Here is a 45360-nt window from a genome sequence, read left to right on the forward strand (position 1 = left end):
ACAGAAAGCGCATCTCAACACGCTGATGGAAGAAATGGTCGAGCTGAAAAGAAACTTCAGACGCGAGCGTTGGATTGAGGTTGATATAGCCTGGCATGAACACATCTATGAAATGAGTGCGAACCCGTTCCTTATCTCCTTCGCATCACTCTTCCATTCCGTTTACCAGACCTACTTTACCTCTATTACCTATAACGACGTGGTCAAGCTGGATTTACACCAGGCCATTGTCGACGCAATAGATGAGAGCGATGGCGATCGCGCCTTCGCTGCCTGTCAGGCATTGCTGATAGCACCGAACGTGCTACCGGATAAATAATATGTCAGAAAAGAAATCACGCAGTATGGCCGGGCTACCGTGGATAGCAGCCATGGCCTTTTTTATGCAGGCACTAGACGCCACGATCCTCAATACCGCCTTACCCGCAATAGCACACAGCCTTAACCGCTCTCCGCTCGCCATGCAGTCAGCCATTATCAGTTACACCCTGACGGTCGCGATGCTGATCCCGGTGAGTGGATGGCTGGCAGACAGGTTTGGTACCCGGCGCGTCTTTATGATAGCTGTTAGCCTGTTTACGCTGGGTTCGCTGGCCTGTGCGCTGTCCAGCTCCCTAAGCGAACTGGTGATTTTCCGCATCATTCAGGGCATTGGCGGCGCTATGATGATGCCCGTTGCCCGTCTGGCATTATTGCGTGCTTACCCCCGCAGCGAACTGCTTCCCGTGCTTAACTTCGTAACCATGCCTGGACTTGTGGGGCCGATTTTAGGTCCGGTATTGGGCGGTGTACTGGTCACGTGGGCCAGTTGGCACTGGATCTTCCTGATTAATATTCCAATTGGGGTTGCCGGTATCTTCTATGCCCGCAAATATATGCCGAACTTCACCACGCCGCGCCGCGGTTTTGATATGACCGGTTTCTTTCTGTTTGGTTTGAGCCTGGTGTTGTTTTCCAGCGGGGTAGAGCTGTTCGGTGAGAAGCTTGTCGAGACCTGGATAGCGCTCAGCATTATTCTTGCCAGCATTCTGTTACTGCTCGCCTACATTCGCCACGCGCGTCGTCACCCAACGCCGCTAATATCGCTTCCTATATTTAAGACCCGAACTTTTTCCGTCGGGATCGCCGGAAACCTTGCCACTCGTCTGGGTACAGGGTGCGTGCCCTTCTTAATGCCGCTGATGTTGCAGGTAGGCTTTGGATACCCGGCGCTGATAGCCGGTTGCATGATGGCGCCAACGGCGCTGGGATCAATACTGGCGAAATCAATGGTGACGCAGGTGCTGCGCCGGCTCGGCTACAGAACCACACTGGTGGGTGTTACGGTATTTATCGGCCTGATGATTGCGCAGTTCGCATTGCAATCTCCCGCCATGCCGGTCTGGATGTTGATCCTGCCGTTGTTCATTTTGGGTATGGCGATGTCCACCCAGTTTACCTCCATGAATACCATCACTCTGGCGGACCTGACCGATGAAAATGCCAGCAGCGGCAACAGTGTGCTGGCCGTTACTCAGCAGTTATCAATCAGTTTAGGGGTCGCCATCAGCGCTGCCGTTCTGCGTATCTATGAAGGTATGGAAGGAACCAATACGGTCGAGCAGTTCCACTACACCTTTATGACGATGGGCGCTATCACGGTAGTGTCTGCGCTGATGTTCATGCTGCTAAAAGCAAAAGATGGACGTAATCTGATTAAAGAGCGACATAATCCTAAACCGACCCCCGCTCCATCAAAACAGGAGTAAGTTGCAGGCGCTGTTGCTGTAATGCGGGCTGCGCCATCCGGTGGATTAATACATCGATGGCCAGTTCGCCCAGTTCATCTTTTGGTTGATGGATGGTCGTCAGCGGCGGCGTCATATAGCGCGCCAGCTCGATATCATCATAACCCACCACCGCCATATCCTGCGGAATGCGCAATCCCGATTGGTACAGTGCCTGATACGCGCCAACCGCCATGGCATCATTGCCGGTAAAAACGGCCTGCGGTCGCTGTTTATGCGACAGCAACGTTTGCATAGCTTCAAAGCCGCCGCCGAACTCAAAGTCACCGGTAATCTCGTAACCTTCCGGGACCGGCAGCCCCGCCCGCTTCATTGCCGCCCGATATCCTTCCAGACGTAAACGCGCCGGGGTTTTATCCAGCGGCCCGGTGATGCAGGCAATGCGCGTAAAACCTTTTTCGATAAGATGTTGAGTGGCTAAATCCCCGCCCAACAGGGAGTTATCCTGGATCAGATCGCTTTCACCATCAAAAGGCGACCAGTCCATCATGACGGTCGGTATAGAAGGATAGCGTTGCATGATCTCCCTGGAAGGTTGATGTGTTTCCGTACAGAGCAGCAGCAAGCCGTCCACCCGTTTTTGCATTAACGTTTCCAGATTACGGTTCATGCGCTGTTCATCACCTTCAGTGTTGCACAGCACCAGGCTGTAGCCGCGTTCAAAACAACTACGTTCAACGCCGCGCACCAGCTCGGAATAAAAGGGGTTGGTACTGGCAGTGATTAACATGCCAATAGTGTGGGTCTGGTTTAACTTGAGACTACGCGCCAGCGCTGAGGGCGCGTAGTTAAGCTCTTTAATCGCCGCTTCAACTTTGTCAGTGACAGACTCACTGACAAAGCGATCTTTATTAATGACGTGAGAAACCGTCGACGTGGAAACCCCCGCCAGGCGGGCGACGTCCTTCATTGTAGCCAAGCGTTACCTCTGTTGACTTAAAAACGCTTCTATTTCTTCGCGCCATGGAACGGAAGGCTGTGCGCCCTTACGGGTGACCGCAATCGCCGCAGCGGCATGTGCAAATCGGATCGCTTCAGGCAGCGGAGTCTCTTCCAGTAACGCTGTAATTAACGCGCCGTTAAAGGTATCCCCAGCAGCGATGGTATCAACGGCGTCCACTTTAAACCCTGGCACACGCTGACCTTCACCATTTACGCTGGCCCACACCCCGCGACTGCCTAAGGTAATCAGTACAGTATGGATCCCCTTCGCGTGCAATGCCTGCGCAGCTTTGGCCGCGTCTTCATCGTTTTCAACCCGGATCCCCGTGAGCTTTTCAGCCTCGGTTTCATTCGGGGTAATAATATCCACCAGCGCCAGCAGTTCGTCAGAAAGTTCACGTGCCGGGGCCGGGTTAAGGGCTACCGTGGTCTTATTTTGATGTGCAATCTTTGCCGCAGCCAGTACGCTTTCGATCGGCGACTCTAACTGCATCAGTAAGGCAGACGCCTGGGCAATACGCTCATGCTGAGCTTCCACCAGCGCAGGCGAAAGTGCCGCGTTCGCACCAGCATGAATGCCGATGACGTTCTCACCTTCACCATTCACAAAAATCAACGCCACACCGGTCGACTCCCCCGAAATTACGCTAATCGGCCCAATATCGATATTATCTTTAGCTAACTGTTTACGAACACTTTCGCCAATATCATCATCACCCGTACAGGCAATAAATGCGATATTCGCGCCACTACGCCCCGCTGCAACAGCCTGATTCGCGCCTTTACCACCAAATGCGACCTGATAATGGTTACCGGTTACGGTTTCACCAGGTGTCGGGAAAGAGTTAAGGTTGAGGATGTGATCGGCATTGATACTGCCAAGAACAACGAGGTTGCCTGCGGTTTTCATATTTGGTGTTCCAAGTCAAAGTGCGCCACCGGATTAGGGTGGCGCGTGCCCTGCTTTTCTTTTTACGCCTTCATCCCCAAAACCCGATACGGGGATGGCGTCTTTATGTCTCCATCAGGCCGCGAGCGACCTGAATCGGTATTACTGCTTGATGACCAGCTTCAGGTCAACCGGATATTTAGCCTGAACCTTCTCGCCTTTCAGTACTTTATCCGCAGTCTCAACGCCTTTCGCGCCGATCTGATCCGGCAGCTGAGCAATGGTCGCAGCCAGTTTGCCATCATTTACTGCTTTTTCGCCATCTGGAGTACCGTCAAATCCAACCACCATCACATCAGATTTACCCGCAGTTTGCAGTGCGCGCAGCGCACCCAACGCCATTTCATCGTTCTGGGCAAATACGGCCTGCACGTCAGGATGCGCGGTAAGCAGGTTCTGCATGACGTTCAGACCTTTGGTGCGGTCGAAGTCGGCCGGCTGGCTGGCCAGTACGTTAAATTTGTGTGCCGCAACAGCCTGCTGGAAACCTTCGCCACGCTCACGCGCCGCTGAAGTACCGGCAATACCCTGCAGTTCGATAACTTTCGCGCCTTCACCCGCTTTCTTCGCGATGTAATCGCCCGCAATCTTGCCGCCCAGCACGTTATCAGATGCAATATGGCTTACCACTTCGCCTTTGGACGCAACGCGGTCCAGGGTGATAACCGGAATTTTCGCCTGGTTAGCCATCTTCACAGCGTTACCAACAGCATCGGAGTCTGTCGGGTTAATCAGCAGAATTTTAGTTCCACGAACCGTTAAATCCTGAACGTTAGCCAGCTCTTTCGCCGGGTTGTTCTGTGAGTCCAGAATCACCAGGTTGTAGCCCAGCTTATCGGCCTCTTTTTGCGCCCCGTCCTTCAAAGAAACAAAGAACGGATTGTTAAGGGTGGAGACCACCAGCGCAATGGTATCTTTCGCCATCGCATTCGCGCTCACGGTGGCGCTCAGCGCAACAGCAGAAACCAGGGTAGCCAGTTTTTTCATGTTCATATTTAAGATGTCCTGTAATCGTTGTTACTGCTTTTTGTTGTCTACCAGTACCGCCAGCAAAATCACCACCGCTTTGACGATCATCTGGTAATAGGAGGATACACCTAACAAATTCAAACCATTATTGAGGAAACCAAGAATCAATGCGCCGATCAGCGTCCCAACAATACGTCCTTTACCACCCGCCAGGCTGGTACCACCTAACACCACCGCGGCGATAGCATCCAGCTCATAGCCAGTACCTGCCGTCGGTTGCGCCGAGGAGAGGCGCGCTACTTCAATGATGCCCGCCAGCGATGCCAGCAGACCACACAGGGAATAAACGATAATTTTGATTTTACTTACGCTGATACCGGACAGGCGCGTTGCCGCTTCGTTACCGCCCAGCGCATAGATATAACGACCCAGACGAGTGTGGTGCAGCATGTACCACGCCGCGAGGAAGACAATCCCCATAATCCACACAGGCGTAGGGACGCCTAACGGACGACCAATACCAAACCAGCCAAACAGATCGGCATTGTCAGTAAACCCGGTATTAACCGGACTGCCGTTGGTGTATACCATGGTTACACCACGCAGCAGCAGCATCATCACCAGGGTCGCGATAAACGCCTGTACCCGGCCTTTCGCGACAATCACCCCGGTTACCGCGCCAATAGCAGCACCGAGCGCCAGGGCCGCAGCGACAGCCACCAGCGCATTGACTTCAATCCCTACAATGGAAGCCGCAACCGCACCGGTAAGCGCCAGCAAAGAACCGACAGACAGATCGATCCCCGACGTCAGGATAACCAGCGTCATGCCAACGGCCATGATGGCGTTCACCGACGTTTGCTGGAGAATGTTGAACAGGTTATTAACGGTAAAAAAGTTAGGGCTCATGGTGGAAACAATCGCGATCAGCACTAACAGAGCGATGAGCGACTTTTGCTCCAGAAGCCATGCTTTAGTGAAATAACGGCGACCAGAAACAGCCTGGGTAGTCATCTTTTTTACTCCTGATTCACGCGATTAAGCTTGCCCACAGCGGCAGCCATTAATACTTCCTGAGTGGCCTGCTCGCGAGTGAACTCACCGCCGAGATGCCCTTCATGCATAACGATAATTCGATCGCTCATGCCTAATACTTCTGGCATCTCAGAGGAGACCAGAATGATGCTCAGCCCATCGGCCTTAAACTGGTTGATAAGCTGATAGATTTCTTTCTTAGCCCCAACGTCAACGCCGCGCGTTGGTTCATCGAGGATCAGGACTTTTGGTCGGGTCATCAGACCGCGCGCAATCGCCACTTTCTGCTGATTACCACCAGAAAGCAGTCCGATAGCCTGTTCCATCGATGGCGTTTTAACATTGAACAGACGAATAAAATCACCTACCGCCTGCTGCTCGTCTTTATGTTTAAGGCTTCCACCAGCGCGACTGAAATAACGCAGCGCGGTGAGTGACATGTTCTCTTTTACCGACATGCCCAGCACTAAACCATCGCGTTTACGGTCTTCAGAAATATAGACGATGCCGTTAGCCAACCCATCCTGCGGCGAACGGGTGACCACTTCATGACCATCAAGCGTGACGTAACCGCTGGTGCGCGGCAATGCGCCGTACAACACTTTCATCAGCTCGGTACGTCCGGCCCCCATCAGCCCCGATACGCCAAGGATCTCGCCTTTACGCAGCGTGAATGAAACATCGTTTACGCCAGGGCCGCACAGGTTATCGACCTTAAGGCGAATATCACCCGGCGCTTTTTCCAGGCGCGGGTATTGATCTTCCAGCTTACGTCCCACCATCATTTCAATCAGCGAGTCTTCGGTAAGCGTTGCGACTTCACGCTCGGCAATAAACTGCCCATCGCGAAAAACTGTCACGTCGTCACAAATCTCGAAGATCTCTTTCATGCGGTGAGAAATATAGACAATGCCGCGTCCCTGGGATTTCAGTTCGCGAATGACGCGGAACAGGGATTCGGTTTCGGTATCGGTGAGCGCATCCGTCGGTTCATCCATAATGATGACCTTCGATTCAAAGCTCAGCACTTTGGCAATTTCAACCATCTGCTGATCGCCAATCGACAGTTCACCGACCAGTCTGTCGCTTTTAAAGCGCAGATTCAGTTTGGCAAGCAGCAGATCGGCTTCGGCGTACATCTTCTTCCAGTCAATTTTGCCAAAGCGATTAACGAACTCACGGCCAAGAAAAATGTTCTCGGCGATAGTGAGTTGCGGGATCAAATTCAGCTCCTGGTGGATGATACCGATTCCGGCTTCCTGGGAGGATTTAGGGCCGTTAAAGGTGGTCTCTTTTCCCAACCACAATAAAGAACCGGCATCACGGGTATAGATCCCGGTCAGCACTTTCATCATGGTGGATTTGCCCGCGCCGTTTTCGCCCACCAGCGCCATTACGCGGCCTGGGTAGACATTCAGCGCGGCGCCGGATAGCGCTTTTACGCCCGGGAACGCTTTATCGATCCCTTTGAGTTGCAGTAATGCGTTCATGATGGCCTCAGAACGTGACGCCAGCACAGAGAATGATATTCGCATACGGAGAACACTCTCCGCTGCGAATTACCGCCTGACTGTCTGCGGTTTGTTTTTTGAATTGTTCATGCGTGGTGTAACGAATTTCTATGGTGTTTCCCTGGTGTTGTTGCAGTTGCTCAATGTGGCTGAGCAACGTTTCGTGGAGTTGCGGATTATGTTGTTTAATTTCCGTCGCGAGAATGGCCGCCTCGACCTGCATTTCACGTGTCACCACATCCAGTACCTGCATAAAAGAAGGTACGCCCTGGGTTAATGCTATATCGATACGCGTTGTGCTATTCGGGATGGGTAAACCTGCATCACACACCACCAGCGTATCGGTATGCCCCAGACGGGAGATCACCGATGAAATTTCAGAGTTGAGTACCGTGCCTTTCTTCATTTTCTTTCCCCACTAGCGAAACGTTTCGCTGAAGATAAGTGTAGAGCGAAGAGTGGAGATAAAACCACCGCGAAGTTACGAAAATGTGATCGCCATCGAAACGTTTCGCAAGGATTATCATTCGATGAAATGAAAACTGGGAGGGACAAAACAAAACGCCCCCTTTCGCAATGAAAGAGGGCGTCGATGAGATTAAATCTCGACCTGAGTACCGAGCTCAATAACCCGGTTCGGTGGGATTTCAAACTGGTCCGGGGCGCGCAGCGCATTGCGTTGTAGTAGCAGATACAGCTTGCCACGCAGACGCAGATACCATGGTCGTTTTCCAACAATCAACGACTCGTGCGACATGAAGAACGAGGTTTCCATCATCCGACAGCTTAAGCCTTCCAGACCGCAGCGATGGAACACTTCTTCAACGTTCGGCGTTTCGCGCCAACCGTAGCTGGCCACCACGCGCCAGAAGGTGGGCGATAACTGCTCAATCTGCACCCTACGCACGTTGTGAACATATGGTGCATCTTCCGTGCGCAGCGTCAGCAGAATAACGCGTTCATGCAGCACCTTGTTATGTTTGAGGTTATGCAGTAGCGCAAACGGGATGACGTTCAATGCACGAGACATGTACACCGCCGTTCCCGGCACGCGTACCGGTGGTGATTTCTCCAGAGAGGCAATCATCGCCTCCAGAGAGTTGCCGTGCTCATGCATGCGACGCAGCAGACGGAAACGCTCGCTTTTCCAGGTGGTCATGATGGTGAACATCACCAGACCCAGCGTCAGAGGCAGCCAACCGCCGGAAATCAGTTTATCGAGGTTCGCGGAGAACAGCGGAACATCGACGCACAAGAACGCCACCAGGATCAGGAAGACGAAGTATTTATTCCAGTGCCAGTTTTTGCGCGCCACGGTGGTCGACAGAATTGAGGTCAGCACCATCGTCCCCGTCACCGCAATCCCGTACGCCGCAGCCAGATTACTGGAGTGTTCAAAGCTCACAATCACAATAACCACTGCAAAATAGAGCATCCAGTTAACGAAAGGAATGTAGATCTGGCCCGATTCCATTTCCGAGGTATGGATGATACGCATCGGCGATAAATACCCCAGACGCACGGCCTGACGCGTCAGTGAGAAGACGCCGGAGATAACCGCCTGTGAAGCGATAACCGTTGCCAGCGCGGCGAGGATCAGGAGCGGTATCAACGCCCAGTCCGGTGCCAGCAGGAAGAACGGGTTTTTAATCGCTTCAGGATGCTTTAACAGCAACGCCCCCTGACCAAAATAGTTCAGTACCAGCGAAGGCAATACCACGGAGAACCATGCCAGGCGAATCGGCAACTTACCGAAGTGGCCCATATCCGCATACAGCGCTTCAACACCGGTAATCGACAACACCACCGCACCCAGCGCAATAAAGGACAACGTTTTGAATTCGAGGAAGAAATGCACCGCCCAATACGGATTGAGCGCCTGCAGCACTTCCGGATTGCCAATAATACTGCGCACGCCTAACACTGCCAGCGTCAGGAACCACAACAGCATAATCGGCGCAAACAGCTTACCGACCATGCCGGTACCGTGTTTTTGAATCAAAAACAGCAGGGTCAGTACGATTATCGAGAGCGGAACAATCCAGGTATCCAGTTGCGGGGCAATGATCTCCAGACCTTCAATCGCCGACATCACCGAGATAGCAGGCGTTATCACCACTTCTCCATAGAAGAAGCTGCCGCCAATCAACCCCATAATCACCAGCATGGAGGTTGTTCGTGCTGAAGTATTACGCCCGGCCAATGACATCAGCGTCAGGATCCCGCCTTCTCCGGCGTTATCCGCGCGCATGACAAACGTCAGGTATTTAATGGAGACAACAAAGATCAGCAGCCAGAAAATCAGCGAGAGAAAGCCAAATACGGCATCACGTTCAACGCCAAAACCAAACTGGCCGGACAAACATTCACGAAGCGTATAAAGTGGGCTGGTACCAATATCACCGTAGACAACCCCAATGGCCGCAAGGGTAATCGCAGACAATGATTGTTTATTATCAGTGCTCATAGACTCGTCTTTCGTTTATACACATCATCTTTCAAGCTACCTCCGCGTGAGCTGCATTCGTTATTCCCCCCATCCCAGAAGAAAACTCCATTGCCGCCTTGGTGCAGCTTGATTGATTTGGTGTATATATAAGAAATGTGTGCGTCGTCCCTTGGCCCACAAAAAGGCGCACAGTATGCACGATTAATCGCAAAATCGTACCCCTAAATGAGACCAGATTAATCTGGCTCAAAGAAAAATAAGCGCACCTTCAGTCTATTACTGCACTGGTGTGAAGCATCTATACTCGCTGTTTATGCAGTACATTTGGCGAAAGGACGCCACTTCATTATGGCTCACCCACATTTATTAGCGGAAAGAATTTCCCGTCTGAGCAATGCGCTGGAAAAGGGACTTTATGAACGTAGCCACGCCATTCGTCTGTGTCTGCTGGCTGCACTTAGCGGCGAGAGCGTTTTCTTATTAGGTCCTCCCGGGATCGCTAAAAGCTTAATTGCCCGCAGACTGAAATTTGCCTTTCAAAATGCTCGCGCCTTCGAATATCTGATGACGCGCTTCTCTACGCCGGAAGAGGTTTTCGGCCCGCTGTCCATTCAGGCGTTAAAAGACGAAGGTCGCTATGAACGCTTAACGGCAGGCTATCTCCCTGAAGCTGAAATCGTCTTTCTCGATGAAATCTGGAAGGCGGGACCGGCGATTCTTAACACCCTGCTGACCGCCATCAACGAACGCCACTTCCGCAACGGCGCGCATGAAGAGAAAATCCCGATGCGCCTGCTGGTGGCAGCCTCCAACGAACTGCCTGAAGCAGACAGCAGCCTGGAAGCGCTGTATGACCGTATGCTGATTCGTCTTTGGCTGGATAAAGTCCAGGACAAGGCCAACTTCCGCTCGATGCTGTTAAGTCAGCAGGATGAAAGCGACAATCCGGTCCCGGCATCGTTACAGGTAACGGATGAAGAGTATTACCAGTGGCAAAAGGACATTGGCGCCATCACGCTTCCCGATCGCGTGTTTGAGCTTATTTTCATGCTGCGCCAGCAACTGGACACGCTACCGAATGCCCCCTACGTGTCCGATCGTCGCTGGAAAAAAGCCATTCGCTTGCTCCAGGCCAGCGCCTTCTTTAGCGGACGTGATGCGGTAGTTCCCATCGACCTGATCCTGCTGAAAGATTGCCTGTGGTACGACGCACAAAGCCTGAATCTGATGCAGCAGCAGCTGGAAATATTGATGACCGGACACGCATGGCAACAGCAAGCCATGCTGACCCGTCTGGGCAGTATTGTGCAGCGCCGCATTCAGCTCCAGCAGCAGCAAAGCGATAAAACAGCATTCACCGTGATCCGTCAGGGCGGCATGTTCAGCCGTCGTCCTCATTATGATTTACCGCCGGAGGCCACGTCTTCCGTCGTGACATTACTACTGCAAAAACCCTTAAAGCTGCATGATATGGAAGTAATCCATATTGCTTTCGAACGTAGTGCGCTGGAACTGTGGTTAACCAAAGGCGGTGAGATCCGCGGAAAATTAAACGGCATCGGTTTTGCCCAGACGCTGAACATGGAAGTGGATAGCGCGCAGCACCTGGTTGTACGCGACATCAGCTTACAAGGCTCTCGCCTGGCATTGCCCGGTACATCACAAGAGAGTATGCCCGCTGAAATAAAACAGGAGCTTGAAGCGCTCGATAACGAGTGGCATCAGCAGCACAGCGCATTTAGCGAGCAGCAAAAATGTCTGTTTATTCATAGCGACTGGTTAGGCCGCATTGAGGCCAGTCTGCAGGATGTCGGGGCACAAATCCGCCAGGCGCAACAATGCTGACCCTTGATACGCTCAACATCATGCTGGCAGTCAGTGAAGAAGCGATGATCGAAGATATGATCGTCGCCCTGCTGGCTTCTCCAAAGATGGTGGTATTTTTTAACAAATTCCCTCGCCTTAAAAAAGCGATCACTGACGATATTCCCCGCTGGCGTGAATCTTTGCGTAGCCGCCTCAAAGATACCCATGTACCGCCGGAGTTAGCGGAAGAGGTTATATGCTATCAACAAAGCCAGCTCCTCTCTCATGCGCAGTTTATCGTCCAGCTACCGCAAATATTGTCGCTATTGCACCACCTCCATTCGCCATGGGCCGGACAAGCGCAGCAGTTGGTCAATGACAACAGCGCGTTTACGCCTGCCCTACATACGCTTTTTCTCCAGCGCTGGCGCCTGAGCCTGGTGGTGCAAACCACAACGCTGAATCAGCAACTGCTGGAAGAAGAGCGCGAGCATTTGCTCAGTGAAGTACAGGAACGGATGACCCTTAGCGGGCAACTGGAACCCGTACTGGCAGAAAATGACAACGCCGCAGGCCGGTTGTGGGATATGAGCGCAGGTCAAATCAAGCGCGGTGATTATCAGTTGATGGTGAAATATGGCGAATTCCTGACGCAACAACCTGAACTCCAGCGTCTGGCTGAGCAGTTAGGCCGTTCCAGAGAAGCGAAATCCGTACCGCGTAAAGATGCGCCAATGGAAACCTTCCGCACCCTGGTGCGCGAACCGGCAACCGTCCCGGAGCAAGTAGATGGCATCCAGCAAAGCGACGATATCCTGCGCCTGCTGCCGCCGGAACTGGCCACGCTGGGCATTACCGAACTGGAATACGAGTTCTACCGACGACTGGTGGAAAAGCAGTTGTTGACCTATCGCCTGCACGGCGAAGCATGGCGTGAGAAAGTCACGGAACGCCCCGTGGTGCATCAGGGTTTTGACGAGCAACCGCGCGGACCTTTTATCGTCTGCGTTGATACTTCGGGATCGATGGGCGGCTTTAATGAGCAGTGTGCGAAAGCCTTTTGCCTGGCGCTAATGCGCGTCGCCCTTGCCGATAACCGACGCTGTTTCATCATGCTGTTTTCAACAGAAGTAGTGCGCTATGAGCTATCCGGCCCGGAGGGCATCGAACAGGCGATCCGTTTTTTAAGTCAGCGCTTTCGCGGCGGTACCGATATTGCCAGCTGTTTTCGCGCCATTACTGAGCGCATGCAGGGTCGGGAATGGTTTGATGCTGATGCGGTGGTGATCTCAGATTTTATCGCTCAGCGATTGCCCGATGAGGTTGTCAGCAAAGTGGGGGAATTACAGCGGGTGCACCAACACCGTTTTCACGCGGTGGCGATGTCAGCACATGGTAAACCCGGTATCATGCGCATTTTCGATCATATCTGGCGCTTTGATACCGGGATGCGAAGCCGCCTGCTCAGACGCTGGCGGCGTTAATTCTTACAACAGAGAGGCGACGCTTTCACGTACCTGTGCCGGCCATACGCCACACTGAACCTGACCAATGTGTGGTAATTGCAGCAACAGCATGGTCAGACGCGACTGCCCAATTCCTCCACCAATCGTCTGTGGCATTTCACCGCGCAGCAGCGCCTGGTGCCATTCCAGACTCAGACGATCTTCATCTCCGGTCAGAGACAGCTGATGTTTCAGAGCGTCAGCATCCACACGGATCCCCATAGAAGACAGCTCAAACGCATCCTCCAGTACCGGGTTCCAGACCAGAATATCACCGTTCAGACCGGCGTGACCCAGCTCGGACGCTGAACTCCAGTCATCATAATCCGGCGCACGTACATCATGGCGGTGACCGTCGCTGAGCTTGCCGCCGATCCCCACCAGGAATACCGCGCCCAGCTCTTTAGCGATCGCACGTTCACGACCTTTTGCGTCAAGACCAGGATAACGAGATAACAGTTCCTGGCTATGAACAAAGTGGATCTGCTCTGGCAGGAACGGTGCCAGACCAAACTCTTTGCTCACCGCAGCTTCGGTAGCCTTAATTCCCGCCCAGATAGCCTCTACCGTGCTTTTCAGAGTGGAGAATTGACGCTCGCCGTCGCCCATCACGCGCTCCCAGTCCCACTGGTCAACATACACTGAGTGCAGCGGGGAAAGGCGGTCTTCATCAGGACGCAGGGCCTTCATATGCGTGTACAGCCCTTCGCCTGCGCTAAAGTCATGTTGTCCTAATGTTTGACGCTTCCACTTCGCCAGTGAATGAACCACTTCGAATTGAGCGTCTGGCAATGCTTTAACCTTCACCTGCACCGCTTTTTCACAGCCCGACAAGTTATCTTGCGTGCCATCTCCTACGCGGCTGAGGATCGGAGCCTGAACTTCGATCAGACCTAAACGCTCTTCCAGCTGACGAGAAAAATGAGATTTTACGAAGCTAATTTGACGTTGTTTGGCAATGTAAGCGGTTTTCATTATGTGTACTCCTGTGTCCTGTTGCCTATGATTAAGCAACAGAATGTAGGTAATATTCAATAATCAACAAACAAAAAGCCGTCTTCGATTTTGATTCGTTAAAATTAACGTCTAAAATAGAGGGAATCATTAATCTACATAAGAAAAACCTATGGAAAATTATCAGATCGACAATCTGGACCGCGGCATTCTTGACGCCCTGATGGAAAATGCCCGAACGGCCTATGCCGAATTAGCCAAACAGTTCGGCGTTAGCCCGGGGACAATTCACGTTCGCGTAGAGAAGATGAAGCAGGCCGGGATTATTACCGGCGCGCGGATTGATGTTAGTCCCAAACAGTTAGGCTATGACGTCGGTTGCTTTATCGGCATCATCCTGAAAAGTGCGAAAGACTATCCGTCAGCGTTGGCCAGACTGGAAAGCCTCGATGAGGTGACCGAAGCGTATTACACCACCGGGCACTACAGCATCTTTATAAAGGTGATGTGCAAGTCGATCGACGCGTTACAGCAGGTACTTATCAACAAGATCCAAACAATTGATGAAATTCAGTCCACGGAGACCCTGATCGTCCTGCAAAACCCGATCATGCGTACCATCAAGCCATGATCGCTTTTTTTAATCCCCTATTTTTCCACAGGTAGATCCCAGCTCGCTCACAGCGTACAATACGCCCTCTTTATAAAGGTGGGCGATCATGGCAGAAATCACTCTTATCAGCGGCAGCACGCTTGGCAGTGCGGAATATGTAGCAGAGCATCTGGCTGAAAAACTGGACGACGCGGGTTTTTCCAGCGAAATACTGCATGGGCCAATGCTTGAAGAGGTCCCGACTGATGGGATCTGGCTGATTATTAGCTCCACGCACGGTGCGGGAGACATTCCTGACAACCTGCAGCCTTTATATGATGCCTTATGCGAGCAAAAACCGGACCTTTCACAAGTGCACTTTGGTGCAATCGGGATCGGCAGTCGTGAATATGACACCTTTTGCGGCGCAATCGACAAGCTGGAAGCCGAACTGAAAGCCTGCGGCGCAAAACAGATCGGCGAAACGCTCAGGATCAACGTACTGGAACATGAAATTCCGGAAGATCCGGCTGAAATTTGGCTGGGATCCTGGCATCCATTGCTCAGAGATTTGTAAAGATCGTACTTTTTTATGTGGATAACTCTGGTTAAAAGCTTGGATTAACCGGTAGTTATCCCAAGAACAACCGTTGTTCAGTTTTTGAGTTGTGTATAACCCTTCATTCTGCTCCCAGCTTATACGGGCCAGGATCACCGATCATTCACAGCTAATGATCCTCAACAACCTGTTGATCTTATTCGAAGGATCGCCCTTATCCACAGAAAGTTGCGATCCTAATAAGAGATCACAATAAAACAGATCTCTAAATAAAAAGATCTTCTTTTTAATACCCAGGATCCCAGGGCTTTCTCGATCGACTAAAGTTGAGTAGAATCCACGGCCCGGGCTTCAATCCACTTTCACACCGCGTTATGCGAGGCAATTACCATGTTTTATCAGGATCCTTTTGACGTCATCATCATTGGCGGGGGTCATGCAGGCACCGAGGCCGCAATGGCCGCGGCGCGAATGGGTCAACAGACTCTGCTTTTGACACACAATATCGACACACTGGGACAGATGAGCTGCAACCCGGCGATCGGCGGTATTGGAAAGGGACACCTGGTAAAAGAAGTGGATGCGCTTGGTGGGTTGATGGCAAAAGCGATCGACCATGCAGGTATCCAGTTTAGGATACTAAACGCCAGCAAAGGGCCAGCCGTTCGTGCTACCCGAGCTCAGGCCGACCGTGTGCTCTATCGCCAGGCTGTACGCACCGCACTCGAGAATCAACCCAATCTGATGATCTTCCAACAGGCGGTTGAAGATCTGATTGTTGAAAATGATCGTGTTGTGGGTGCAGTGACCCAAATGGGACTGAAGTTCCGTGCCAAAGCGGTTGTATTAACCGTAGGGACTTTTCTTGACGGCAAAATTCATATTGGTCTGGACAACTACAGCGGCGGCCGTGCTGGCGATCCGCCGTCTATCCCGCTGTCACGCCGTCTGCGTGAACTGCCTTTGCGCGTCAGCCGCCTGAAAACCGGTACGCCGCCGCGTATCGATGCACGCACTATTGATTTCAGCGTGCTCGGCCAGCAAAACAGCGATAACCCGATGCCGGTCTTCTCATTCCTGGGCGATGCTTCTCAACATCCGCGTCAGATGCCGTGTTACATCACGCATACCAATGAGAGAACCCATGACGTGATCCGCAATAACCTCGATCGTAGCCCGATGTACGCAGGCGTGATCGAAGGTATCGGTCCGCGCTACTGCCCGTCGATCGAAGACAAAGTGATGCGCTTTGCCGATCGTAATCAGCATCAGATCTTCCTCGAACCGGAAGGACTGACGTCTAACGAAATTTATCCGAATGGTATCTCCACCAGCTTGCCGTTCGATGTGCAGATGCAAATTGTCCGCTCCATGCAGGGTATGGAAAATGCCAGAATCGTCCGTCCTGGCTACGCGATTGAGTATGATTTCTTCGATCCGCGCGACCTGAAACCCACTCTGGAAAGTAAATTCATCCAGGGTCTGTTCTTTGCGGGCCAGATTAACGGTACTACCGGTTACGAAGAAGCTGCTGCGCAAGGGATGTTGGCGGGTCTGAACGCCGCACGCTTGTCTGCTGAGAAAGACGGTTGGGCACCGCGTCGCGATCAGGCTTATCTTGGTGTACTGGTGGACGATCTGTGTACGCTTGGCACCAAAGAACCGTACCGTATGTTCACCTCACGCGCAGAATACCGTTTGATGCTGCGCGAAGATAACGCCGACCTGCGTCTGACCGAAATTGGTCGTGAACTGGGTCTGGTGGACGACGAGCGCTGGGCTCGTTTCAACGAGAAGCTGGAGCGTATCGAACAGGAACGTCAGCGTCTCAAATCAACCTGGGTAAATCCGTTAGCGGAATCTGCAGCAGAAGTGAATGCTCACCTGGCTACGCCTTTGTCACGTGAAGCCAGCGGTGAAGATCTCCTGCGCCGCCCGGATATGACCTATGCTCAGTTGACCTCTTTATCTGCGTTTGCACCAGCGCTCGACGATGCTCAGGCCGCGGAACAGGTTGAGATTCAGGTGAAATACGAAGGGTATATCGCCCGTCAGCAGGAAGAAATCGAAAGACAACAGCGTAATGAGAACACCCTGTTGCCTGCAACGCTGGATTATCGTCAGGTCTCAGGCTTGTCGAATGAAGTTATCGCCAAGCTGAACGATCACAAACCGGTATCGATCGGCCAGGCATCGCGTATTTCTGGCGTAACGCCTGCCGCCATTTCCATTCTGCTGGTATGGTTGAAGAAACAAGGTATGCTGCGCCGCAGCGCTTGATAACACTATTTTGGCGGCGGGCGCTTCGCCTGCCCGCCCTACAAATTTGTAGTCCCGATAAGCTATAGCGCATCGGGAAATTGATTATGAACAGGTAACGACCGTGCTCAACAAACTCTCTCGTCTGCTGGCTGATGCTGGTATTTCTCTTACCGATCACCAGAAAAATCAGCTGATTGCGTATGTCGATATGCTGCACAAATGGAACAAAGCGTACAACTTGACGTCGGTACGGGATCCCAACGAAATGCTGGTGCGCCATATTCTGGACAGTATTGTCGTCGCGCCGTATCTGAAGGGGGAGCGTTTTATTGACGTGGGTACGGGACCGGGCCTGCCGGGTATTCCTCTCTCTATCGTGCGCCCAGAAGCGCATTTCACACTGCTGGATAGTCTGGGAAAACGCGTCCGTTTCTTGCGTCAGGTGCAGCATGAGCTTGCGCTTACTAACATCACTCCTGTGCAAAGTCGCGTTGAAGAATTCCCTTCAGAGCCGCCGTTCGATGGGGTCATTAGCCGTGCGTTCGCGTCGCTTACTGATATGGTGAGTTGGTGCCATCATTTGCCTGGACTGGATGGGCGTTTTTATGCGCTAAAAGGGCAGTTGCCTGAAGATGAAATTGCTTCGTTGCCTGCAGAATTCAGTGTCGAGTCGGTCGAAAAATTACGCGTTCCGCAACTGGATGGTGAACGTCATCTGGTGGTTATTAAGCCAAACAAAATTTAATTTTTATCAAAAAAAATAGAAAAAAAACGGCTATTCAGGTGTTAAAAGTCATAGGGAATAGTGTGGTTAAATGTCGTTACAATTCACTAGCGCCTTACGGTTTTGCATCATAACTATAACGTACCGTTTTTTGTTAAAAGCGAAACAAGTCAGCTGTGAAAATATCAGTCTGCTAAAAATAGAACGTAAGAACCACCCGTTGTGTTAATTTTTTATTATAAATGTCAATGCGTGGTTTTTTTGTTGTTAGCTGTTGTTTTTGAAATAGTGGCTATTTTTACGCTTAAATATCAAAAAGATGAAAAGGCATCATTTGCCACGTAAATAAATTATGCGAAGGTGAATATGTTCAATATGTGATCTGGTGCACGCTTTGCCGCCAGTATTTACGCGGCATTTGCAGTTTTGCATGATCGTTCACAGTTTGCTTAAAAGTGATAAATGTGGGGTAGCGAAAAATATTTAAACATTTATTCACTTTTTAGCTACTTATTGTTTGAAATCACGAAGGCGCACCGTATAATTTGACCGCTTTTTGATGCTTGACTCTAAGCCATAAAGAACGTTTTATACGACACGCGGCATACCTCGAAGGGAGCAGGAGTAAAAACGTGATGTCTATGTCGCTCTTGAGTCGAAACGTTGCTCGTAAGCTTTTGCTCACACAGTTTCTGGCGGTAATAGCAAGTGGATTGCTGTTTAGCCTCAAAGACCCTTTCTGGGGCATCTCCGCATTGTGCGGTGGATTGGCAGTGTTACTGCCTAATGTGTTGTTTATGATATTTGCCTGGCGTCACCAGGCGCATACACCAGCTAAAGGCCGAGTAGCCTGGACGTTCGCCTTCGGCGAAGCCTTCAAGGTGTTAGCTATGCTGGTTTTGCTGGTGGTGGCGTTGGCTGTTTTGAAAGCGGTATTCATGCCGCTGATCGTTACGTGGGTTTTGGTGCTGGTGGTTCAGATACTGGCGCCGGCTGTAATTAACAACAAAGGGTAAAGGCATCATGGCTTCAGAAAATATGACGCCGCAGGATTACATAGGACACCATCTGAATAACCTTCAGTTGGACCTACGTACATTCTCGCTGGTGGATCCGCACAACCCCCCAGCCACCTTCTGGACGCTCAATATTGACTCCATTTTCTTCTCGGTGGTTCTGGGTCTGTTGTTCCTGCTTATGTTCCGTAGCGTAGCTAAAAAGGCGACCAGCGGCGTACCAGGTAAATTTCAGACCGCGATTGAGCTGGTAATCGGCTTTGTGCATGGTAGCGTGAAAGACATGTACCATGGCAAAAGCAAGCTGATTGCTCCGCTGGCCCTGACGATTTTCGTCTGGGTATTCCTGATGAACTTGATGGATTTACTGCCTATCGACCTGCTGCCGTACATCGGTGAGCATATCTTTGGCCTGCCGGCTCTGCGTGTGGTTCCGTCTGCTGACGTAAACATCACCCTGTCGATGGCGCTGGGCGTATTTATCCTCATTCTGTTCTACAGCATCAAAATGAAAGGCATCGGCGGCTTCGCGAAAGAGTTGACGCTGCAGCCGTTCAATCACTGGGCGTTCATCCCTGTCAACTTAATCCTTGAAGGGGTAAGCCTGCTGTCCAAACCAATTTCTCTTGGTCTGCGACTGTTCGGCAACATGTATGCCGGTGAGCTGATTTTCATTCTGATTGCTGGTCTGTTGCCGTGGTGGTCACAGTGGATCCTGAATGTGCCATGGGCCATTTTCCACATACTGATTATCACGCTGCAAGCCTTCATATTTATGGTTCTGACGATTGTCTATCTGTCGATGGCATCTGAAGAGCATTAATTTACCAACACTACTACGTTTTAACTGAAACAAACTGGAGACTGTCATGGAAAACCTGAATATGGATCTGCTGTACATTGCTGCCGCTGTGATGATGGGTCTGGCGGCAATCGGTGCTGCGATCGGTATCGGCATCCTCGGGGGTAAATTCCTGGAAGGCGCAGCGCGTCAACCGGATCTGATTCCTCTGCTGCGTACTCAGTTCTTTATCGTTATGGGTCTGGTGGATGCAATCCCAATGATCGCTGTAGGTCTGGGTCTGTACGTGATGTTTGCTGTCGCGTAGTAAGCGTTGCTTGAATTAAGAGCAATATCAGAACGTTAACTAGATAGAGGCATTGTGCTGTGAATCTTAACGCAACAATCCTCGGCCAGGCCATCGCGTTTGTCCTGTTCGTTCTGTTCTGCATGAAGTACGTATGGCCGCCTTTAATGGCTGCCATCGAAAAACGTCAAAAAGAAATTGCTGACGGCCTTGCTTCTGCAGAACGAGCACATAAGGATCTTGACCTTGCAAAGGCCAGCGCGACCGACCAGCTGAAAAAAGCGAAGGCGGAAGCTCAGGTAATCATTGAGCAGGCGAACAAACGCCGTGCTCAGATCCTGGACGAAGCTAAAACTGAAGCAGAGCAGGAACGTACTAAAATCGTGGCACAGGCGCAGGCGGAAATTGACGCCGAGCGTAAACGTGCTCGCGAAGAGCTGCGTAAGCAAGTTGCTATTCTGGCTGTTGCTGGCGCCGAGAAGATCATCGAACGTTCCGTGGATGAAGCTGCTAATAGCGACATCGTGGACAAACTTGTCGCTGAACTGTAAGGAGGGAGGGGCTGATGTCTGAATTTATTACGGTAGCTCGCCCCTACGCCAAAGCAGCTTTTGACTTTGCCGTTGAGCACCAAAGCGTTGACCGTTGGCAGGATATGCTGACGTTTGCCGCTGAGGTGACGAAAAACGAACAAATGGCAGAGCTTCTCTCTGGCGCGCTGGCGCCGGAAACGCTCGCTGAGTCGTTTATCGCCGTGTGCGGTGAGCAGCTGGACGAAAGCGGCCAAAACCTGATTAGGGTAATGGCTGAAAATAACCGTCTGAATGCGCTCCCGGATGTTCTTGAGCAGTTTATTCATCTGCGTGCAGCCAGTGAGGCTATCTCTGAGGTAGAAGTCACTTCTGCCAATGCACTGAGTGATGAACAGCTTACGAAGATTAGAGCAGCGATGGAAAAACGTCTGTCACGCAAAGTTAAGCTGAATTGCAAAATCGATAAGTCTGTAATGGCAGGCGTAATCATCCGAGCGGGTGATATGGTCATTGATGGCAGCGTACGCGGCCGTCTTGAGCGCCTTGCAGACGTCTTGCAGTCTTAAGGGGACTGGAGCATGCAACTGAATTCCACCGAAATCAGCGAACTGATCAAGCAGCGCATTGCTCAGTTCAATGTTGTGAGCGAAGCTCACAACGAAGGTACTATTGTTTCTGTAAGTGACGGTGTTATCCGCATTCACGGCCTGGCCGATTGTATGCAGGGTGAGATGATTTCCCTGCCGGGTAACCGTTACGCTATCGCACTGAACCTGGAGCGCGACTCCGTAGGTGCCGTTGTGATGGGTCCATACGCTGACCTCGCCGAAGGCATGAAGGTTAAGTGTACGGGTCGTATTCTGGAAGTTCCGGTTGGCCGTGGCCTGCTGGGTCGTGTGGTGAATACTCTGGGTTCCCCAATTGACGGTAAAGGTCCGGTTGATAACGATGGCTTCTCGCCAATCGAAGTTATCGCACCAGGCGTAATCGAACGTCAGTCCGTCGACCAGCCAGTACAGACAGGTTATAAATCTGTTGATGCCATGATCCCAATCGGTCGTGGCCAGCGTGAGCTGATCATCGGTGACCGTCAGACAGGTAAAACTGCGATGGCAATCGACGCCATCATCAACCAGCGTGATTCCGGTATCAAATGTGTGTACGTGGCTATCGGCCAGAAAGCGTCCACCATTTCTAACGTGGTTCGTAAACTGGAAGAACACGGCGCACTGTCCAACACCATCGTTGTTGTGGCGACCGCGTCTGAATCTGCTGCTCTGCAATACCTGGCGCCATATGCCGGTTGCGCAATGGGCGAATACTTCCGTGACCGCGGTGAAGACGCGCTGATCGTTTACGATGACCTGTCTAAACAGGCTGTTGCTTACCGTCAGGTTTCCCTGCTGCTCCGTCGTCCACCAGGACGTGAAGCATTCCCGGGCGACGTATTTTACCTCCACTCCCGTCTGCTGGAGCGCGCATCCCGCGTAAACGCGGAATACGTTGAGAAGTTCACCAATGGTGAAGTTAAAGGTAAAACCGGCTCCCTGACCGCTCTGCCGATTATCGAAACCCAGGCGGGTGACGTTTCTGCGTTCGTTCCGACCAACGTAATTTCCATTACAGATGGTCAGATCTTCCTGGAAACCAACCTGTTCAACTCCGGTATTCGTCCGGCAGTTAACCCGGGTATCTCCGTATCTCGTGTAGGTGGTGCAGCGCAGACCAAGATCATCAAGAAACTGTCCGGTGGTATTCGTACCGCACTGGCGCAGTATCGTGAACTGGCAGCGTTTTCTCAGTTCGCTTCCGACCTGGATGAAGCTACTCGTAAGCAGCTGAGCCACGGTCAGAAAGTAACTGAACTGCTGAAGCAGAAACAGTACGCCCCAATGTCTGTAGCACAGCAGGGTGTGGTGCTGTTTGCGGCTGAACGCGGTTACCTCGAAGATGTGGAACTGGCGAAAATCGGTAGCTTCGAAGCCGCTCTGCTGGCTTACGTTGACCGTGACCACGCTCCGCTGATGCAAGAGATCAACCAGTCCGGTGGCTATAACGATGAAATCGAAGGCAAGCTGAAAGCTATCCTCGATTCCTTCAAGGCAACCCAGTCCTGGTAACGTCTGGCGGTCTGCTTTAGGGCGGACCGCAAGGCATTGAGGAGAAGCTCATGGCCGGCGCAAAAGAGATACGTAGTAAGATCGCAAGCGTCCAGAACACGCAGAAGATCACTAAAGCGATGGAGATGGTCGCCGCTTCCAAAATGCGTAAATCGCAGGATCGCATGGCGGCCAGCCGTCCTTATGCAGAGACCATGCGCAAAGTGATTGGTCACCTTGCGAATGGTAATCTGGAATATAAGCACCCTTACCTGGAAGAACGCGACGTTAAGCGCGTGGGCTACCTGGTGGTGTCGACCGACCGTGGTCTGTGCGGTGGCTTGAACATTAACCTGTTCAAAAAGCTGCTGGCGGATATGAAAGCATGGTCCGATAAAGGCGTTCAGTGCGATATCGCAATGATCGGCTCTAAGGGCGTGTCTTTCTTTAACTCCGTTGGCGGTAATGTGATTGCTCAGGTAACAGGTATGGGGGATAACCCTTCCCTGTCCGAACTGATCGGTCCGGTTAAAGTGATGCTGCAGGCCTACGATGAAGGTCGTCTGGACAGACTGTACGTTGTCAGCAACAAATTTATTAACACCATGTCTCAGACGCCAACCATCACCCAACTGCTGCCTCTGCCGGCATCAGATGATGATGAATTGAAGCGTAAATCCTGGGATTACCTGTATGAGCCAGACCCGAAAGCGCTGCTGGATACCCTGCTGCGTCGTTATGTCGAGTCTCAGGTTTATCAGGGCGTGGTAGAAAACCTGGCCAGCGAGCAGGCCGCACGTATGGTGGCGATGAAAGCCGCGACCGACAATGGCGGCAGCCTGATTAAAGAGCTGCAGTTGGTATACAACAAAGCTCGTCAGGCCAGCATTACTCAGGAACTCACCGAAATCGTCGGTGGTGCATCCGCGGTATAACCAGGTTAATTCGTAGAGGATTCAAGATGGCTACTGGAAAAATTGTCCAGGTAATCGGCGCCGTGGTTGACGTCGAATTCCCTCAGGATGCCGTACCGCGCGTGTACGATGCTCTTGAGGTTATGAATGGTAAAGAGAGCCTGGTGCTGGAAGTTCAGCAGCAGCTCGGCGGCGGTATCGTACGTACCATCGCCATGGGTTCTTCCGACGGTCTGCGTCGTGGTCTGGAAGTCAAAGATCTCGAGCACCCGATCGAAGTCCCGGTAGGTAAAGCAACTCTGGGTCGTATCATGAACGTCCTGGGTCACCCGATCGACATGAAAGGCGATATCGGTGAAGAAGAGCGTTGGGCTATCCACCGCGCGGCACCTTCCTATGAAGAGCTGTCCAGCTCTCAGGAACTGCTGGAAACCGGCATCAAAGTTATCGACCTGATGTGTCCGTTCGCTAAGGGCGGTAAAGTTGGTCTGTTCGGTGGTGCGGGTGTAGGTAAAACCGTAAACATGATGGAGCTGATCCGTAACATCGCGATCGAACACTCCGGTTACTCCGTGTTTGCGGGCGTGGGTGAACGTACTCGTGAGGGTAACGACTTCTACCACGAAATGACTGACTCCAACGTTCTGGACAAAGTATCCCTGGTATATGGCCAGATGAACGAGCCGCCGGGAAACCGTCTGCGCGTTGCTCTGACCGGTCTGACCATGGCAGAGAAGTTCCGTGACGAAGGTCGTGACGTTCTGCTGTTCGTTGATAACATCTATCGTTACACCCTGGCCGGTACAGAAGTATCCGCACTGCTGGGTCGTATGCCATCAGCGGTAGGCTACCAGCCGACCCTGGCGGAAGAGATGGGTGTTCTTCAGGAACGTATCACCTCTACCAAAACCGGTTCTATCACCTCCGTTCAGGCGGTATACGTACCTGCGGATGACTTGACTGACCCATCCCCAGCAACCACCTTTGCTCACTTAGATGCAACCGTGGTACTGAGCCGTCAGATCGCATCTCTGGGTATCTACCCGGCAGTTGACCCGTTGGACTCCACCAGCCGTCAGCTGGATCCGCTGGTTGTTGGTCAGGAACACTACGACACCGCGCGTGGCGTACAGTCTCTGCTGCAGCGTTATCAGGAACTGAAAGACATCATCGCCATCCTGGGTATGGATGAACTGTCTGAAGAAGACAAACTGGTGGTAGCACGCGCACGTAAAATTCAGCGCTTCCTGTCCCAGCCGTTCTTCGTTGCGGAAGTATTCACCGGTTCTCCGGGTAAATACGTATCCCTGAAAGACACCATCCGTGGCTTTAAAGGCATCATGGAAGGCGAATACGACCACCTGCCAGAGCAGGCGTTTTACATGGTTGGTTCTATCGACGAAGCCGTGGAAAAAGCCAAAAAACTTTAACGCCTTAATCGGAGGGTGATATGGCAATGACTTACCACCTGGACGTCGTCAGCGCAGAGCAGCAAATGTTCTCTGGTCTGGTCGAAAAAATCCAGGTAACGGGTAGTGAAGGTGAACTGGGTATTTTCCCAGGTCACGCACCGCTGCTCACCGCCATTAAGCCTGGTATGATCCGCATCGTTAAACAGTTCGGTCATGAAGAGTTTATCTATCTGTCCGGCGGCATTCTCGAAGTGCAGCCTGGCAGCGTGACCGTTCTGGCTGATACCGCGATTCGCGGACAGGATCTCGATGAAGCGAGAGCCCTGGAAGCGAAGCGTAAGGCTGAAGAGCACATTAAGAGCTCTCATGGTGACGTGGATTACGCTCAGGCATCTGCGGAACTGGCCAAAGCGATCGCGAAACTGCGCGTTATCGAGTTGACCAAAAAAGCGATGTAACACCGGCTTGAAAAGCACAAAAGCCAGTCTGGTTGCCAGGCTGGCTTTTTTTATGGTTTTGTTTCAGTGAAAGTGGAACTAAAAAGCTGTTTTATATTTTTGTGATTTGTGTCACAAAAATATTGATCGGTTAAAAAATGAGGCGTAGACTCTTTTTTGTGTGATGTGTGTCACATAATTAACTCAGATAAAAACAGGATACCAACATGAAACTGATTAACAAAATCATCGCCCTTTTCAGCAGTATGGAAGTTTAGTCTTCCCGACCTGCTCTGTGGCGCGATGCTTCATACGGTTATCAGCACGCGCCAGCTGTTATTAAATCCCCCTCCTCCGCTTGATCGTTTGTCCTCTTCCCTTTTAAAACTCTATTTTCCCTGTCTGTTTTTTTTGCTTCTCGCTGAATCACATTAATAAAATTGTATTTTTCTTTTGTAACTCTTTATTCATGCAGTAAAAAAATAGCAAAAACATTAACCTAAGGCTTTAATAAGAGCAGACTCCTGGTTTTGGGAGACAAAAGACGCCGAAATAGACGAAAATAGAGTGTTATCAGAGGGGAAATTTTCCCGATTGAACGTTTTATTTTCGGTCCATTTCACGATGAAAAAAATGTAGTATTTTCAATGTGAAACGGTATAAATTCGTTCTCAAATTACAATCAGGACGTGTATGTTGAATAATGCTATGAGCGTCGTGATCCTTGCCGCAGGCAAAGGCACGCGTATGTATTCCGATCTCCCTAAAGTGCTGCATACCCTCGCAGGAAAGCCGATGGTTCAGCATGTCATTGATGCCGCTAATGAATTAGGTGCGACTCACGTACATCTGGTCTACGGGCACGGTGGTGATTTGCTTAAGCAGACGCTGAAAGATGGCAATCTAAACTGGATTCTGCAGGCAAAGCAGTTGGGGACCGGCCATGCAATGCAGCAGGCAGCGCCATTCTTTGGTGATGACGAAGACATTTTAATGCTCTATGGCGATGTGCCGCTGATCTCTACCGATACCTTACGTAGCCTGCGTGATGCTAAACCGCAGGGCGGCATCGGCCTGTTAACGGTAAAACTGGATGATCCATCCGGCTATGGGCGTATTACGCGTGAGAACGGTAACGTCACCGGTATCGTCGAGCATAAAGATGCAACTGACGAGCAGCGCCAAATCCAGGAAATCAACACTGGTATTCTGATTGCCAATGGCGCTGATATGAAGCGCTGGCTGTCCAAACTCACCAATAACAATGCGCAGGGTGAATACTACATCACCGATATCATTGCGATGGCGTATCAGGAAGGACGCGAAATTGCTGCGGTACATCCGGCACGTATTAGCGAAACGGAAGGGGTGAATAACCGTCTTCAGTTATCCCGTCTGGAGCGTGTTTATCAGTCTGAGCAAGCAGAGAAACTGTTGTTGGCGGGCGTGATGCTGCGCGATCCTGCACGTTTTGATCTTCGCGGTACGCTTATTCACGGGCGCGATGTTGAAATTGATACTAACGTTATCATTGAAGGTAACGTAACCGTTGGGGATCGCGTCAAGATTGGTGCTGGCTGTATCATCAAAAACAGCGTGATTGGTGAAGGTTGTGAGCTTAGCCCATACAGTGTGGTGGAAGATGCCCATCTGGAAGCCGCTTGCACCATCGGTCCATTCGCGCGTCTGCGCCCGGGTGCTGAGCTGCAGGAAGGCGCGCACGTGGGTAACTTCGTCGAAATGAAAAAAGCGCGTCTGGGTAAAGGTTCTAAAGCCGGTCATCTGACCTATCTGGGCGATGCGGAAATCGGCGATAACGTGAATATCGGCGCAGGTACGATTACCTGCAACTACGATGGTGCCAATAAGTTTAAAACCATTATTGGTGATGATGTGTTTGTGGGTTCTGATACTCAGTTGGTGGCGCCTGTCACCGTGGGTAAAGGTGCCACCATCGCTGCTGGCACTACCGTAACGCGTAATGTCGCCGATAACGAACTGGTATTAAGTCGTGTACCTCAGGTCCATAAACAGGGCTGGCAGCGTCCGGTGAAGAAGAAGTAAGTGATTTTTGCCGGATGGCGGCCTACGTGCGGTGACGTTTTGTAGGCCTGATAAGCGTAAGCGCCATCAGGCAGACAAGAGATGAGGGGATAACATAATCCTCCGCTCAACAAGCAGTACCATAAAAATAACCCCACTCTCTACAAGGCTCGGGGCGCCCGGAAAGGGCAAATACAGGTCAGCGACAACGACAGGCAAATGCCTAAATTCGGAATCAAAAAATATGTGTGGAATTGTTGGCGCTATCGCGCAGCGTGATGTAGCTGAAATCCTTCTCGAAGGTTTACGTCGTCTGGAATATCGTGGTTATGACTCTGCTGGTCTGGCCGTTGTCGATGCTGAAGGCAACATGACCCGTCTGCGTCGTCTGGGTAAAGTGCAGATGCTGACTGCTGCTGCGGAAGAACATCCGCTGCATGGTGGTACAGGTATCGCTCATACCCGTTGGGCGACACACGGTGAACCTTCAGAAGCGAACGCGCATCCCCATGTTTCTGAACACATTGTTGTGGTGCATAACGGCATCATTGAAAACCATGAACCTCTGCGTGAACTACTGAAAACCCGTGGTTACACCTTTGTTTCTGAAACCGACACCGAAGTGATTGCTCACCTGGTGCATTGGGAACTGGAACAGGGTGGTACGCTGCGTGAAGCTGTACTGCGTACTATTCCACAGTTGCGCGGTGCCTATGGCACGGTGATCATGGATACGCGTAACCCAGAAACGCTGCTGGCGGCCCGTTCAGGTAGCCCGCTGGTGATTGGTCTGGGGATGGGGGAAAACTTTATCGCTTCCGATCAGCTGGCGCTGCTGCCGGTAACCCGTCGCTTTATCTTCCTGGAAGAAGGTGACATCGCAGAAGTGACCCGTCGTTCTGTCTCTATTTTTGACAAGTCTGGCGCACAAGTGAAGCGTCAGGATATCGAATCGAATCTGCAGTATGACGCGGGCGAAAAAGGTATTTATCGCCACTACATGCAGAAAGAGATCTACGAACAGCCTAACGCAATTAAAAATACGCTGACCGGTCGCATTAGTCACGGTGAAGTGGATTTAAGCGAGCTGGGTTCACGTGCCAACGAGTTGCTGTCTCAGGTTGAGCATATCCAGATTATCGCCTGCGGTACGTCCTACAACTCCGGTATGGTGTCCCGATACTGGTTTGAATCGCTGGCTGGTATTCCTTGTGATGTCGAAATCGCTTCCGAGTTCCGCTATCGCAAATCCGCCGTGCGTCGTAACAGCCTGATGATTACCCTTTCCCAGTCCGGTGAAACGGCGGATACCCTGGCGGGTCTGCGCTTATCTAAAGAGCTGGGCTATCTGGGCTCGCTGGCTATTTGTAACGTACCGGGATCTTCTCTGGTGCGCGAATCCGACCTGGCGATGATGACCAATGCCGGTACCGAAATCGGTGTGGCCTCGACGAAAGCATTTACCACCCAACTGACCGTTCTGCTGATGCTGGTGGCGAAACTGTCTCGTCTGAAAGGCCTGGATGCGTCTATTGAGCAGGAGATCGTTCACGGTCTGCAGGCACTGCCGAGCCGTATTGAGCAGATGCTGTCTCAGGACAAACGCATTGCCGCTCTGGCGGAAGGTTTCTCAGACAAACACCATGCGCTGTTCCTGGGCCGTGGCGATCAATACCCGATTGCGCTGGAAGGCGCGCTGAAGCTGAAAGAGATCTCTTATATTCACGCTGAAGCATATGCTGCAGGCGAACTGAAACACGGTCCGCTGGCGCTGATTGATGCCGATATGCCGGTTATCGTAGTTGCACCGAACAACGAACTGTTGGAAAAACTGAAATCCAACATTGAAGAAGTTCGCGCTCGTGGCGGTCAGTTGTACGTCTTTGCGGACCAGGATGCTGGCTTTACCAGCAGCGAAAACATGCACATCATTGAGATGCCGCATGTGGAAGAGGTGATTGCACCGATCTTCTACACCGTTCCGCTGCAGTTGCTGGCGTATCACGTGGCGCTGATTAAAGGCACCGACGTGGACCAGCCGCGTAACCTGGCAAAGTCGGTTACCGTAGAGTAATCCGCACTTAACTGAACTGAAAATGCCCTGCTGCAAGCGGGGCATTTTTTTAGCTTGTTCTGTTTTTAATCAATTATCCCGCCTGTTTTATGTGACAAACCGTCATCTTCAACTACTGTTTTCAGTGTCATAAAAAGAAAATTTCAGCGAAATGTTATTGTCATGATGGTAATTAACATCCTGTTTTAAATGTATTTTTAGATAAAAAACTTCCCGAGCTTTTCATTGTCATAAAACTGTCATATTTCGTACATTTAACTGTCACCTGTTTGTCCTATTTTGCTCACAGTAGCAACTCAAACAACGATTTACGAAAACCGTGCAGGAGACATTATGAAAGTTATGCGTACCACTGTCGCAACTGTTGTCGCCGCGACCTTATCCATGAGCGCGTTTTCTGCGTTTGCAGCAGCGAGCCTGACAGGTGCAGGTGCAACCTTCCCTGCGCCAGTGTATGCCAAATGGGCAGATACCTATCAGAAAGAGACCGGTAGCAAAGTAAACTACCAGGGTATCGGCTCCTCCGGTGGTGTAAAACAAATTACGGCCAATACCGTTGATTTCGGCGCCTCTGACGCACCGTTGTCTGACGAGAAACTGGCGCAAGAAGGCCTGTTCCAGTTCCCGACTGTTATCGGTGGTGTGGTGCTGGCGGTGAACATCCCTGGCCTGAAATCCGGCGAACTGGTGCTGGACGGTAAAACGCTGGGCGACATCTACCTCGGTAAAATTAAGAAGTGGGATGATGAAGCCATCACCAAACTGAACCCGGGTCTGAAGCTGCCTTCTCAGAATATCGCCGTTGTGCGTCGTGCTGACGGTTCCGGTACTTCATTCGTTTTCACCAGCTACCTGGCGAAAGTGAACGAAGAGTGGAAATCTAAAATTGGTTCCGGCTCTACCGTTAACTGGCCGACCGGTCTGGGTGGTAAAGGTAACGACGGTATCGCTGCGTTCGTACAGCGTCTGCCGGGTTCTATCGGCTACGTTGAGTACGCTTACGCTAAGCAGAACAACCTGGCGTACACCAAGCTGGTCTCTGCTGATGGCAAACCGGTAAGTCCGACCGAAGAAAACTTTGCCAACGCTGCAAAAGGCGCTGACTGGAGCAAAACCTTCGCTCAGGATCTGACTAACCAGAAAGGTGACGATGCGTGGCCGATCACTTCCACCACCTTCATCCTGGTGCATAAAGAGCAGAAGAAACCTGAGCAGGGCGCTGAAGTGCTGAAGTTCTTCGATTGGGCGTACAAAAATGGCGGCAAACAGGCTAATGACCTGGATTACGCCAGCCTGCCGGACAGCGTGGTTGAGCAGATTCGTGCTGCATGGAAGACCAACGTGAAGGACAGCAACGGTAAAGCGCTGTACTAAATACCCGTCATACTTCGAGCCGCAGTTGTGTTGGCTGTGCTTGTTCACCCCAGTCACATAGTGAATCTATGTGACTGGGTATTCACAAGCTTGCCGCCTTGCTGCAACTCGAATTATTTAGGGTATGGCATTACGTTAGCCGGGAAGCACGATAAAATGCGTGCTTCCTGGCCCAAACTTAAAGAGTGATTTATGGCTGCAACCAAGCCTGCTTTGAACCCACCGGGTAAAAAAGGTGACATGATATTCAGCGCGCTGGTAAAACTGGCTGCGCTGATTGTGCTATTGATGTTGGGTGGCATTATTGTCTCTCTGGTTATCTCCTCCTGGCCAAGCATTCAGAAATTTGGCTTCTCCTTTCTGTGGACTAAAGAATGGGATGCGCCAAACGATATCTACGGTGCATTAGTACCGATTTACGGTACGCTGGTCACCTCGCTTATCGCACTGCTGATCGCCGTTCCGGTGAGTTTTGGCATAGCCTTATTCCTGACTGAACTTGCTCCTGGTTGGCTGCGTCGCCCGCTGGGTATCGCTATTGAATTGCTGGCGGCAATTCCGAGTATCGTGTACGGCATGTGGGGCCTGTTTATCTTTGCCCCGCTGTTTGCGACTTACTTCCAGGAGCCGGTCGGGAACATCCTTTCCAACATTCCGTTTGTTGGCGCGCTGTTTGCGGGTCCGGCATTTGGTATCGGTATTCTGGCCGCTGGCGTGATCCTCGCTATCATGATCATCCCGTACATTGCGGCGGTTATGCGCGATGTGTTCGAACAAACGCCGGTGCTGATGAAAGAGTCAGCCTACGGCATCGGTTGTACTACCTGGGAAGTTATCTGGCGCATCGTCCTGCCGTTCACCAAAAACGGCGTGATCGGTGGCGTGATGCTCGGTCTGGGCCGCGCGTTGGGTGAAACCATGGCGGTGACGTTCATCATCGGTAACACCTACCAGCTCGATAGTGCCTCGCTGTACATGCCGGGCAACAGTATTACTTCTGCGCTGGCGAATGAATTTGCCGAAGCGGAATCAGGACTGCACGTTGCCGCGTTGATGGAACTGGGCCTGATTCTGTTTGTGATTACCTTCATCGTGCTGGCGGCGTCTAAGTTCATGATCATGCGCCTTGCGAAGAACGAGGGGGCACGCTAATGGCTACGCTTGAAATGCAAAACACCGCTGCGCTTGCGGAATCCCGCCGTAAAATGCAGGCGCGTCGTCGTCTGAAGAACCGCATCGCGCTGACGCTCTCTATGGCGACCATGGCATTCGGTCTGTTCTGGCTTATCTGGATCCTGATGTCCACGATCACCCGCGGTATTGACGGTATGTCACTGGCGCTGTTCACCGAAATGACACCTCCGCCGAATACGGCTGGTGGTGGTCTGGCGAATGCCCTGGCCGGTAGCGGACTGTTAATTCTGTGGGCGACCGTGTTTGGTACACCGCTTGGTATTATGGCGGGCATCTACCTGGCAGAGTACGGACGTAAGTCCTGGCTGGCTGAGGTGATCCGCTTTATCAACGACATCCTGCTTTCTGCGCCATCAATCGTGGTCGGTCTGTTCGTTTACACCATCGTGGTAGCAAAAATGGAGCACTTCTCCGGCTGGGCGGGCGTTATCGCGCTGGCGCTGCTGCAGGTGCCCATTGTTATTCGTACCACGGAGAACATGCTCAAGCTGGTACCGGATAGCCTGCGTGAAGCAGCCTATGCGCTGGGTACGCCGAAATGGAAGATGATTTCTGCGATCACCCTGAAGGCCTCTGTCTCAGGCATCATTACAGGCGTTTTACTGGCTATTGCACGTATCGCAGGTGAAACGGCTCCGCTGCTGTTTACGTCGCTCTCCAATCAGTTCTGGAGCACCGACATGATGCAGCCTATCGCCAACCTGCCGGTCACTATCTTTAAGTTTGCGATGAGCCCGTTTGCTGAGTGGCAGCAACTGGCCTGGGCCGGGGTACTGATTATTACCCTGTGCGTACTGCTGCTGAACATTCTGGCGCGCGTCATTTTCGCGAAGAAGAAACACGGTTAAGACGAAGTGCCGGATGGCGGCGTAAACGCCTTATCTGGCCTACGATTGAAGACATTTGTAGGCCTGAAAGCTGCGCGCCATCAGGCATGATGAGGAAAAGATTGAAATGAGTATGGTTGATACTGCCCCGGGTAAGATTCAGGTTCGTGATTTGAACTTCTACTATGGCAAGTTCCATGCCCTGAAGAACATCAACCTGGATATTGCCAAAAACCAGGTAACGGCGTTTATCGGGCCGTCAGGCTGTGGTAAATCGACGCTGCTGCGTACGTTCAATAAAATGTTTGAACTGTACCCGGAACAGCGTGCGGAAGGCGAAATCCTGCTGGATGGCGACAATATTCTCACCAACACTCAGGATATCGCTCTGCTGCGTGCCAAAGTGGGCATGGTATTCCAGAAGCCGACGCCGTTCCCGATGTCCATCTACGACAACATCGCTTTTGGCGTGCGTCTGTTTGAGAAACTCTCTCGTGCGGATATGGACGAGCGTGTGCAGTGGGCATTGACCAAGGCCGCACTGTGGAACGAAACCAAAGATAAATTACACCAGAGCGGGTACTCTCTCTCCGGTGGTCAGCAGCAGCGTCTGTGTATTGCGCGTGGGATCGCCATTCGCCCGGAAGTGCTTCTGCTTGATGAGCCGTGTTCAGCGCTCGACCCTATTTCTACCGGGCGTATCGAAGAGTTGATCACTGAGCTGAAAGAGGATTACACCGTTGTTATCGTTACCCACAACATGCAGCAGGCTGCGCGTTGTTCCGATCACACGGCATTTATGTACCTGGGCGAGTTGATTGAGTTCAGTAACACGGACGATCTGTTCACCAAGCCCGCGAAGAAACAAACTGAAGACTACATCACCGGTCGTTACGGCTGATTCAGGAGCTTGTTGTGGATAATCTTAACCTTAATAAACATATTTCCGGCCAGTTCAATGCAGAGCTGGAAAGCATCCGTACCCAGGTGATGACCATGGGCGGCATGGTCGAGCAGCAGCTTTCTGATGCGATTACCGCCATGCACAATCAGGACAGTGAGCTGGCGAAGCGCGTCATTGAGGGCGATAAGAACGTCAATATGATGGAAGTGGCGATCGACGAGGCCTGCGTGCGTATCATTGCCAAGCGTCAGCCGACCGCCAGTGACTTGCGTCTGGTGATGGCGATTATCAAAACGATCGCTGAGCTGGAACGTATTGGCGACGTTGCGGATAAAATTTGCCGCACCGCGCTGGAGAAATTTTCTCAACAGCATCAGCCGCTGCTGGTAAGCCTGGAATCACTGGGTCGCCACACCGTACAAATGCTGCATGACGTGCTGGATGCGTTTGCGCGTATGGATCTTGACGAAGCGGTACGTATTTATCGCGAAGATAAGAAAGTCGACCAGGAGTATGAAGGTATCGTGCGTCAGCTGATGACCTACATGATGGAAGACCCGCGTACCATTCCAAGCGTGCTGACCGCGCTGTTCTGCGCGCGCTCCATCGAGCGTATCGGTGACCGTTGCCAGAATATCTGCGAATACATCTTCTACTTCGTGAAGGGACAAGACTTCCGTCACGTGGGCGGTGATGAGCTGGATAAGCTGCTGGCGGGCAAAGATCCGAAAGAGTGATGTTTGTGGCGGGTGGCGCTAACGCTTACCCGCTCTACGAGACATGCAGGCCGGATCAGCGTTAGCGCCATCCGGCCTTTCAGTTATCGCGTAATATTCCAACCCCGCGCCTTCCACAACGCTGGCAACTGCGCCAGATCGGTAAACGTCGTCACTTTTGGATGATCGATTGGTTTGTTATGCGGATCGGCGCAGAAGTAAAACACTTCCATCCCTGCAGCAATCCCCGCCTGGGCACCTGCGCTGGAGTCATCAACCAGAATGCAGTTCTCAACGTTAACGTCCATCGCTTTCGCCGCATGGAACATCAGGGCCGGATCGGGTTTCCAGCGTTGAATATCGTAGCCGCTGAACAGCAAATCAGGGAAATGGTGCAACATGCCCAGCTTACCCAGCGAGTGCTGCATTTTGCTGACCGGACCGTTAGATACCACGCACATAGGGACGGTCATGCTGTCCAGCAGCGCATTAGCACCGGCAATCACCTCCAGTTCCGTATCGAACAGACGTGCGACCTCTGCGCGGTAAACCGGTTCTAATTCGGCTTTTGCCAGTTCGACACCGTGCTCTTCGTTGATAATGTCGATGATCTCGTACAGCTTTACCCCCTTGAAGCGTTTAAAAGTTTCTTCAAGATCGAGCGTAATGCCGAACGCCTGGAACATGCTGACATACGCGCGAGAACAAATCACTTCACTGTCGACAAGGGTACCGTCACAGTCAAAAAATACGGCTTCTATCTGGGACATGTCATTTCCGTTTTAACAAGTTTAACGTTTTCGTAATGCATTATTGGGCGACGCAATCGTTGCCGTATAAGCAAAATCAATGAAAAAAGTTGCTCATAACCCAACCCTATTGTCGCATTTTGGTATAGGATAGCGACGAATTTTCCCTCCTTGTTCGGAAATTGATAATGAGTCAACAACACACAACCCAGGCTTCTGGCCAGGGGATGCTGGAACGCGTGTTCAAACTGCGCGAACATGGCACGACGGCACGGACCGAAGTGATCGCCGGTTTAACCACCTTCCTGACGATGGTGTATATCGTTTTTGTTAACCCGCAAATTCTTGGCGTGGCTGGCATGGATACCAGCGCCGTCTTTGTGACCACCTGCCTGATTGCTGCATTTGGTAGCATCCTGATGGGCCTGTTTGCCAACCTGCCGGTCGCACTTGCGCCTGCTATGGGTCTGAATGCGTTCTTCGCCTTCGTGGTCGTTGGCGCGATGGGCCTGTCATGGCAGATCGGTATGGGCGCAATCTTCTGGGGCGCGGTAGGTCTGCTGCTACTGACGATTTTCCGCGTACGTTACTGGATGATTGCCAACATCCCGGTTAGTTTGCGCGTGGGGATCACCAGCGGTATTGGTCTGTTCATCGGCATGATGGGGCTGAAAAACGCTGGTGTTATCGTCGCCAACCAAGACACCCTGGTGTCTATTGGCAACCTGACGTCCCACAGCGTACTGCTCGGTATTCTGGGCTTCTTTATCATCGCGATTCTGGCTTCACGTAACATCCATGCGGCGGTACTGATCTCTATCATTGTGACCACGCTGCTGGGTTGGATGCTGGGCGATGTCCATTACAACGGGATCGTCTCCGCGCCGCCGAGCGTAATGTCCGTTATCGGGCATGTTGATCTGGCTGGTTCGTTTAACATTGGTCTTGCGGGCGTAATTTTCTCGTTCATGCTGGTCAACCTGTTCGACTCCTCCGGTACGCTAATTGGCGTCACGGATAAAGCCGGTCTGGCGGATGCGAAGGGTAAGTTTCCGCGTATGAAGCAGGCGCTGTATGTGGATAGTGTGTCATCGGTTGCTGGTGCGTTTATCGGTACTTCTTCCGTTACCGCGTATATCGAGTCTTCTTCCGGGGTTTCTGTCGGTGGACGTACTGGCCTGACCGCGGTAGTTGTCGGCCTGCTGTTCCTGCTGGTTATCTTCCTGTCGCCGCTGGCGGGAATGGTACCGGGATATGCGGCCGCTGGTGCGCTGATTTACGTTGGCGTCCTGATGACATCAAGCCTGTCGCGCGTGAAGTGGGATGACCTGACTGAAGCCGTTCCGGCGTTTATTACCGCCGTGATGATGCCGTTTAGTTTCTCGATTACCGAAGGTATCGCGCTGGGCTTTATTTCCTACTGTGTGATGAAAATCGGTACCGGACGTTTCCGCGATCTCAGCCCATGCGTCATCGTTGTCGCACTGCTGTTTGTGTTGAAGATTGTGTTTATCGACGCGCATTAATTGCCGCTGAGACGGTGCTGCGCGAGGCGTGTAGACCTGATAAGCGCAGCGCCATCAGGTAAATTTGATAACCGGATACGGCCCGCCAGGCATTGCAGCCAGCGGGCTTTTTCTTTTAGGCTTTCACACGCTGGATGTAGTCGCCAAATGCGGTCAGCTGGCCGGTTAGATGGTCCAGCGTACTTTGGTCGATCACTTCACCTGTCTGCGGGTCCACTTTGTTCTGAATCACGCCGCCCATAAATTCCGGCTTGTTCATTACCATGGCGTCGAGGAACACCAGGATCTGACGTAGATGATACTGGCAGCGCGCGCCGCCAATGGCGCCCATGGAGCTGGTCTGGATCAGCACCGGCTTACCCGATAATGGCTGATCCGGCAGGCGGGACAGCCAGTCGATGGCGTTCTTCAGTCCGCCAGGCACAGAATAGTTATATTCCGGTGTCACGATGACGACACCGTCAGCCTTCCTGATTTGCTCTGCCAGCGCTTCTACGCTTGCCGGAAAACCTTCTTCCTGCTGGAGGTCGGCATCGTACAGTGGGATATCACCAATTGATGGCAACGCGTTGACTTCCATTCCTGCTGGAGCAATCTTGGGCAGCGTACGGGCAACCATTCCATTAAACGAACCTTTGCGCAGACTTCCCAGTAACGTAACAACATTCAATGTTTCTGACATGGTGACTCCTGTTTCATCATAAAGGTTAAATCAAAGCGTATGGCTCTTCGCTGCGCATAATTGAGAGAACCGGATCAGACGACCCGTAGGCTCATTGGCGCGGGTCTGGATATCAGGCAAACTTTTCCAGTCCTGTTTACCATCAAACTCCCAAACCTTGAGTTTTTCAATGGTTGGCGTAACCGCAACCGACCACACCAGAACATCTTCCGCATCGCAAATGGCTTCAACCTGCGCAACATGGGCACATTTCAGACGTCCTGCGCCGGGTAAAAGCTGGAGTTCGTGCGGATCATCATTGCTTACATCGCCGGTGAGTTTGAGTACGCTCTGGCGCAACGTAATGAGCTGCGCGCGTGCTTCGTTGGGGTCGTTTTGATTATTGATCCACAGATTTTCGTTGCTGGAGAAGCGCCATGTTTCCGTTGAATGCGGATGGTGAAAGCTGCGGGTAGCTCGCTGCAGTTCCATATCCAGCCCGCACGTTCCTTCAGTTGTTAGCGCAACGCCAACGATATTCCCGGCATAAGAAATCGAAAATCCCGGCAGGTTCTTATCGCGAAAAATGGGCTTACCTTTGGCCTGAGTAACAATCTCGGGCAGCGTACTGGTGCCGTAAAGCATAAACATCAGTTCAGCGAGTAAACTTCGGGAAGCCAGGAAACGTGTTCGGCGATGAGCGGGGAGATCTCTTGCTTCGATATGACATGGAGAAGGGAGGCGAGCTGAAACCAGGTGTCCCTCCGTAAGAATCCCTCTGGCAAAATGTGTCGCCATTTTTCGCTCCGTGATTAATGGTCCGTGATAATTACCAGAGTAACATTTACGCGGCATCCAGGCAGGCTTTGCTGCCCAAAAAGTAAGCTGAAATAGAATACATTACGCGATATTTACATTTCTGTTGCCAGAATAGTCGATTTAGCAACAAAGTGGCGGTGCAACGTCAGGACATATCGCGATAAAGCGCCTTGATGGTGTCTTTCAACCAGACGATCTTAGGATTATGACTGTTACGTTTGTGCCAAAGAAGGGTGAACGGTACGCGCATTTTTTCCAGCTGCGCGGCATCAAAAGGCATAGGACGCGCCACGAGCGGAAGCTGGTGGAGTTGGTTATAACGCTGGCAATAAACCGGAGCTGTGGCTATCAGCGCGTGATCCGGCTGGGCGGCCATAAACAGCGACTGCTCAAAACCGGGCAGACATAACGCAATATTGCGCGCGCGCCCCATCTCTTGCAGGACTTCATCCAGCGCCCAGGTATCGCTTTGCTCCCAGCTAATGCTGATGTGCGGATAGCGCAGAAATGTGTCCAGATTCCACTCTTCCTGCAATGCCGGATGATCTTCACGTAGCCAGACGCAGGGGAGATCGGAAAACAGCACTTCATGGTCGATCGACAACGGCAGCAAACTCAACAGTTCACGCGAACGCGGATGGCTTTCCCGGCCAGTAAAGCCGATATCCACCTCGCCGCGAATAATTGCATCCAGCGAATCATAGTCCCAGTTGCGTATTTTGATCGTCGCCTGGGGATAACGCTGATAGATCTGTCGGGAGAGCGCGTTAAACATGATCATCACCAGCGGCGTTTCGGCCACCAGATCAAACTTCAGCCCGCGCGGCGCTTCATGGTGTGGCTTATCCAGCAACTGGTTGCTCATCTGCATCCACTCTGCCAGATTCTGTTCCATGCTGACCATCAGCGGTGTTGGCGTTAGCCCCAGCGGGGTGTTTACAAACAGTGGATCGTCAAACCAGGCCCGCAGTTTCGACAGCGACTTGCTGACCGCCGACGGCGTGACGTTCATCCGTTTGGCAGTTTTGGTAACACTGCGTTCCTGCATCAACAGCTGCAGGCAGAGCAATAAATTAAGATCGAGACTGCTGAGGGATTTCTTCATGAGTTGGCGTGGACCGGTTAGGGGCAACAGTGATAATCAGCATGATACTCACTATGCTACAGCCAATCAGAATCCCGATCAGCATATTCAGCGCATCAAGACCGAGCACCGCCGCCAGCCATATCCACAGCGAGGAACCGCAAACCTGCGCAATACCTAACGCCGAGCTGGCAACGCCCGCACGCAGCGAGAAAGGTCCCAGCGCCTGGCTCATCGCGACACCGAAGCCGACCGAGAACCCGGCACAGATTAAGGTCAGCCCAAACAGCGTCATCATGTGCGTACTGGCAAGAGTTAACACCACGCCGGCAGACAGAAACAGCACTTGTGAGGTCAGCATCAGAACGCGAGGTTTAAACACGCTCAGGGCGAATGGCGTAGAGAAAGAGACCGCCATACTGATGCCTGCGGTCATGGCCATCGTGGTGGCGTACTCACCACGGTCAAAGCCCATCACTTCCATCAACAGCACCGGCGAAGTATTCACGAAGGTCAGGATCACCGACACGCTGAGAGTGGTGATGGCCAGACGGCTTAAGAAAAAACGGTTCACCAGCGATTCAGATAGGTGGTTCTTCTCTGCAGATGCCGGGAGCGTCGCTGGGCGCGATTCTCGCAGGATAAACACTGACAGCAGGCAAACGGCCACCCCCATACCGATCATCGTGTAGAACAGGCTCTGCCACGGGTATTTGAGCATAATCAGATGCCCCATCACCGGTGCCAGTACCGGCACGATACAGGTGATACCGTTCAACAGCGACAGTACCTTCGCCCGGCGGCGATCATCGAGCGTATCGCGCAGGATGGCGAAAGCCACCACATAGCAGCAGCCTGCGCCTACGCCCTGAATAAAGCGGCCTGTGAGAAACGGCGTACCGCTTTCGGCGAATGAACACAGCGCAGAGGCGAAAATAAAGATGAGGGCGCCGACAATAGCGACGGGTTTGCGTCCTGACTGGTCGGCAATTTTCCCGGCAAACAGCATCGCCGTCGCCATTCCCGCCAGATAAACCGAAAACGCGATATGCAGTTGCGCCTCGCTGGCCTGTAAATCGGCAGCAATACGGGGCAGCCCCACCAGATACATATCAATACCCGCGGGATAGAGTAACACCAGGGCGAAACTGCAGATTAGAAAGCGTGTCATAGCGACCTCATGAGGAATGTGGCGCTAAGCATACGGGCAGAGAGTCAACTGCACGAGTTGCCATTTGGACAACAGTGATTTCCATATGGGAAATTACTTGTAGCCGGATAGCCGCTTTGCTTTATCCGACTTACGGGTACTGTAGGCCCGGTAGGCATCGCACCACCGGGCAACAGAACGTTATTTGCCAATACAGAAGCTGGAGAAAATCCTTCCCAGCAGATCGTCGGAGGTAAATTCCCCGGTGATCTCACTGAGGTTCTGCTGCGCCAGACGTAGTTCCTCTGCCAGCAATTCTCCGGCCCATGCTCCGAGCAGTTGGGCTTTACCCTGCTCGAGATGCTCCGCCGCTTCTGCCAGCGCCTGCAGGTGACGACGGCGCGCCAGGAAGCCGCCTTCCATATTGGTTTCAAAGCCCATGCTCTGTTTGAGATGGTTACGCAGCACGTCAACGCCTTCACCGGTACGCGCGGATAGGCGAACCAGTGAGTGGCCATTTACTTCGCTAAGGCCCAGCGTCTCACCGGTAATATCCGCTTTGTTACGCACCACGGTAATCGGCAGTTTGGCTGGCAGGCGGGCAATAAAGTCTGGCCAGATGTCAGCCGGGTCCACGGCGTCGGTGGTGGTGCCATCAACCATAAACAGAACGCGGTCGGCCTGTTCAATTTCCTGCCACGCGCGTTCGATACCAATGCGTTCAACTTCATCGCTGGCATCGCGCAGGCCGGCAGTGTCGATGATGTGCAGCGGCATACCGTCGATATGAATATGCTCACGCAGTACGTCGCGAGTCGTACCCGCAATGTCGGTCACAATGGCCGCCTCACGACCTGCCAGCGCGTTCAGTAGGCTTGATTTCCCGGCATTTGGGCGACCGGCAATGACCACCTTCATCCCTTCGCGCAGCAGGCTGCCCTGACGCGCTTCGGCACGAACGGCATCGAGATCGCTGATAACGTTGTTGAGCTGCGCTTCAATCTTACCATCAGACAGGAAGTCGATTTCTTCATCCGGAAAGTCGATCGCCGCTTCCACGTAGATGCGCAGGTGAGTGAGCGCTTCCACAAGATGATTTACCCGTGCAGAAAATGCGCCCTGCAACGAGTTCAGCGCCGAGCGAGCGGCTTGCTCTGAGCTGGCATCGATCAGGTCGGCAATTGCCTCTGCCTGGGCCAGATCAAGCTTATCATTGAGAAACGCACGCTCGGAGAATTCACCCGGTCTGGCAATGCGCAGCCCGGGAATGATCAGAATACGTTTAAGCAGCAGATCGAGAATCACCGGACCGCCGTGGCCCTGAAGCTCTAAAACATCTTCACCGGTAAAGGAGTTTGGGCCGGGGAACCACAGGGCAATTCCTTGATCCAGCGTGCTGCCATCCGCGTCTTTAAACGGCAGATAGTCGGCATAGCGCGGTTTTGGTAGTTTCCCCAGTACGGTTTCTGCAACTTCGCGCGCCTTCAGGCCGGAGATGCGCAGGATACCCACGCCACCACGTCCCGGTGGGGTGGCCTGAGCGACGATGGTGTCGTTATGGTTCATGATAGCTCTCTTGTAAATGTAAAAAAGGCGGTCTAATGACCGCCTTCTCTGGCATTAACTTTACCGTGAATACTCGAAATAATTCAAGTTGCAGGAAGGCGGCAAGCAAATGCAGCCAACGCACCTGCGACTAGTATCAGGAGTTTTTCTTCTCGCGGCTATGCAGGCCACGTTTCTCCAGACCACGGTAAATCAGCTGCTGCTGAATAATGGTTACCAGGTTGCTGACGATATAGTACAGCACCAGACCTGACGGGAACCACAGGAAGAACACGGTGAAGATGACCGGCATAAAGGTCATGATCTTCTGCTGCATCGGGTCGGTCACGGTGGTCGGAGACATCTTCTGAATGAAGAACATCGTCACGCCCATCAGGATCGGCAGGATGTAGTACGGGTCCTGTGCAGACAGGTCATGGATCCACAGAGCGAACGGCGCATGACGCAGTTCAATGGAGCCCATCAGCATGTAGTACAACGCCAGGAAGATTGGCATCTGGATGATCAGCGGGAAGCAGCCGCCCAGCGGGTTAACCTTCTCAGCTTTGTACAGGGCCATCATTTCCTGGCTCTGACGCTGTTTGTCATCGCCCAGACGCTCACGCATAGCCTGAATCTTCGGCTGCAGCATACGCATCTTCGCCATGGAGGTGTACTGCGCTTTAGTCAGCGGGTACATGATGCCACGAACGATAAAGGTGATAACGATGATGGAGAAGCCCCAGTTACCCAGGAAGCTATGGATCCACTTCAGCAGTTTGAACAGTGGCTGAGAGATGAACCACAACCAGCCGTAATCCACGGTCAGATCCAGGTGCGGTGCAACTGCCGCCATTTTATCCTGAATTTCCGGGCCGACCCACAGGGTGCTGGTCATCGCGCCAGTCTGGCCAGGCTGAACCAGTACCGGCTGTGATTTATAGCCGATAGCGGCAATGCCGTTACCCAGGTTAGCGGTATAGAAGTTGTTGGTGCCGTCGTTACGCGGAACCCATGCCGTTGCGAAATACTGTTGCAGCATTGCGACCCAGCCGTCTTTAGCATTGACGTTCAGGTTTTCGTTTTCAGCAATGGTGTCGAATTTGTATTTCTCATACTTCTCATCCGGCGTGGAGTACGCCGCGCCACGGAAGGTATGCAGCGCAAAGTTGCTGCTACCGGTGTCGCGATGAGATGGCAGATTGATGGATTGCTTCAGCTGACCAAAGGTGGAGACTTCCAGCGGTTTTTCGCCGGCGTTCTGCACGCTGTAGTTAACGTTGACAGCATATTCACCGCGCTTGAGTACAAACGTTTTAGTGAATGTGTTACCCGCTGCGTCAGTATAGGTCATCGGGATCTGCAGTTCGTTCTGACCGTCAGCCAGTACAAACGCGTCTTTTTCGACGTTGTACAGCGGACGCGGGCCGTTAGCCGGGTTATCCGGGCCGTCACGACCTGTCAGGCCACTCTGTGCCTGGTAGATGAACTGTGGCGTGGTTTCCAGTAACTGGAACGGTTCGGTAGAACCGAGTTCTTTCGGGTAAGCTGGCAGTGAAGCCTGTTCCACATCACCACCACGGGTGTTGATGGTCAGATCAAGCACGTCAGTTTTAACCGTAATCAGTTTCCCCTGGCCACTGGCCGGTACGCCCTGGTCTGCGGCGCTACCCGCTGCGGTGGTCGTTGTCTGCGTGGTCTGTTGGGCCTGAGGTTGCGGGTTTTTATCCTGCTCCCAGGCTTGCCAGATCATGAAAGACACGAACAGCAAAGCGATGACTAAAAGATTGCGTTGCGAATCCATCGTTAGTGTTCTCTGGTATCAAATGGTCCGGGCGGGACGGGATCGTCACCACCAGGGTGTAAAGGGTGGCATTTTAATACGCGTTTCACCGTCAACCAACTGCCTTTTATCACTCCAAACCTGCGCAATGCCTCAATTCCGTAGCTCGAGCAGGTTGGAGTGAAACGGCAATGCGGCCCAAGCAGCGGACTGATCAGGCGTTGATAGACCCGAATAAGGGCTATCAGGACCCGCGAGCCAGGCGACAATGGCGACGCCATAATTTTTCCAACGCTTCCGAGAGAGCACGGTTATCGAGGTCAGCAACCCCTTTTTTCGCCACCACCACGAAATCCATTGCTGGAAGTTCGTGCTGACGTAAACGAAAGCTTTCACGTGTCAGACGTTTAATCCGATTGCGTTCATGCGCGCGTTTAACGTTTTTCTTGGCGACGGTAAGACCGATACGGGGATGCCCCAGCGAATTCAGGCGGCCGAGGATGGTGATTTGCGGCGTGCCAGCCCGTTGTGGCTGCTGGAAGACGAATGTGAAATGAGTGGGAGTTAACAAACGTAACTCCCTGGGAAATGCGAGCTTAACCACTCAGGGGCTAGCTTTTATTACTTAGAAACGGTCAGACGAGAACGGCCTTTAGCACGACGACGTGCCAGAACCTGACGACCATTTTTATTAGCCATACGAGCACGGAAGCCGTGAGAACGGTTGCGCTTCAGTACAGACGGTTGAAAAGTGCGTTTCATGGCGATTTCTACCTAAACTTGAATAAATTCACTGACTTTTGCGTATACCCGAACGAATTTCGAACGACTTACGCCACAGTGTGGGTGATTAAAGAGGCCGGATTGTAATAATTGTACACTCCGGAGTCAATTCTCTTTCCTTATTTCCCGCTTTTTTCCGCATGGTTTCGCGTATAAAACAGGCAGCGTTGACGCCGTAAGGCGACCGTTACTCGCTGGGGGTAAGAATTATACGGGCTGGCGGATAAAGCGCAAGGATCGCTAGGGATCTTTATTAGATCGTTTAAGCAGTAAAGCATCTTTACTCATTAATTTTTTCAATATGCGCGCTAAAACCTGCAGCACTTCTCCAGGATCGTTTACACTTAGCCGATTCTGGATCATCCTGTGGATAAATCGGGAAGAATCTGTGAGAAACAGAAGATCTCTTTCTCAGTTTACGCTATGATCCGCGGTCCTGATCGTTTCAATGGATCCTGATCGGGTAAAAATTGCAGATAGCAATTCGCACGTCACCCTTTGCATAGGGTCTTGTCGATGTGCGTCAACAATCATGAATGTTTCAGCCTTTGTCATTTATCGACTTTTGTTCGAGTGGAGTCCGCC

At 52.0% G+C, this 45360-nt stretch carries 43 protein-coding genes (1 of these 43 cut by a window edge); 25 read left to right on the forward strand and 18 right to left on the reverse strand.

Translation table 11 applies throughout. From position 1 onward, the window contains the following. Both HV037_RS24115 and mdtD read left to right on the forward strand, forming a co-directional pair. Positions 1-319, forward strand: partial view of a FadR/GntR family transcriptional regulator gene (locus HV037_RS24115; protein ID WP_016157828.1) — the final stretch only. Its footprint begins 386 nt before the window's first position; 319 of the gene's 705 nt are visible here — the last part of the coding sequence; the start codon falls outside the window, past its left edge; it ends in the stop codon at positions 317-319. A 1-nt stretch (position 320) separates the two neighbouring features. Continuing rightward, complete coding sequence (mdtD, locus tag HV037_RS24120) at positions 321-1748, forward strand: multidrug transporter subunit MdtD (RefSeq protein WP_016157827.1); 1428 nt, start codon at positions 321-323, stop codon at positions 1746-1748. Here the strand turns inward: mdtD and rbsR are convergent. The 7 genes from rbsR to kup all read right to left on the reverse strand — a co-directional run bounded on the left by rbsR (position 1714) and on the right by kup (position 9660). Further along, positions 1714-2706, reverse strand: a complete 993-nt coding sequence (rbsR, locus tag HV037_RS24125; protein WP_016155093.1) for a ribose operon transcriptional repressor RbsR — start codon at positions 2704-2706, stop codon at positions 1714-1716. The genes mdtD and rbsR overlap by 35 nt on opposite strands. 3 nt (positions 2707-2709) lie before the next feature. Next, positions 2710-3639: a ribokinase gene (gene rbsK, locus HV037_RS24130; protein WP_049269514.1), complete on the reverse strand. Its 930-nt coding sequence runs from the start codon at positions 3637-3639 to the stop codon at positions 2710-2712. 141 nt (positions 3640-3780) lie between these two features. Next, positions 3781-4671, reverse strand: a complete 891-nt coding sequence (rbsB, locus tag HV037_RS24135; RefSeq protein WP_003023760.1) for a ribose ABC transporter substrate-binding protein RbsB — start codon at positions 4669-4671, stop codon at positions 3781-3783. A gap of 24 nt (positions 4672-4695) precedes the next feature. Then, on the reverse strand, positions 4696-5661 hold the full coding sequence (gene rbsC, locus HV037_RS24140; RefSeq protein WP_003023762.1) for a ribose ABC transporter permease: 966 nt from the start codon (positions 5659-5661) through the stop codon (positions 4696-4698). Between the two features lie 5 nt (positions 5662-5666). Further along, complete coding sequence (rbsA, locus tag HV037_RS24145; RefSeq protein WP_016157825.1) at positions 5667-7172, reverse strand: ribose ABC transporter ATP-binding protein RbsA; 1506 nt, start codon at positions 7170-7172, stop codon at positions 5667-5669. 7 nt (positions 7173-7179) lie between these two features. Then, positions 7180-7599: a D-ribose pyranase gene (gene rbsD / locus HV037_RS24150; protein WP_016157824.1), complete on the reverse strand. Its 420-nt coding sequence runs from the start codon at positions 7597-7599 to the stop codon at positions 7180-7182. A 192-nt stretch (positions 7600-7791) separates the two neighbouring features. Continuing rightward, on the reverse strand, positions 7792-9660 hold the full coding sequence (gene kup, locus HV037_RS24155) for a low affinity potassium transporter Kup (protein ID WP_003023768.1): 1869 nt from the start codon (positions 9658-9660) through the stop codon (positions 7792-7794). Positions 9661-9990: 330 nt separating this feature from the next. Between kup and ravA the strand changes: the two genes are divergently transcribed. After that, positions 9991-11487 (forward strand): ATPase RavA, encoded by a 1497-nt coding sequence (gene ravA / locus HV037_RS24160; RefSeq protein ID WP_016157823.1) that lies wholly within the window; start codon positions 9991-9993, stop codon positions 11485-11487. Next, on the forward strand, positions 11481-12932 hold the full coding sequence (gene viaA, locus HV037_RS24165; RefSeq protein ID WP_103284409.1) for an ATPase RavA stimulator ViaA: 1452 nt from the start codon (positions 11481-11483) through the stop codon (positions 12930-12932). Before ravA ends, viaA begins: the two co-directional genes overlap by 7 nt. Positions 12933-12935: 3 nt before the next feature. Here the strand turns inward: viaA and asnA are convergent, their stop codons facing one another. Further along, on the reverse strand, positions 12936-13928 hold the full coding sequence (gene asnA / locus HV037_RS24170; protein ID WP_016155087.1) for an aspartate--ammonia ligase: 993 nt from the start codon (positions 13926-13928) through the stop codon (positions 12936-12938). 151 nt (positions 13929-14079) lie between these two features. On the opposite strand from asnA, the gene asnC reads away from it, so the two are divergent. From asnC to phoU, 20 genes are all read left to right on the forward strand, one after another. Then, complete coding sequence (gene asnC / locus HV037_RS24175; RefSeq protein WP_003023780.1) at positions 14080-14538, forward strand: transcriptional regulator AsnC; 459 nt, start codon at positions 14080-14082, stop codon at positions 14536-14538. An 88-nt stretch (positions 14539-14626) separates the two neighbouring features. After that, the gene (gene mioC / locus HV037_RS24180) at positions 14627-15076 is read left to right on the forward strand and encodes an FMN-binding protein MioC (RefSeq protein ID WP_016155086.1); all 450 of its coding nucleotides are present in this window, start codon (positions 14627-14629) and stop codon (positions 15074-15076) included. A gap of 372 nt (positions 15077-15448) precedes the next feature. Continuing rightward, positions 15449-17338, forward strand: a complete 1890-nt coding sequence (gene mnmG, locus HV037_RS24185) for a tRNA uridine-5-carboxymethylaminomethyl(34) synthesis enzyme MnmG (protein ID WP_016155085.1) — start codon at positions 15449-15451, stop codon at positions 17336-17338. Positions 17339-17441: 103 nt separating this feature from the next. After that, positions 17442-18065, forward strand: coding sequence for a 16S rRNA (guanine(527)-N(7))-methyltransferase RsmG (gene rsmG, locus HV037_RS24190; protein WP_016155084.1), 624 nt, complete (start codon positions 17442-17444; stop codon positions 18063-18065). A 614-nt stretch (positions 18066-18679) separates the two neighbouring features. Further along, a complete protein-coding gene (gene atpI / locus HV037_RS24195) occupies positions 18680-19060 on the forward strand; it encodes a F0F1 ATP synthase subunit I (RefSeq protein WP_003023790.1) in 381 nt (126 codons plus the stop codon). Between the two features lie 7 nt (positions 19061-19067). Then, positions 19068-19883 carry a F0F1 ATP synthase subunit A gene (gene atpB, locus HV037_RS24200; protein ID WP_003023792.1) on the forward strand — a complete coding sequence of 272 codons (816 nt, stop codon included), beginning with the start codon at positions 19068-19070 and terminating at the stop codon, positions 19881-19883. 46 nt (positions 19884-19929) lie between these two features. Then, on the forward strand, positions 19930-20169 hold the full coding sequence (gene atpE, locus HV037_RS24205) for a F0F1 ATP synthase subunit C (RefSeq protein ID WP_003023794.1): 240 nt from the start codon (positions 19930-19932) through the stop codon (positions 20167-20169). A gap of 59 nt (positions 20170-20228) precedes the next feature. Then, on the forward strand, positions 20229-20699 hold the full coding sequence (gene atpF / locus HV037_RS24210; protein ID WP_003827022.1) for a F0F1 ATP synthase subunit B: 471 nt from the start codon (positions 20229-20231) through the stop codon (positions 20697-20699). Between the two features lie 14 nt (positions 20700-20713). Continuing rightward, complete coding sequence (atpH, locus tag HV037_RS24215; RefSeq protein WP_049040611.1) at positions 20714-21247, forward strand: F0F1 ATP synthase subunit delta; 534 nt, start codon at positions 20714-20716, stop codon at positions 21245-21247. Between the two features lie 12 nt (positions 21248-21259). Further along, entirely contained in the window at positions 21260-22801 is a 1542-nt protein-coding gene (atpA, locus tag HV037_RS24220; RefSeq protein WP_003023802.1) for a F0F1 ATP synthase subunit alpha, read from the forward strand. A gap of 50 nt (positions 22802-22851) precedes the next feature. Further along, a complete protein-coding gene (atpG, locus tag HV037_RS24225) occupies positions 22852-23715 on the forward strand; it encodes a F0F1 ATP synthase subunit gamma (RefSeq protein WP_016155083.1) in 864 nt (287 codons plus the stop codon). Between the two features lie 26 nt (positions 23716-23741). Next, positions 23742-25124 (forward strand): F0F1 ATP synthase subunit beta, encoded by a 1383-nt coding sequence (gene atpD / locus HV037_RS24230; RefSeq protein ID WP_003023806.1) that lies wholly within the window; start codon positions 23742-23744, stop codon positions 25122-25124. Between the two features lie 20 nt (positions 25125-25144). Further along, positions 25145-25564, forward strand: a complete 420-nt coding sequence (locus HV037_RS24235) for a F0F1 ATP synthase subunit epsilon (protein ID WP_003023809.1) — start codon at positions 25145-25147, stop codon at positions 25562-25564. 672 nt (positions 25565-26236) lie between these two features. After that, the gene (glmU, locus tag HV037_RS24240; protein ID WP_181500161.1) at positions 26237-27607 is read left to right on the forward strand and encodes a bifunctional UDP-N-acetylglucosamine diphosphorylase/glucosamine-1-phosphate N-acetyltransferase GlmU; all 1371 of its coding nucleotides are present in this window, start codon (positions 26237-26239) and stop codon (positions 27605-27607) included. Positions 27608-27830: 223 nt separating this feature from the next. Next, the gene (glmS, locus tag HV037_RS24245; RefSeq protein WP_016155081.1) at positions 27831-29660 is read left to right on the forward strand and encodes a glutamine--fructose-6-phosphate transaminase (isomerizing); all 1830 of its coding nucleotides are present in this window, start codon (positions 27831-27833) and stop codon (positions 29658-29660) included. 333 nt (positions 29661-29993) lie between these two features. Then, positions 29994-31034 carry a phosphate ABC transporter substrate-binding protein PstS gene (pstS, locus tag HV037_RS24250; protein WP_016157820.1) on the forward strand — a complete coding sequence of 347 codons (1041 nt, stop codon included), beginning with the start codon at positions 29994-29996 and terminating at the stop codon, positions 31032-31034. A 192-nt stretch (positions 31035-31226) separates the two neighbouring features. Next, positions 31227-32186, forward strand: coding sequence for a phosphate ABC transporter permease PstC (gene pstC / locus HV037_RS24255; RefSeq protein ID WP_016155078.1), 960 nt, complete (start codon positions 31227-31229; stop codon positions 32184-32186). After that, positions 32186-33076 (forward strand): phosphate ABC transporter permease PstA, encoded by an 891-nt coding sequence (gene pstA / locus HV037_RS24260; RefSeq protein ID WP_016155077.1) that lies wholly within the window; start codon positions 32186-32188, stop codon positions 33074-33076. The genes pstC and pstA overlap by 1 nt, the downstream gene beginning before the upstream one ends. A 106-nt stretch (positions 33077-33182) precedes the next feature. Continuing rightward, a complete protein-coding gene (pstB, locus tag HV037_RS24265) occupies positions 33183-33956 on the forward strand; it encodes a phosphate ABC transporter ATP-binding protein PstB (RefSeq protein WP_003023821.1) in 774 nt (257 codons plus the stop codon). Between the two features lie 14 nt (positions 33957-33970). Next, a complete protein-coding gene (gene phoU, locus HV037_RS24270; RefSeq protein WP_003023824.1) occupies positions 33971-34696 on the forward strand; it encodes a phosphate signaling complex protein PhoU in 726 nt (241 codons plus the stop codon). A gap of 83 nt (positions 34697-34779) precedes the next feature. Here the strand turns inward: phoU and yieH are convergent, their stop codons facing one another. Beyond that, positions 34780-35445: a 6-phosphogluconate phosphatase gene (yieH, locus tag HV037_RS24275; RefSeq protein WP_047358455.1), complete on the reverse strand. Its 666-nt coding sequence runs from the start codon at positions 35443-35445 to the stop codon at positions 34780-34782. 167 nt (positions 35446-35612) lie between these two features. On the opposite strand from yieH, the gene adeP reads away from it, so the two are divergent. Next, on the forward strand, positions 35613-36950 hold the full coding sequence (adeP, locus tag HV037_RS24280; RefSeq protein ID WP_016155075.1) for an adenine permease AdeP: 1338 nt from the start codon (positions 35613-35615) through the stop codon (positions 36948-36950). Positions 36951-37065: 115 nt separating this feature from the next. Here adeP and HV037_RS24285 read toward each other — a convergent pair whose 3' ends face one another. The 9 genes from HV037_RS24285 to rpmH form a co-directional block, all read right to left on the reverse strand. Then, positions 37066-37632 (reverse strand): NADPH-dependent FMN reductase, encoded by a 567-nt coding sequence (locus tag HV037_RS24285; RefSeq protein WP_003827046.1) that lies wholly within the window; start codon positions 37630-37632, stop codon positions 37066-37068. Positions 37633-37662: 30 nt separating this feature from the next. Further along, a complete protein-coding gene (locus tag HV037_RS24290; protein WP_016155074.1) occupies positions 37663-38409 on the reverse strand; it encodes a 4'-phosphopantetheinyl transferase superfamily protein in 747 nt (248 codons plus the stop codon). Positions 38410-38575: 166 nt separating this feature from the next. Further along, positions 38576-39535, reverse strand: coding sequence for an HTH-type transcriptional regulator YidZ (gene yidZ, locus HV037_RS24295; RefSeq protein WP_016155073.1), 960 nt, complete (start codon positions 39533-39535; stop codon positions 38576-38578). Continuing rightward, on the reverse strand, positions 39504-40685 hold the full coding sequence (locus HV037_RS24300; protein WP_046276205.1) for an MFS transporter: 1182 nt from the start codon (positions 40683-40685) through the stop codon (positions 39504-39506). Before HV037_RS24300 ends, yidZ begins: the two co-directional genes overlap by 32 nt. Before the next feature lie 180 nt (positions 40686-40865). After that, entirely contained in the window at positions 40866-42230 is a 1365-nt protein-coding gene (mnmE, locus tag HV037_RS24305; protein WP_016157817.1) for a tRNA uridine-5-carboxymethylaminomethyl(34) synthesis GTPase MnmE, read from the reverse strand. Between the two features lie 136 nt (positions 42231-42366). Then, positions 42367-44013 carry a membrane protein insertase YidC gene (gene yidC, locus HV037_RS24310; RefSeq protein ID WP_003023844.1) on the reverse strand — a complete coding sequence of 549 codons (1647 nt, stop codon included), beginning with the start codon at positions 44011-44013 and terminating at the stop codon, positions 42367-42369. 2 nt (positions 44014-44015) lie between these two features. Beyond that, positions 44016-44273 carry a membrane protein insertion efficiency factor YidD gene (gene yidD, locus HV037_RS24315; protein WP_003023846.1) on the reverse strand — a complete coding sequence of 86 codons (258 nt, stop codon included), beginning with the start codon at positions 44271-44273 and terminating at the stop codon, positions 44016-44018. Beyond that, positions 44237-44596, reverse strand: a complete 360-nt coding sequence (gene rnpA, locus HV037_RS24320) for a ribonuclease P protein component (protein ID WP_003844432.1) — start codon at positions 44594-44596, stop codon at positions 44237-44239. The genes yidD and rnpA overlap by 37 nt, the downstream gene beginning before the upstream one ends. 17 nt (positions 44597-44613) lie before the next feature. Further along, the gene (gene rpmH / locus HV037_RS24325) at positions 44614-44754 is read right to left on the reverse strand and encodes a 50S ribosomal protein L34 (RefSeq protein WP_003023858.1); all 141 of its coding nucleotides are present in this window, start codon (positions 44752-44754) and stop codon (positions 44614-44616) included. Positions 44755-45360 lie beyond the last annotated feature (606 nt).

The sequence above is a fragment of the Citrobacter sp. RHBSTW-00017 genome (assembly GCF_013797615.1).
Taxonomy (GTDB): domain Bacteria; phylum Pseudomonadota; class Gammaproteobacteria; order Enterobacterales; family Enterobacteriaceae; genus Citrobacter; species Citrobacter braakii.

Excerpts from the sequence above, each read along its gene's own strand:
- mdtD (WP_016157827.1), top strand. The coding sequence starts at position 321 with ATGTCAGAAAAGAAATCACGCAGTATGGCCGGGCTACCGTGGATAGCA.
- rbsK (WP_049269514.1), bottom strand. The coding sequence starts at position 3,639 with ATGAAAACCGCAGGCAACCTCGTTGTTCTTGGCAGTATCAATGCCGAT.
- rbsB (WP_003023760.1), bottom strand. The coding sequence starts at position 4,671 with ATGAACATGAAAAAACTGGCTACCCTGGTTTCTGCTGTTGCGCTGAGC.
- rbsC (WP_003023762.1), bottom strand. The coding sequence starts at position 5,661 with ATGACTACCCAGGCTGTTTCTGGTCGCCGTTATTTCACTAAAGCATGG.
- rbsA (WP_016157825.1), bottom strand. The coding sequence starts at position 7,172 with ATGAACGCATTACTGCAACTCAAAGGGATCGATAAAGCGTTCCCGGGC.
- rbsD (WP_016157824.1), bottom strand. The coding sequence starts at position 7,599 with ATGAAGAAAGGCACGGTACTCAACTCTGAAATTTCATCGGTGATCTCC.
- kup (WP_003023768.1), bottom strand. The coding sequence starts at position 9,660 with ATGAGCACTGATAATAAACAATCATTGTCTGCGATTACCCTTGCGGCC.
- ravA (WP_016157823.1), top strand. The coding sequence starts at position 9,991 with ATGGCTCACCCACATTTATTAGCGGAAAGAATTTCCCGTCTGAGCAAT.
- viaA (WP_103284409.1), top strand. The coding sequence starts at position 11,481 with ATGCTGACCCTTGATACGCTCAACATCATGCTGGCAGTCAGTGAAGAA.
- asnA (WP_016155087.1), bottom strand. The coding sequence starts at position 13,928 with ATGAAAACCGCTTACATTGCCAAACAACGTCAAATTAGCTTCGTAAAA.
- asnC (WP_003023780.1), top strand. The coding sequence starts at position 14,080 with ATGGAAAATTATCAGATCGACAATCTGGACCGCGGCATTCTTGACGCC.
- mioC (WP_016155086.1), top strand. The coding sequence starts at position 14,627 with ATGGCAGAAATCACTCTTATCAGCGGCAGCACGCTTGGCAGTGCGGAA.
- mnmG (WP_016155085.1), top strand. The coding sequence starts at position 15,449 with ATGTTTTATCAGGATCCTTTTGACGTCATCATCATTGGCGGGGGTCAT.
- atpI (WP_003023790.1), top strand. The coding sequence starts at position 18,680 with ATGTCTATGTCGCTCTTGAGTCGAAACGTTGCTCGTAAGCTTTTGCTC.
- atpB (WP_003023792.1), top strand. The coding sequence starts at position 19,068 with ATGGCTTCAGAAAATATGACGCCGCAGGATTACATAGGACACCATCTG.
- atpE (WP_003023794.1), top strand. The coding sequence starts at position 19,930 with ATGGAAAACCTGAATATGGATCTGCTGTACATTGCTGCCGCTGTGATG.
- atpH (WP_049040611.1), top strand. The coding sequence starts at position 20,714 with ATGTCTGAATTTATTACGGTAGCTCGCCCCTACGCCAAAGCAGCTTTT.
- atpA (WP_003023802.1), top strand. The coding sequence starts at position 21,260 with ATGCAACTGAATTCCACCGAAATCAGCGAACTGATCAAGCAGCGCATT.
- atpG (WP_016155083.1), top strand. The coding sequence starts at position 22,852 with ATGGCCGGCGCAAAAGAGATACGTAGTAAGATCGCAAGCGTCCAGAAC.
- atpD (WP_003023806.1), top strand. The coding sequence starts at position 23,742 with ATGGCTACTGGAAAAATTGTCCAGGTAATCGGCGCCGTGGTTGACGTC.
- HV037_RS24235 (WP_003023809.1), top strand. The coding sequence starts at position 25,145 with ATGGCAATGACTTACCACCTGGACGTCGTCAGCGCAGAGCAGCAAATG.
- glmU (WP_181500161.1), top strand. The coding sequence starts at position 26,237 with ATGTTGAATAATGCTATGAGCGTCGTGATCCTTGCCGCAGGCAAAGGC.
- glmS (WP_016155081.1), top strand. The coding sequence starts at position 27,831 with ATGTGTGGAATTGTTGGCGCTATCGCGCAGCGTGATGTAGCTGAAATC.
- pstS (WP_016157820.1), top strand. The coding sequence starts at position 29,994 with ATGAAAGTTATGCGTACCACTGTCGCAACTGTTGTCGCCGCGACCTTA.
- pstC (WP_016155078.1), top strand. The coding sequence starts at position 31,227 with ATGGCTGCAACCAAGCCTGCTTTGAACCCACCGGGTAAAAAAGGTGAC.
- pstA (WP_016155077.1), top strand. The coding sequence starts at position 32,186 with ATGGCTACGCTTGAAATGCAAAACACCGCTGCGCTTGCGGAATCCCGC.
- pstB (WP_003023821.1), top strand. The coding sequence starts at position 33,183 with ATGAGTATGGTTGATACTGCCCCGGGTAAGATTCAGGTTCGTGATTTG.
- yieH (WP_047358455.1), bottom strand. The coding sequence starts at position 35,445 with ATGTCCCAGATAGAAGCCGTATTTTTTGACTGTGACGGTACCCTTGTC.
- adeP (WP_016155075.1), top strand. The coding sequence starts at position 35,613 with ATGAGTCAACAACACACAACCCAGGCTTCTGGCCAGGGGATGCTGGAA.
- HV037_RS24285 (WP_003827046.1), bottom strand. The coding sequence starts at position 37,632 with ATGTCAGAAACATTGAATGTTGTTACGTTACTGGGAAGTCTGCGCAAA.
- HV037_RS24290 (WP_016155074.1), bottom strand. The coding sequence starts at position 38,409 with ATGGCGACACATTTTGCCAGAGGGATTCTTACGGAGGGACACCTGGTT.
- yidZ (WP_016155073.1), bottom strand. The coding sequence starts at position 39,535 with ATGAAGAAATCCCTCAGCAGTCTCGATCTTAATTTATTGCTCTGCCTG.
- HV037_RS24300 (WP_046276205.1), bottom strand. The coding sequence starts at position 40,685 with ATGACACGCTTTCTAATCTGCAGTTTCGCCCTGGTGTTACTCTATCCC.
- mnmE (WP_016157817.1), bottom strand. The coding sequence starts at position 42,230 with ATGAACCATAACGACACCATCGTCGCTCAGGCCACCCCACCGGGACGT.
- yidC (WP_003023844.1), bottom strand. The coding sequence starts at position 44,013 with ATGGATTCGCAACGCAATCTTTTAGTCATCGCTTTGCTGTTCGTGTCT.
- yidD (WP_003023846.1), bottom strand. The coding sequence starts at position 44,273 with ATGGCGTCGCCATTGTCGCCTGGCTCGCGGGTCCTGATAGCCCTTATT.
- rpmH (WP_003023858.1), bottom strand. The coding sequence starts at position 44,754 with ATGAAACGCACTTTTCAACCGTCTGTACTGAAGCGCAACCGTTCTCAC.